This is a genomic window from Sanguibacter suarezii NBRC 16159, from assembly GCF_001552735.1.
Lineage (GTDB): Bacteria > Actinomycetota > Actinomycetes > Actinomycetales > Cellulomonadaceae > Sanguibacter > Sanguibacter suarezii.
In genome coordinates, this window is sequence record NZ_BCRT01000016.1 from 1 (window position 1) to 57,671 (window position 57,671).

General features: G+C 71.7%; 48 protein-coding genes and 1 other RNA gene (1 of these 49 running past the window's edge). 19 read left to right on the top strand and 30 right to left on the bottom strand.

The features are described 5' to 3' along the window. Positions 1–55 precede the first annotated feature (55 nt). From SS2_RS10705 to SS2_RS10750, 11 genes are read left to right on the top strand one after another with little or no spacing between them, the layout of a single operon-like run. The gene (locus SS2_RS10705) at positions 56–535 is read left to right on the top strand and encodes a phage tail protein (protein ID WP_066463910.1); all 480 of its coding nucleotides are present in this window, start codon (positions 56–58) and stop codon (positions 533–535) included. Continuing rightward, positions 532–1,077 carry a hypothetical protein gene (locus tag SS2_RS10710; protein ID WP_066463912.1) on the top strand — a complete coding sequence of 182 codons (546 nt, stop codon included), beginning with the start codon at positions 532–534 and terminating at the stop codon, positions 1,075–1,077. Before SS2_RS10705 ends, SS2_RS10710 begins: the two co-directional genes overlap by 4 nt. A gap of 4 nt (positions 1,078–1,081) precedes the next feature. Further along, positions 1,082–1,255 carry a DUF6760 family protein gene (locus SS2_RS17620; RefSeq protein ID WP_169796295.1) on the top strand — a complete coding sequence of 58 codons (174 nt, stop codon included), beginning with the start codon at positions 1,082–1,084 and terminating at the stop codon, positions 1,253–1,255. Continuing rightward, on the top strand, positions 1,242–1,715 hold the full coding sequence (locus tag SS2_RS10715; protein WP_066463914.1) for a phage tail protein: 474 nt from the start codon (positions 1,242–1,244) through the stop codon (positions 1,713–1,715). Before SS2_RS17620 ends, SS2_RS10715 begins: the two co-directional genes overlap by 14 nt. Continuing rightward, positions 1,712–4,873 carry a hypothetical protein gene (locus tag SS2_RS10720; protein ID WP_066463916.1) on the top strand — a complete coding sequence of 1,054 codons (3,162 nt, stop codon included), beginning with the start codon at positions 1,712–1,714 and terminating at the stop codon, positions 4,871–4,873. The genes SS2_RS10715 and SS2_RS10720 overlap by 4 nt, the downstream gene beginning before the upstream one ends. Then, entirely contained in the window at positions 4,873–5,535 is a 663-nt protein-coding gene (locus tag SS2_RS10725) for a CIS tube protein (protein WP_066463917.1), read from the top strand. The genes SS2_RS10720 and SS2_RS10725 overlap by 1 nt, the downstream gene beginning before the upstream one ends. Next, positions 5,532–7,319 (top strand): phage baseplate assembly protein V, encoded by a 1,788-nt coding sequence (locus SS2_RS10730; protein ID WP_066463919.1) that lies wholly within the window; start codon positions 5,532–5,534, stop codon positions 7,317–7,319. The genes SS2_RS10725 and SS2_RS10730 overlap by 4 nt, the downstream gene beginning before the upstream one ends. Further along, the gene (locus tag SS2_RS10735) at positions 7,316–7,738 is read left to right on the top strand and encodes a GPW/gp25 family protein (RefSeq protein WP_245643523.1); all 423 of its coding nucleotides are present in this window, start codon (positions 7,316–7,318) and stop codon (positions 7,736–7,738) included. Before SS2_RS10730 ends, SS2_RS10735 begins: the two co-directional genes overlap by 4 nt. Continuing rightward, complete coding sequence (locus SS2_RS10740; protein ID WP_066463921.1) at positions 7,738–9,687, top strand: putative baseplate assembly protein; 1,950 nt, start codon at positions 7,738–7,740, stop codon at positions 9,685–9,687. The genes SS2_RS10735 and SS2_RS10740 overlap by 1 nt, the downstream gene beginning before the upstream one ends. A 10-nt stretch (positions 9,688–9,697) precedes the next feature. Further along, entirely contained in the window at positions 9,698–10,267 is a 570-nt protein-coding gene (locus tag SS2_RS10745; RefSeq protein ID WP_066463923.1) for a phage tail protein, read from the top strand. Between the two features lie 54 nt (positions 10,268–10,321). Then, positions 10,322–10,723, top strand: a complete 402-nt coding sequence (locus SS2_RS10750) for a hypothetical protein (RefSeq protein WP_157607304.1) — start codon at positions 10,322–10,324, stop codon at positions 10,721–10,723. Positions 10,724–10,774: 51 nt separating this feature from the next. Here SS2_RS10750 and SS2_RS10755 read toward each other — a convergent pair whose 3' ends face one another. The 8 genes from SS2_RS10755 to SS2_RS10790 form a co-directional block, all read right to left on the bottom strand. Beyond that, positions 10,775–16,918: a carboxypeptidase regulatory-like domain-containing protein gene (locus tag SS2_RS10755; RefSeq protein WP_066463928.1), complete on the bottom strand. Its 6,144-nt coding sequence runs from the start codon at positions 16,916–16,918 to the stop codon at positions 10,775–10,777. Continuing rightward, positions 16,915–19,479 (bottom strand): carboxypeptidase-like regulatory domain-containing protein, encoded by a 2,565-nt coding sequence (locus tag SS2_RS10760; RefSeq protein ID WP_169796296.1) that lies wholly within the window; start codon positions 19,477–19,479, stop codon positions 16,915–16,917. Before SS2_RS10760 ends, SS2_RS10755 begins: the two co-directional genes overlap by 4 nt. 5 nt (positions 19,480–19,484) lie before the next feature. Then, positions 19,485–21,683 (bottom strand): carboxypeptidase regulatory-like domain-containing protein, encoded by a 2,199-nt coding sequence (locus tag SS2_RS10765; RefSeq protein WP_157607305.1) that lies wholly within the window; start codon positions 21,681–21,683, stop codon positions 19,485–19,487. Continuing rightward, positions 21,680–22,315, bottom strand: coding sequence for a Pvc16 family protein (locus SS2_RS10770; RefSeq protein ID WP_066463932.1), 636 nt, complete (start codon positions 22,313–22,315; stop codon positions 21,680–21,682). Before SS2_RS10770 ends, SS2_RS10765 begins: the two co-directional genes overlap by 4 nt. Before the next feature lie 110 nt (positions 22,316–22,425). Further along, on the bottom strand, positions 22,426–22,818 hold the full coding sequence (locus SS2_RS10775; RefSeq protein ID WP_066463937.1) for a DUF4280 domain-containing protein: 393 nt from the start codon (positions 22,816–22,818) through the stop codon (positions 22,426–22,428). Between the two features lie 66 nt (positions 22,819–22,884). Further along, positions 22,885–23,382, bottom strand: coding sequence for a septum formation family protein (locus SS2_RS10780; RefSeq protein WP_066463938.1), 498 nt, complete (start codon positions 23,380–23,382; stop codon positions 22,885–22,887). A gap of 38 nt (positions 23,383–23,420) precedes the next feature. Further along, a complete protein-coding gene (locus tag SS2_RS10785; RefSeq protein ID WP_066463939.1) occupies positions 23,421–23,885 on the bottom strand; it encodes a hypothetical protein in 465 nt (154 codons plus the stop codon). Beyond that, positions 23,882–27,031, bottom strand: coding sequence for an eCIS core domain-containing protein (locus SS2_RS10790; protein ID WP_066463941.1), 3,150 nt, complete (start codon positions 27,029–27,031; stop codon positions 23,882–23,884). The genes SS2_RS10785 and SS2_RS10790 overlap by 4 nt, the downstream gene beginning before the upstream one ends. 234 nt (positions 27,032–27,265) lie before the next feature. On the opposite strand from SS2_RS10790, the gene SS2_RS18140 reads away from it, so the two are divergent. Further along, positions 27,266–28,888, top strand: coding sequence for an HNH endonuclease signature motif containing protein (locus SS2_RS18140; protein WP_066463943.1), 1,623 nt, complete (start codon positions 27,266–27,268; stop codon positions 28,886–28,888). A gap of 56 nt (positions 28,889–28,944) precedes the next feature. On the opposite strand, the gene SS2_RS10800 is transcribed toward SS2_RS18140, so the two are convergent. Next, positions 28,945–30,969, bottom strand: coding sequence for an ATP-binding protein (locus SS2_RS10800; protein WP_066463945.1), 2,025 nt, complete (start codon positions 30,967–30,969; stop codon positions 28,945–28,947). Between the two features lie 170 nt (positions 30,970–31,139). Between SS2_RS10800 and SS2_RS10805 the strand changes: the two genes are divergently transcribed. The 3 genes from SS2_RS10805 (at position 31,140) to SS2_RS10815 (ending at position 33,323) form a co-directional block, all read left to right on the top strand. After that, positions 31,140–31,523, top strand: a complete 384-nt coding sequence (locus SS2_RS10805) for an RNA-binding S4 domain-containing protein (protein WP_066464428.1) — start codon at positions 31,140–31,142, stop codon at positions 31,521–31,523. A 79-nt stretch (positions 31,524–31,602) separates the two neighbouring features. Continuing rightward, a complete protein-coding gene (locus SS2_RS10810; protein WP_066463947.1) occupies positions 31,603–32,601 on the top strand; it encodes a DUF4031 domain-containing protein in 999 nt (332 codons plus the stop codon). A gap of 107 nt (positions 32,602–32,708) precedes the next feature. Beyond that, complete coding sequence (locus SS2_RS10815; RefSeq protein WP_066463949.1) at positions 32,709–33,323, top strand: NADPH-dependent F420 reductase; 615 nt, start codon at positions 32,709–32,711, stop codon at positions 33,321–33,323. A gap of 46 nt (positions 33,324–33,369) precedes the next feature. On the opposite strand, the gene SS2_RS10820 is transcribed toward SS2_RS10815, so the two are convergent. From SS2_RS10820 to SS2_RS10840, 5 genes are all read right to left on the bottom strand, one after another. Continuing rightward, entirely contained in the window at positions 33,370–34,419 is a 1,050-nt protein-coding gene (locus tag SS2_RS10820) for a lysylphosphatidylglycerol synthase transmembrane domain-containing protein (protein WP_083942134.1), read from the bottom strand. Between the two features lie 101 nt (positions 34,420–34,520). Next, positions 34,521–36,656 (bottom strand): iron ABC transporter permease, encoded by a 2,136-nt coding sequence (locus tag SS2_RS10825; RefSeq protein WP_066463952.1) that lies wholly within the window; start codon positions 36,654–36,656, stop codon positions 34,521–34,523. Beyond that, positions 36,653–37,648, bottom strand: coding sequence for an ABC transporter substrate-binding protein (locus SS2_RS10830; RefSeq protein ID WP_066463953.1), 996 nt, complete (start codon positions 37,646–37,648; stop codon positions 36,653–36,655). The genes SS2_RS10825 and SS2_RS10830 overlap by 4 nt, the downstream gene beginning before the upstream one ends. Before the next feature lie 106 nt (positions 37,649–37,754). Beyond that, positions 37,755–38,639, bottom strand: a complete 885-nt coding sequence (locus SS2_RS10835; protein WP_066463954.1) for an ABC transporter ATP-binding protein — start codon at positions 38,637–38,639, stop codon at positions 37,755–37,757. Between the two features lie 94 nt (positions 38,640–38,733). After that, complete coding sequence (locus SS2_RS10840; protein ID WP_066463955.1) at positions 38,734–40,932, bottom strand: hypothetical protein; 2,199 nt, start codon at positions 40,930–40,932, stop codon at positions 38,734–38,736. Between the two features lie 193 nt (positions 40,933–41,125). Between SS2_RS10840 and SS2_RS10845 the strand changes: the two genes are divergently transcribed. Beyond that, positions 41,126–41,773 (top strand): TetR/AcrR family transcriptional regulator, encoded by a 648-nt coding sequence (locus SS2_RS10845; RefSeq protein WP_066463956.1) that lies wholly within the window; start codon positions 41,126–41,128, stop codon positions 41,771–41,773. A gap of 88 nt (positions 41,774–41,861) precedes the next feature. On the opposite strand, the gene ssrA is transcribed toward SS2_RS10845, so the two are convergent. From ssrA to SS2_RS10915, 14 genes are all read right to left on the bottom strand, one after another. Next, positions 41,862–42,229: a transfer-messenger RNA gene (gene ssrA, locus SS2_RS10850) on the bottom strand. Between the two features lie 113 nt (positions 42,230–42,342). Then, entirely contained in the window at positions 42,343–42,855 is a 513-nt protein-coding gene (gene smpB, locus SS2_RS10855) for an SsrA-binding protein SmpB (RefSeq protein WP_066464429.1), read from the bottom strand. Positions 42,856–42,970: 115 nt separating this feature from the next. Continuing rightward, positions 42,971–44,374, bottom strand: a complete 1,404-nt coding sequence (locus SS2_RS10860; protein WP_083942136.1) for a M23 family metallopeptidase — start codon at positions 44,372–44,374, stop codon at positions 42,971–42,973. Position 44,375: 1 nt separating this feature from the next. Beyond that, positions 44,376–45,290, bottom strand: coding sequence for a permease-like cell division protein FtsX (ftsX, locus tag SS2_RS10865; RefSeq protein WP_066463958.1), 915 nt, complete (start codon positions 45,288–45,290; stop codon positions 44,376–44,378). 11 nt (positions 45,291–45,301) lie between these two features. Next, the gene (gene ftsE, locus SS2_RS10870; protein WP_066463959.1) at positions 45,302–45,991 is read right to left on the bottom strand and encodes a cell division ATP-binding protein FtsE; all 690 of its coding nucleotides are present in this window, start codon (positions 45,989–45,991) and stop codon (positions 45,302–45,304) included. 272 nt (positions 45,992–46,263) lie between these two features. After that, a complete protein-coding gene (gene prfB / locus SS2_RS10875) occupies positions 46,264–47,382 on the bottom strand; it encodes a peptide chain release factor 2 (RefSeq protein ID WP_066463961.1) in 1,119 nt (372 codons plus the stop codon). A 147-nt stretch (positions 47,383–47,529) separates the two neighbouring features. Continuing rightward, on the bottom strand, positions 47,530–48,234 hold the full coding sequence (locus SS2_RS10880) for a type 1 glutamine amidotransferase domain-containing protein (RefSeq protein WP_066463962.1): 705 nt from the start codon (positions 48,232–48,234) through the stop codon (positions 47,530–47,532). A gap of 108 nt (positions 48,235–48,342) precedes the next feature. Further along, positions 48,343–48,876, bottom strand: coding sequence for a pilus assembly protein TadG-related protein (locus tag SS2_RS10885; RefSeq protein WP_066463963.1), 534 nt, complete (start codon positions 48,874–48,876; stop codon positions 48,343–48,345). After that, entirely contained in the window at positions 48,873–49,373 is a 501-nt protein-coding gene (locus tag SS2_RS10890) for a pilus assembly protein (protein ID WP_245643525.1), read from the bottom strand. Before SS2_RS10890 ends, SS2_RS10885 begins: the two co-directional genes overlap by 4 nt. Next, positions 49,370–49,765 (bottom strand): TadE/TadG family type IV pilus assembly protein, encoded by a 396-nt coding sequence (locus SS2_RS10895; RefSeq protein WP_245643526.1) that lies wholly within the window; start codon positions 49,763–49,765, stop codon positions 49,370–49,372. Before SS2_RS10895 ends, SS2_RS10890 begins: the two co-directional genes overlap by 4 nt. After that, on the bottom strand, positions 49,762–49,986 hold the full coding sequence (locus tag SS2_RS10900; RefSeq protein WP_066464430.1) for a hypothetical protein: 225 nt from the start codon (positions 49,984–49,986) through the stop codon (positions 49,762–49,764). Before SS2_RS10900 ends, SS2_RS10895 begins: the two co-directional genes overlap by 4 nt. 53 nt (positions 49,987–50,039) lie before the next feature. Beyond that, the gene (locus tag SS2_RS10905) at positions 50,040–50,960 is read right to left on the bottom strand and encodes a type II secretion system F family protein (RefSeq protein WP_066463966.1); all 921 of its coding nucleotides are present in this window, start codon (positions 50,958–50,960) and stop codon (positions 50,040–50,042) included. Further along, positions 50,957–51,817, bottom strand: coding sequence for a type II secretion system F family protein (locus SS2_RS10910; RefSeq protein ID WP_066463967.1), 861 nt, complete (start codon positions 51,815–51,817; stop codon positions 50,957–50,959). The genes SS2_RS10905 and SS2_RS10910 overlap by 4 nt, the downstream gene beginning before the upstream one ends. Positions 51,818–51,826: 9 nt before the next feature. Next, positions 51,827–53,053, bottom strand: a complete 1,227-nt coding sequence (locus SS2_RS10915; RefSeq protein ID WP_066463969.1) for a TadA family conjugal transfer-associated ATPase — start codon at positions 53,051–53,053, stop codon at positions 51,827–51,829. Between the two features lie 238 nt (positions 53,054–53,291). Between SS2_RS10915 and SS2_RS10920 the strand changes: the two genes are divergently transcribed. Continuing rightward, positions 53,292–54,887: a molybdopterin-dependent oxidoreductase gene (locus tag SS2_RS10920; protein ID WP_083942137.1), complete on the top strand. Its 1,596-nt coding sequence runs from the start codon at positions 53,292–53,294 to the stop codon at positions 54,885–54,887. 39 nt (positions 54,888–54,926) lie between these two features. Here the strand turns inward: SS2_RS10920 and SS2_RS10925 are convergent, their stop codons facing one another. Further along, on the bottom strand, positions 54,927–55,385 hold the full coding sequence (locus SS2_RS10925; protein WP_066463970.1) for a hypothetical protein: 459 nt from the start codon (positions 55,383–55,385) through the stop codon (positions 54,927–54,929). 106 nt (positions 55,386–55,491) lie between these two features. Continuing rightward, positions 55,492–55,941, bottom strand: a complete 450-nt coding sequence (locus SS2_RS10930) for an MmcQ/YjbR family DNA-binding protein (protein ID WP_066463971.1) — start codon at positions 55,939–55,941, stop codon at positions 55,492–55,494. 67 nt (positions 55,942–56,008) lie between these two features. Here SS2_RS10930 and SS2_RS10935 point away from each other — a divergent pair, with 67 nt between their 5' ends. Both SS2_RS10935 and SS2_RS10940 read left to right on the top strand, forming a co-directional pair. Then, on the top strand, positions 56,009–56,440 hold the full coding sequence (locus SS2_RS10935) for a VOC family protein (RefSeq protein ID WP_066463973.1): 432 nt from the start codon (positions 56,009–56,011) through the stop codon (positions 56,438–56,440). A gap of 30 nt (positions 56,441–56,470) precedes the next feature. Further along, a protein-coding gene (locus SS2_RS10940; protein ID WP_066463975.1) for a pyridoxal phosphate-dependent aminotransferase crosses the window boundary here: on the top strand, positions 56,471–57,671 show its 5' portion. Its footprint extends 26 nt past the window's final position; 1,201 of the gene's 1,227 nt are visible here — the first part of the coding sequence; its start codon is at positions 56,471–56,473; its stop codon lies beyond the right edge, outside the window.

The window sequence follows — 57,671 nt, forward strand, 5'->3', positions numbered from 1 at the left end:
GGGCGCCGCCAGGCGCCCGCACGTCCCGTCCTCGCACCGACCCTAGGAGTCCCCCGTGGCAACAGGCCTTTTCACCAACGACCCGATCATCGCGCAGAACTTCTTCCTCGAGATCGACGGCGCCGTCATCTCCTCGCTCATGTCCGTCTCCGGCCTGGACATCGAGGTGACCGTCTCTACCTCGAAGCAGTCCGGCACCGGTGGCGCGCAGGAAGAGATCAAGAGCCTGGGAGCGACCACCGCCGCTCCCGAGCTCAACCTCACCCGCGTGGCCCCGCTCGACTCGCCGTCGGACAAGATGTGGATGTGGTTCAACGACATCCGCGGCACCGGCCTGGTGGCCACCGACCGCGCCGGCGGCCGCAAGAACGGCTCGATCGTGCTCTACGACTCCTCCCGCAAGGAGGTCGCACGGTTCAACTTCTTCAACTCCTGGCCGTCCAAGATCTCGACCGACCAGCTCAGCGTGGACTCCACCGAGGTCGTCAAGGAGACCATCACCCTGCAGTGCGAACGTCTTGAGCGGGTCAAGTGACCCTGCAGACCACGTACGCGTTCACGCTGCCGCGCGGGTACGTCGACCCGCGCGGCGTGCTGCACCGCGAGGGGGTCATGCGGCTCGCGACGGCTCGCGACGAGCTGGAGCCGCTGCGTGACCCGTCGGTGGACGGTCCCGAGGACCCCCGCCTGACAGTGGTGATCCTCGCCCGCGTCGTGGTGAGCCTGGGTGACCTCGAGCTCGTGACGACCAACGAGATCGAGAACCTCTTCGCCGCGGACCTGGCGTTCCTGCAGGACTTCTACGGAGTGATCAACTTCGGCAGCCAGGCGGAGTACGAGGAGCTTCTCGCCTCTCAGCGCGAGGCGCTCGCTCCCCCGGTCCCCGTGGCGCCCGCCGCCGCGGTGGCCGAGTCAGCTGCGCCCGCGTCGTCGGCGACGTCGGCGGGGTCGGCGGGGTCCGCGGCGGGTGGACCCGACGCCGAGGTGGCTCCCGAGCGCACGCTGGGCGCGGTCACCTCCTCGGTGACCTACGCACGTCGCACGGTGGCCGACGAGATCCCGTCGGACGCCCGCTAGGCCGATGCTTCGTTATCCCGCGGAGGCGCTGTGGCAGGAGATCGCCTATCTCGCGTACCACCTGCACTGGCCGCTCGACGACCTCATGGACCTCGAGCACCTCGACAGGGTCCGCATGATCCGTGCGGTCTCCTCCTTGAACGACCGTGCCTGGGAGGCCGTCCGTGAAACCATCTGACAGCGAAGCCCTCGGCGGTGAGCCGGGCAACACCTCGTGGTTCCTCTTCGAGGTGGACGGGGTGCCGATCGGCACGTTCCGTGAGGTCACGGGCCTGCAGCTCGCGGTGACCGTCGAGGAGTACGTCGAGGGCGGCCAGAACGGCTACGTCCACAAGCTGCCCGGGGTGCTGACCTGGCCCAACCTCGTCTTCACCCGGGGGCTCGTGGAGTCTGACGCCCTGTTCACCTGGGTGACAAACTCCTCGGGCGAGAACTTCGCGGCCAACGGCAACACGCTGACCAAATCGACCGGGGCGATCACCGCGCTCACCTTCACCGGTGAGCGGATGCGCGCCTGGGAGTTCGACGGCGTCTTTGCTGTCGGCTGGCAGGGGCCGTCCTTCAGCGTCGACTCCGAGACCCAGCTCACCGAGCGGCTCGAGGTCGCCCACAACGGCTTCCGGTCGAAGACGTCATGACGGGCGCTGACCTGCCGACCGGTGCCCAGCTCCGGGCCGGCGAGGTGGCGACGGCGGAGCCTGCGGGCGCTGCGACGTCGGATGCTGCCTCGTCGGGCGCTGCGCCTGCGTCGCTGACGCTGCCGTCCTCCTTCCACGCGCGGTTCCGTGCTGGCTTCGTGGGCCGCCTCGCGGCCGACTCGACGGTGTTCGTGCGCGCCAACGCGCAGTCCGGGCAGCTGCGGCGGCTCGTCACCGGACCCCTGCACCAGATGGGCACCGCTCAGCCGGTGACCGCGGTGACGGCGGGGACCGTGGGAACCCCGCGGTGGTGGCACCCCTCCTTGCGCACCCCTGCCACCGGGCACCCGGGCGCCGAGCTGGCGGCTGGGACGGGGCCGGCGTCGTCGGCCGCTGCGCCGTCGGTTGCCGCCCCGTCGGTTGCCGCTACTGCGACCACCGGCGCCAGCCGGCCCGGTGTCCGCCGCGCTCCGGGGCGGCCGGCCTTGCCGAGCCGTGCGGACCTCACCGCCCCGGTCCCGCCGCGCGGGCTGGAGCGGGTGGTACGACGCGTCCCGGACGAGAAGACCTGGACGCCGGGATCCTTCTCCCAGTCCGCCGCACCCAAGGCCATCCCCATGCGCCTGCCGCCTGAGGTGCGTGCAGCCGGGGCCATGCTCACCCCGCAGGACCGCCGACGCCGGTCGTCAGCACCGGCGGCGTCGGTGTCGGCGTCGGCGTCGGCGTCGGCCGGGTCGACCGCGCCGGGGAACTCTCCGAGAGTCAGCACCACGCCCACCTCTGCGGGGACTGGTGCGGCGGCTGACTCTCGAGCACACTCACGTCCTGTCCCCGCATCCGGGCAGCCAGGCGGCGTGCGCCGGTGGATCCGCCGTCGTGCGCTGGCCGCGCGGATCGTGGCAGCGCGGTCCGAGGCTTCCGCGCACGCCGCGGCGTCGGCCCGTCCGGCCGGTCCTGCTGGCTCGGCCGTCTCGATCGGCTCGACCACCTCCGCCGCCGCCCGCGGCCGGGCAACCGGCTCGGCAGACTCCGCACCCCGACCGCTCCGTCGCGCCGTGGGCGCCGGCGACGGGCTGCTGGACCGTCACCGACGCACCGCGAGCGCCGGACAGACGCGACCGGTCACGACGCCGGCGGGCACGGTGGGCACGGCGGGTCTAGGCCCCCCCGACCACGCTCCGCTGTCCGGCCGGCCCCTGGCCACCTCGACCGGAGCCGGGTTGGCCGACGCGCGATCCGGCGCCGAGACCACGCACCGCTCGGTCCGCCCGCAGGTGGCGGGCGTCCGCAGGTCCATGACCGTCGGATCGATCGCGCGCGGCACAGCGTTGACCGCTGTGGGTCACCTCCAGGTGCCCGCACGCGCCGGGGCCCGGCTCGCCGTCCCGGCCGGCCCCTCACGAGTCACCTCGTCGACCTCGCCGTCGACGTCGTCGCTGCCCGCGTCTGCAGCGGCCCCAGGCTCGCGCGCGCAGTCGTCGGCGGTCCCCGTCGCAGCGTCCGTGCCTCAGGCGGGCCAGCACGTCGTCGGGCAGCACGTCACGCCGTCAGTGGCGCTGGATGCTGGCGCCCGCGGCTCGCGGCCGCTGCAGGCCGTGCCGGGCGGTCAGGTCGCGCCGGTCGCGGTTGGACGATCCGTCGCGGCGTACTCCTTGGGATCGCCTGTGGGGCTGCGCCGGATGATGGGTTCAGGCACCCGGGTGACCGGGCGGGCGCTCTCGGCGGGGGCGACCGTCACGGGACCGGGGGCGGGCGCCGCGGCGTCGGCCGGTCGCGCGAGCCTCCAGCTCGACGCCCACGCGCGGGCTACCGGATCGCGGCGTGCCGCGACCGGGGTGGACTCCTCCGGCGGCTCGTCGCCGAGCGCCACCGGCGCGACCGGCGCCGCACCGTCTGGCGCCCCGCGCAGCGCGGGCATGCTGCGCCGTGCGCTCGCCGTGGCACCTGGGACACCGTCCGCTCACCGCGCCGCGCCGGGGGGCGGCGCAGGTCACCGGCGCGCCACCGTCCGTCCGAGCGGGGCAGCCCACTCCCCTGACGCGCCCCTGCGGTCAGCCACGTCGCCGGGCTCTGCCCAGGCCCAGCGCCACCCCCAGGCGCAGCGTCATCCCCAGTCTGAGCCCGGCCACGCTCAGTCAGCAGCCCACCTGGACTCCGCCACCCGCCCGATCGCCCAGTCCCCGCGGCGCGGGTGGGCCCGCCCGAGCGGCGGGCCTCCCAGCGGGCAGGACGCGGAAGACCTCGGGTCGCTCAGCGCCTTCCGCCCGGCCCAGCCGGTCGTCGCCGCGCGCGCGGGTGCCCCCGGACAGGTGCGCCGGCTCTGGCAGCCTGCTCGTCTGTCGGCGCAGGCCGATGGCCGGTTCACCCCACCGCGCACAGCACTGGGCACAGCACCGGGCACAGCACCGGGCGCCGCCTCGGCTGCGCCGAACCGTCCTGCGTCGAACCATCCGGCGCCGAACCGTCCAGCGCCAGGGTCAGGCTCGGGCGCTCCGCGTATCCCAGGCGTGCCGGCCTCAGCGACCTCGCCATGGCTGGGCGCTGCCCCCTCGCGCCCCGCCGGCACCGCCGGCACCGCCGGCACCACCGGCACCGCCGTCGACCGGCTCGCCGGACCGCGCTCCACCCCGGCAGGGTCAGCGGCGGGATCGGCGGGACCAGATAGTCAGTCAGCGGTCAGATGGGCCTCCGTCCGTCCATCCCCAGGCAGCCACCGCGGCAGCGCGGCGCCGGTCTCGGCTCCGGCCGGCCCGCCGATGCCGGCCGTCGCGACGGGCGGTGACCACGCAGCCCAGCTGGGTGTCCTCAGCAGGATCACCGGCCGCACGCTGGGCCCACCTCGCGCCCTCGACCTACCCCAAGGACTCCCGATGATCGACGCATCCAGCCTGCACGGTCCCGGCAGCAGCACCCGCGCTGCCCACCCGGCCTCCGGACCGGCTCTCGCCGCCGGACCGGTGTCCCGTCACGCGACCACCCCCGCCCAGCTCACCGAGCTCGAGCAGCACGTGCTCGACCACCTCGACGCCCGGATCACCGCCCGCCTCGACGACGAGCTGACCCAGATCATCGAGGACCGAGTCATCCGACGCGTCGAGGACCGGCTCCTGGACGAGCTGACCCGCCGCGCCTCTTCTGCCACCCCTGGAGTGTTCTGATGTCCGCACCTGAGAAGGCCTCCATCGAGATCGAGGGTGGCGAGCGGATCCCCTGCCTGTTCAACCCGTCGCAGCTGAGCATCAGCCGCAGCAACCGGTGGACCGGGGACTCGATGCCGGGCCGCGGCGTACCCAAGCTGCGCTACTCCGGAGCCCGCCCGGGCACGCTGAGCGTCGACCTGTTCTTCGACACCACCCACTCCGGCGCCTCGGTCACCGACCACACGAACAAGATCCTGGCGATCATGGAGATCGACACGTCGCTGCCCGGGTCCAACGAGGCGACCAACAACGCCCGTCCCCCCTACGTCACCTTCCACTGGGGCGACCTGCACTCCTTCAAGGCGGTCATCTCTGACCTGACGCTGACCTACACCTACTTCTCCACCACCGGTGTCCCGTTGCGCGCCTCCCTCGCTCTGCTGCTGCACCAGTACGAGCCGGCCAACAGCTACGGGGCGCAGAACCCGACGTCGGGCACGCCCAACCCGCACCAGGTCCACCGGGTGCAGGCCGGGGAGACCCTCGACCGGATCGCTGCGCGGTACTACGGGGACGCCACCCGCTGGCGCACCCTGGCCGGCGCCAACACGATCGCGGACCCGCTCGCCCTGCGGCCTGGGTCGCTGCTGTCCATCCCTCGGCTCGAGGACCTGACATGAGCGTCACCTCGACCGGAGTGCACCTCTCCCCAACCGTGAGCGTCAACGGCACCCCGCTCGCCGTCCCTGCGATGGCGATGCTCGTCGAGCTGCGCACCGACCGCGCGGTGCGCACCGTGGGGCGCTGCACGCTGCGCTTCGCCGACCCCTCCTACGAGCTGGCCGAGTCCGGCCGGCTGGCCATCGGGGCCTCGGTCGACGTCCGCGCCCAGCGCGACACCCGCGGGGCGACCACCACGCAGGTCTTCTGCGGTGAGGTCACCGGCCTGGCGCTGGTCACCAGCCCCGGCAGTCGGCCCGAGCTCGTCGTCACGGTCGAGGAGCTCGCCCACCGCCTCGGCCGCGACAGCCACGTCACGACCTACGCCAAGTCCAGCTATCTCGACATCCTGCGCAAGCTCCCGGCTGCCGCGGGCCTGACCGCCTCGGTCTCCGGAGCGTCCGGGGCGCCGCACGAGTACGTGCTCCAGACCGACACCGACCTCGCCCTCATCAACGACCTGACCGCCCGCACCGGGCTGGACTGGATCGTCACCGACAAGACCTTCACCACCTGGGACCCGGCCACCGGCCACCCCCAGGCGGGACGCCCCGTCCCGCTCACCCTCGGGGAGGACATCGACGACTTCGCGGTGCAGGTGACCTCAGCGGCACCGACCACGGTCGAGGTCCGCGGCTTCGACGTGCGCACCTTCCGCGAGGTCGTCGGAACTCAGAAGAGCCGGAGCGCGCCCTCCGGGGCTCCCGCGCTTGCCAGGTCCTCCCGGTCCATGACCTCGAGCGTGCTGGACATCTCCGGCTACCCCTCCTCGAGCACCGAAGCCTCCGAGCTGGCCGCGGCCCGCCTCAACTCCCAGGGCAACACGACCGCCCGCGGCCGCTTGCAGATCCACCCGGATATCACCCCGGGCGGGCGCATCACGCTGTCCGACGCCGGCCCGGCGTCGGGCGAGTACTACGTCCGGGAGGTCTCCCACACGTACTCCGCACGCGGCTTCTACACCGAGCTCGTCGCCGGTGACAGCCCTCGGGCGACGTTGCGGTCGGTGCTGGGGTCCGCCGGCGGGCCGAGCACCGCGAGCTTCATCCGCCAGGGCACGGTCGTCGGCGTGGTCACCAACATCACCGACCCGGAGAAGCTCGGCCGGGTCAAGGTGAAGTTCCCCGTCCTCGGGGACGCGATCGAGTCTGACTGGGCCCGGGTGACGTCTGTGGGCGGCGGTCCGGCCCGCGGTCTGGTGGCCACACCCGAGGTCAACGACGAGGTGCTGGTGACCTTCGAGAACGGTGACATGCGCCGCCCGCTCGTCATCGGCGGACTGCACAACGGCAAGAACACCCCGTCCTCCCGCTCGGTGGTGAGCTCGGACGGCAAGGTCGAGACCCGGTCGCTGTCCTCCCGGCTGGGCCACGTCGTCGAGCTCTCCGACGGCGCGGGCGACGACAAGCAGTACGTCCTGCTCGCCCTCGCCGGGCACCAGCACAAGCTCCACGTGGGCAAGGACCGCGCCGACCTCGTCGTACCTGCCGACGTCCCCCTGACCATCTCCGCGGGGACGTCGACGATCAGCTTCGACGGGTCGGGCAAGATCACCCTGAAAGGCACCGAGATCATCATCGACGCAGACACCAAGATCTCCCTCAAGGCACCCACCATCGACGTGGCCGCCAGCAACAAGGTCGCCGTGACCGCCGCGGCCCAGGCCGAGCTGTCCGGGGCGAAGGTGGCCGTCAAGGGCTCCGCGATGACCGAGATCACCGGTGGGATGGTGACGATCAATTGACCGTCCAGAGCTCCTCGGAGATCCCGTCCTTCATCGGCCGCGGCTTCAGCTGGCCGATGACCGTGGACCACACCGGCTCGATCGCCCTGACCAACGGCGCGCAGGACCTCGACCACTCCATCCACGTCGTGCTGCTCACCGCCCCCGGTGAGCGCCTCATGCGGCCCCAGTTCGGCTGCCGGATCTGGGACCTGCTGTTCGAGCCGGTCAACGCGAACCTGCTGGGTCTGATCTCCCAGGCGGTCCGCGACGCCCTGGCCCAGTGGGAGCCGCGGATCGCCGTCGAGGACGTGCGTCCCGTCCAGGACGCCACCGACTCGTCGCTGGTCCGCATCGAGATCACCTACCGGGTCAAGGCGACCAACGACCGCCGCAACCTGGTGTACCCCTTCTATGTCATCCCCCGCGAGGACTCCTGATGCCCATCCCAGCACCGCACCTTGACGACCGGTCCTTCCAGGACATCGTCGACGAGACCAAGCGGCTGATCCCCCGGTTCACCCCCGAGTGGACCAACCACAACGTCTCCGACCCCGGCGTCGCGCTCATCGAGCTCTTCGCGTGGATGAGCGAGATGGTGCTCTTCCGCGTCAACCAGGTCCCCGAGCGGCTCTACGTCCACTTCCTCAACCTCGTGGGGATCGAGCAGTTCCCCCCGTCGGTGGCCCACACCGCGCTGACGTTCTGGTTGTCGGGGCCGGCGACCAGCCCGGTCGTGGTGCCCGCCGGCACCGAGGTGTCGACCTTCGCAGCCGTCGAGGGCACCGGGGTCGTGTTCACCACCACGGCCGAGGCAGTCGTGGTCCCCCCGGTCCTGACGATGGTGCACACCGCGCAGGCCGGCTCGGAGGCCGTGACCGATGGCTGGGAGGCGCTGACCTACCCGGGCACGTCACTGACCTGCTTCACCTCACCCGGCCTCGCCGAGAACGACGCCGCGTACCTCGGCTTCGCGACGTCGCTGGCCAACCTCGCGATCACGCTCACCGTCCGCGCTCACGCCGAGGGCATCGGCGTCGACCCGCGCAATCCTCCTCTGCTGTGGGAGGTGTGGTCCGGGGAGGCGTGGATCCCGGCGCGGGTCCAGTCCGACTCGACCGGCGGTCTCAACCGCGACGGCACCGTCGTGCTGCTCGTCCCCGATCGGCACGAGGTGCTCACCCTCGGTGGCCGTCCCGGGTTCTGGTTGCGCGCTCGCCTCACCCGCCCGCTGCCCGGGCAGCCTACCTATCAGGCCTCCCCGCAGATCGAGGAGCTCGCCGTGACCGCGGTGGGCGTCACCGTCCCGGCCGAGCACGCCGCCGCAGCGGCCGCGGAGATCATCGGCCGGTCGACCGGTGTACCCAGTCAGACCTTCTCGGTGACCCACACCCCCGTCGCGAGGCGCCGCGGCGAGGAGGCCGTCCGCGTCACCACCCACGACCAGTCCAGCGCGTGGACCGAGGTCCCCGACTTCTCCGCCTCCGGCCCGCTGGACCGCCATGTCGTGTGGGACTCCATCTCCGGGGAGGTGAGCTTTGGCCCGAGCGTCCGCTACCCCGACGGCACGGTGGTCCAGCACGGCGCCATCCCGCCCGACGGCGCACAGATCCAGGTCACCAGCTACCGCTACGGCGGTGGTGCGGTCGGCAACGTCGGCGCGCACACCCTCACCGTGCTGCGGTCCAGCGTCCCCTTCGTCGCCTCGGTGACCAACCTCGCCGCCGCGAGCGGCGGCGTGGACGCCGAGAGCGTCGAGGAGGCCAAGGTCCGCGGTCCGCTGACGCTGCGCACCGGTGAGCGTGCGGTCACCGCGGGCGACTACGAGCGGATCACCCGCGAGGCCTCGGTCGAGGTCGCGCGGGCGGCGTGCCTGCCGCGGTCCGGCGGTGCGCCCGGTGCGGTGCGGGTGCTCGTCGTCCCGCAGGTCCGCAAGGACCCCCGCGACCACATCATCGACGACTTCGCGCTGTCGACGCCGCTCGTCGCCTCGATCACCGAGGCGCTCGAGGCGCGCCGGCTGGTGGGGGCTGCGATCGAGGTCGGCACCCCGTTCTACCAGGGCGTGAGCGTGGCGGTGCTGCTGCACGCGCTGCCTGGCCGGTCCGCGCCCCTCATCCGCCAGCGGGTGCTCGAGGCGATCACCCGGTACGTCAACCCGCTCTTCGGCGGTCCCGACGGCACCGGTTGGCAGTTCGACACCGACCTCACGGCCGCGGCGATCGCCCAGCTCGTCGAGCCCATCGAGGGCATCGAACGGATCGACGAGGTGGTGCTCTTCGACTACGACCTGCGCAACGGCGCTCGCATAGGCGCCGGCCGCGACACCCTGCGCCTGTCCGACGACGCCCTGTTCCTGTCCGCGGACCACCGCGTCGTGGTCCGGTGATCGGCCCGTCATGAGACGTTCCGACTGGCTGGTCGACCAGCTGCCGCCCGCGATGCTCCAGGAGAGCTTCTTCCGGCGGTTCATCGAGATGTTCCAGGCCCAGGCCGACACCCTCATGGCCCACGCCGACAACCTCGCGCACCTGCCCGACCCACGCATCACCCCGCCACCGATGCTGCCCTGGCTGGCCAGCTGGATCGGCCTGGAGTCGGTCGACGGCGCGGGCAGCACCGAGCTGCAGCGGGTGGTGCTGAGCACCGCCTCACGCACCCTCGCCTGGCGCGGGACGCCCTTCGGCCTGTGGACCATGCTCGAGCTGTTCAGCGGCGGCCCGGCGGTGATCGAGGAAGGTGGCGGCGTGTGGCGTGACGGAGAGAGCCCCGTGGACACCGCGTGGGTCATCATGCGCGTCGCCTCGACCGGCAACCTCTCCGAGCGGGCCTTCGCGCACCTCATCGCAGACGAGGTCCCCGCTCATGTCCGCAGCGAGCTCTGGGTGGGCGACAAGCTCATCTGGCCCCGCCCAGCCGCAGACGCCATCAGCCACCTCGCCGTCCCCCACGCGCCCCCGGAGACCTGAGCCATGCCGTACACGAGCGTGACGTGCCCCGAGTGTGGCACGCACAGCGACATCATGAGCGGACGACGCGACGCCGGTGACTTCTGCCGGTCCTGCGACTTCCCGCTGTTCTGGTCGAGCACCGCCATCGCGGTGCGGGCAGCGGACGACGAGTCCGACGACGCCCTGCGCCGTCTGCCCGGGACGTCCGGGAAGGGGGCCAGCTACTCCGTGCCGTGCCCGACCTGCGGTGAGCTCAACCTGCCGACCGCGTGGGTCTGCCTGCGGTGCGCCGGGTCGATGACCCCGCCGCCTCCCCCTGCACCGGCTCCCGTCCCGCAGCCGGTGCCCGTGCCGGCTCCGGAGCCGGTCGCCCCGGTCGTGGAGGAGGCCCCCGGCTTCCGCTGGTGGGTGCTGGTCGCCGCGGCCTTCGCGCTGACCACCTTCACGGTCGTGGTGCTGCAGCTGGCTCGCTGACTGCACCACCCCCGCCGACGCCGCCGGCCCGTGACCACTCTGAGGGGGTGGTCACGGGTCGGTCGGGGTCGGCGGCGGCGCGCTCACCGTGAAGGGTGCCACCGATGCAGTGGACACGGCGTAGTCGCCGTCCGAGGGCGTGAAGGTCGCCACGAACCGCGGGTACGTCCCGGCCGGCAGGGACACGGTGCACGAGGTCTGACCGGAGGTGACCACGGAGGTGCACCCCTCCGCCGCGCCCGGCGCGGCGAAGGTCATCGACCCGGCCCCTGCCCCGCCCGGGCTGACGGTGGCGGTGAAGGTCACCGTCTCCACGCCCGGGACGGCCACCGCGGAGGTGATGGAGGTCTCGCGCAGGGCGATCGTCACCGTCACCGGAAGGCTGTTCGACGGGAGGACCTCAGCCGACCCGGAGCTGGCGGGCGCGCCGTCGTACCGAGCCGACAGGCTCACCGCGCCGGTGGCCATCGCCCGGGTGATCGTCACGTCCTGGCGAGCCAGCCCGGCGCTGTTCACAGTGGCGGGGCCATAGGTCTGCCCTCCCAGGGTGAAGGTGACCTGCCCTCGGGTCACTGCTGCGGTCCCGGCCCGGACGGTCGCCGTCAGCGTCGCGGTGTCCCCGACCCGCACCGTCCCCGTCGGCCCCGTCACGACCGTGGTCGGGGTGATGGGCGGCAGGCTGAGGGCGAAGGAGGCCACCACCTCACGCTGGTCTGGGGTGATGGTCAGCGTCGAGGGGGCCACCGTCCACCCGGCGGACGGCGCCGGGGTCACCGTGTACGACCCGGCGAGCAGCGACACGGTGCGGGAGCCGGAGCCGACCGGGACAACGACCACCACAGGGGTGATCGCGGTCGAGGCCCCCGAGACGGTGCCGGTGATGGTGGCCTCCAGGGTCGTCCCCGTTCCGGCGGGACCGGTCCCTGACAGCGTGACCGAGACCTCGGTGGCCGTGAGGCTCACCGTGACCGGCGCGGCGCCGTCATCGGTGACCGCCGCGGACATGGTCCACGGGTGCCCGGCTGCGCCGGTGACGGTCGCGGTCCAGGCGCCGGTGGGCACCTGGTTGAAGACGGTCGTGTAGGTGTGCCCCGTGCTGCGCACCAGCGGCTGGGCAGCCAGCGAGGCGGGGTCTGACGCCCCCGGAGCGGTCGACAGCCCGACGAGGGTGCCGGTGAGGTCGGAGCCAGAGCCGGACGTCACCGTCACGGTGACCTGCCGCGTCACCGGGAACATGATGAGGTCGAGCACCGCGACCTGTCCGGCCCGGACCGTGAGGGTCCTGGCCACCGTCTCGTACCCGGCCATGGACGAGGTCACGGTGTAGGTCCCGTCCGGGATCTCGTCGAAGTCGAACACGCCGTCGGCCGCGGTCGCGGGCAGCGTCGTGACCACCGCGCCGGTGGACGTGTCCGTCAGGGTGACCTCGGCGCCCGTCAGGGCGACCGGCGCGCCGGCCCCGCTCTGGCGCAGGACCGTACCGCGCACCGTGTTCGTCATACTCACGAGCGGGACGGTGACCACCCAGGGGTCTTGCCCCAGCACCGGGTTCACCACGAGGGAGAGCCGGGAGTGCCCCTGGTCGACTCCGTTGATCTCCAGGGTCGACTGGACCGGCATCACGTCGAGGAAGAGGTACTCCCCCGTCTGCAAGGGCGGGCACCCCGGCCGGGTGGAGCCGTGGGTGCACGGCTGGGCGCCGGCCTGCACCCCAGGGTTGCTCAGCTGCACGGACAGGCCGTCGATCCCTTCGCCGCTCTCGAGGGACTTCACCACCGTGACCTTGAGGTCCACCGGCTCCAGCGTCAGCTCGATGTTCTGAGGCGTGGGCCCGCCCATCGTCACCGTGACGGCGGGCAGGGTGACGTCGCCGTAGCCCAGCAAGGAGGCGGTGACCTGCCAGGTGCCGGCGCGCAGTCCCTGCTGCGCCAGGGATCCGGCCAGCTGGTAGCGGCCCAAAGCGTCGCTGACTGTCGTGAACGAGGCCTCCCCGGGTGCCACGTCCGGTCCGGTCCGCGTCGCGGTGATCCGCACGCCCGCCACGTGCTGCCTCGCGTTGCCCACCAGCGCGCTCACGGTCCCGGTGATCGACCCGTACTGCTGCAGGAGCACCACCGCCGGCTGGGTGATCGCCGACTGTCCTGCGGTCACCGTGATGTCCTTCTCGACGGCGACGAACCCCGCAGCCTGGACGCTGACCCGGTAGGTCCCCGAGGGGATCTCGCCGAAGTCCACATAGTTCTGGCCTGGGGCGGCGGTCTCGGTGCGCTGCCCGGAGCTGCTGCGCAACGTCACGACGGGGTTCGCCACCTCGGTGCAGGTGGCCGTGCTCGTCTCGTCGCAGGTGGAGGTGAAGGTCGCGACCCGCAGGTCGCCGAACCGCTTGAGCTCGAAGGGGACGGCGGACGACGTCGTGTCGCCGGGGAGGATCGTGAAGGTCTGGTCCACCGGGTCGAAGCCGGCCCGGCTCGCCCGGACCGTGTAGGTGCCCGGCCGGAGCAGCCGGGCTCCGGCGGGTCCGCTGGCATCGGTGGGCTGGGTCATGTCTGACCACACCAGGGTCCCGCGGACCGCGGTCGGTGTGGACGCGTCCACCGCAGAGATGGACACGGCGCCGGAGCCCGGCGGGCGGGTGAGCACCTCGAAGGTCACCGTGGACACGATGTCGCCGGCGGGCAGGGGCGCCCCGGTCAGCGCGAGTGTCCCGTGGAAGGGCACTCCCAGCGGCTCGAGCTCGATCTGTGTGGCGGTGCTGGCAACGCCGACGTTCTGGAAGGTCTGGTCCCGGTAGACGGTGCCGCCGTCGACGGACACGTCCACGGAGTCGGTGACCACGGGCAGGTATCCGGCCGCCCGCGGGTCGGTGGACTGGGTCGTGATGTAGCCGTCGGCGTCGCTGGTGACGACCACGCTCCTGCGGCTCGGGGTGGCGCCGACGAAGCCCGTGATGCCGGTGACGGTGGCTTTGACCCGGTCGGCGCCGGTGACCGTGTCCGCCCGGAGCTGGGTGACCAGGCGTCCTTGGAAGGCACGCGCCGCGTTGGTCAGGACGAGCTGGTTGGTCAGCTCCTGGTTGTAGCCCAGGACGACGCCGTCGATCCTCCCGTCCAGCTGGACCGGTGACTCGGGCGTCACCGCGGAGGTGACGTCGAAGCGGTACCGGCCCGGTGGGAGCTTGGTGAACTGCACCAGCCCCTGGGCGTTGGCCGTCAGCTGTCCCTGGTCCTCGTCCGGCTCGCCGTCGACGAGCAGGTACGGGGTCACGGTGGCCGCCGCTGCCGGGACCACGGTCGACGCCCCTCGGTTGATGAGGGTGGTCACGGAGATGCGCGCCAACCGGTTGAGCACGGCGTCGTAGCGGCGCACGTCACCGGCGGCCAGGGAGAGCACGGTCGGGTCGTCGGTGAAGACGTACTCCGGGTCCCCCGAGACGACGGAGGCCGAGTAGGTCCCGCTCGCCAGGTTGGTGATGGTGTATCCGCCGTTGACCCCGGTCAGGCCGCAACGGGCCGGCGCGTCGACCACGCAGAGCGAGGTGGCGCCCGTGGGGTCGCTCGTCTCGGCGCACGAGGACGTCGGAGCGGTCGCACCGCTCGGCACGACGACGACGCAGGTCCCCTCCGGCACGCTGCCCACGCGGGCGAGCACCGTCCCCGTGAGGGAGGGAGAGGGGAACAGGGCGACCTGCCCGGCGGTCACGGTGGTGTCCATCGGGACGCTCACGCGGATGCTGGACGGCTCGTACCCCGGCGCGGAGACCTCGAGCACATAGAGCCCTGGTAGCAGCCCCTCCTCCTCAGCAGCCGGGATGAGGTACTCGGCGCTCGGGTCGGAGGTGACCGAGACCACCCGCTGGGTGCCGTCGACGTTCTGGGCCGTGAGGGTGGTCGTCACCAGGCACGGTTCGCCGGTGGTCACGCCGGAGCATGTGAGCTGACCGTTGGTGCGCGCGTCGCCCACCCGTCCGCGGATGCGGGAGGTGGAGACCAGGCCGTCGCCCTCCACCTCGGTGAGCACGAGGTCGACGGTCGTGGCGAAGCCTGCGCTGGCGCGCACCGTGGCGTAGCCGGTGAGGTGGCCGAACTGGGCAGCCGAGACGACGTACTCACCGGGGGCGATGCCGTTGAGGCGGAAGGTCCCGTCGCCGGTGACCATCGTCTTGTACGTGTTGGCGCTGTTGTGCAGGGTGACTCCGGCGCTGGTGAGCGCGTGCCCGGCGGTGTCGGTGACCCGGCCCTGGACGGCGCCGCTGGCTGAGCGCATCGCGACTGCGACCGGGGTCGCGGAGGTCGCGTCGTCGAGGGCGAGCTGGAGCGTCTGGGTCGCGTAGCCGTCCGCCTCGACGGTGATCTCGTAGCTGCCCGGGATGGGCAGGTCGACCAGCGTGAAGGAGCCGACCATGCCGCTCGTCACGGTCGAGGCCGTGCGCGTCGTGGTGCCGTCGCTCGCGGTCACGCGCGCACCCCCGACGCCGGAGGTGAAGCCGAGGGAGTCTGGTCCGGTGACCATGCCGGAGAGGGCGGCCACGCCGCGGTCGAGGCTCATGTCGGCCGCAGCCGTCCCGCCCGCAGGCAACGCCACCAGACGGGACTGCGCGCCGAGGCCGTTGCCCTGGGCGGTGACGAGGTAGGTGCTCGGGGTCGAGAGCCCGTCGACGGACCATGATCCGATCGCACCGGTGGTCGCGGTCGACGTGGTGACGGTCGTCGTGCCGTCGGTGATGACCACGTCCACCCCACCCGCGCCGGCGCCGTCGGGCCCGGTGACCTGACCCGACAGCCTGCCGTCGCCGGCGAGCAGCTCCACGTCGAGGCCAGCGGCGGCCTCCGACCCGGACACCACGTGGCGGACGGTCTGGTAGCCGGGCTTGGAGATCGTCACGAGGTAGGTGAGGTTGGGCGAGAGACCCGCGAAGGCCCACGCGCCGTCGTCGCCGGTCGAGGTGGCCCGGGCGGTGGCGGCCGCGGTCGTGGACTCCAGCGCGACGGCCCGCGCCGCGGTCTTGGTGAGCGGCCCGCCGTCGGGCGAGGGCTCTGTGTCCGCTGCCAGCCGCGCACCGAGCACCGCGTGGGCGGGGACCGGCACCGAGCTGGACACCCCACCGGCACCGCCGCCTCCCCCGGCTCCTGCCCCGGTGGCCGAGGCATCGGCGATGATGCTCGCCGGGGCGATCTGCACGGTGACCCCGGACGGGTCGGTCGCGGTGACCACGCCACCGATCCGGACGGTCGGGTCGGTCGCGGTGTCGGCGTCGTCCCCGGTCGGGCTGCCGGGGCCGGTGCCCTCGCTCGGGTCTCCCGGGTCGCCGTCGGCCGCGCCGCTGCCCGGGTCTGCCGGAGCCCCGGTCGCCTCGGCCGTCGTCTCCTGGGTCGTCATCCGGTCCGTGAGCCAGGGCAGCGCGACCACCAGGCCACCGGCCCACATCGCCATGACCAGCACCAGCGACATGACACGCAAGAACCCTGCGCTGAGCAGCGGCCGAGCGGTGATCGTCCCGGAGAACCGGGCTGGGGCCTGCCTGCCGGCAGCCATGACCGAGAAGCTGCGCCTGCTGAGGTGGCCCATGAGCTGCGGGCGCAGGTTGCGCGCCTGTCCGGTGAGCCGGACGGTCGTGCGGGCGGGCACCACGACCTCCCGCTCGCTGAGCTGCAGCCGTAGTCCTTTCTCCGTGGTCGTGGAGAGCGAGACGTCGACCGGCTCGCCTCCGGTGTTGGAGAGCACGACGGCGACGGTGCGGCGCAGCCGCATCCGCGAGTCGGCAGGCTCGACGGTGAGGAGGACCTGGCTGGGGGCGTCCACTCTGACGCAGGTCTCGACCACCGTCGTCTGCTGGCCAGCGCTCTGCTGACCAGCGCTCTGCTGACCCGCCGCCGGGTCGCCCGCCTCCCCCACCGCGAGCGCCTGGACCACGACGACGAAGGGGTAGTCACCGGGCACAGCGCCGGCGGCCGGGACGAGGGCGGCCTCGGCCGAGACCGTCATGTCCGCCGGCACGTCACGCAGCACCACCGGCTCGGGGGCCCAGCCGTCGTCGAGCCCGATCATGGTGATCGACAGGTCCCGCGGCACGCCGGCGAGGTTGCGCACGTGCACCCGCAGGGTGGCGGGGTGGCCAGGGCTCGCGTGCACACCGTCCTCGATGAGCACGCTCGGCGCACCTGTGCCGTGAAGGGTCGAGGCGATCGGCTCGGTCATGACAAGGACTCCAGGGTGAAGTCGTACGTGGCGGAGTCGCTCTGGGCGATGGTGATCGCCGGCGACGTGGTGAGGGCGGTCGCGCCGGTCGCCGAGCGCACCTCGATGACGTAGTGCGCAGGGGCGTCGACGTCCTGGAAGGCGTACCGGCCGTCGGTCCCGGACCGGGTGACCATGACCGGGGTGGCTGCGGTCCCGTACTGCTCCGCGGTGTACAGCCGCAGCTCGACCCCCGCCGCAGGGTCGGCGGCGAGGCGCACCTGCCCGCTGATCGAGGCGGGCGAGACGAGGTTCGGGGTGAGCTCGACGTGCTGCCCGGCGGCCAGGGTGACGATGGACGACGTCGACCGCGTGCCCTTGCGGGCGAAGGTCACCGTGTAGGTGCCCGGGGGCAGGTTCTCCAGGACGAAGCCACCACGGCTGGTCGCGGGGGTGGAGGCGCTCGTCACGGCGAAGGTCGCCGCTCCTGACGTCGCGGTCACCTGGACGTTGGCCGCCGGTTCGGAGGCCCCGGTCCCGAAGGCGGTCTGGGTCACCGTCCCGGTGATCCGCCCGGTGGCGGTGCGCATGCTCGTGCTGATGCTCGTCACCGCGCCGTTGCCGGTGCTCACGACGCCGTTGGCGTCGATGGTCACCGACGTCACCTGCGACTCCAGGTCCGCCCGGGAGAAGGTCACGGTGTAGATGCTCGGCAGCGGCAGGTTGCTCATCTGCCATTCGCCGGCGGAGCTGCCGGACTGGGTGACGGTCTGCCGGGTGACCGAGCCTCCGGTCACGGTCACCGTCACCCCTGCCGCGGAGGTCCCGGCCGGGGTGGTCACCGTGCCGCCCAGCGTCCCGGCGGAGGTCCCGAGCGGGATCGACAGGCCGGTCAGCTGCTGCCCCTCGCTGAGGTTCACGCTCAGCGTGGCAGGTGCGTAGCCGGCAGCGCTGACCACGACGGTGAAGGTGCCCGGCGTCTGCAGCCCGCGCAGCGTGAAGGAGCCGACGGCGTCCTGGGTCAGGCTCACCGTCTGCGCCACGTTCTGTCCGAAGCTCGCCACCACGGTGGCCCCGGCGACCGGCCCGGAGGCCGAGGTGATGACTCCGGCGATCGAGCCGTCCCCCTCGACGAGGCTGATCTCGATGCCGGTCCGGTCCTCCCCGGCGGCCACGTCCACCCGTTGCACCTGGGTGCTGAACCCCGCCTTGCTCACGACGAGGTCGTAGACCCCGGGTGAGGGCACGACGTCGAGGGCGAAGGTCCCGTCCGCGCCGACCGGTGCGGTCCGCACGATGGCGCCCTGGCCGGGCACCGCGACGCCCGCGCCGACGAGGCCCCCCAGGACCGGGGAGTCGAGCGGGATCTGCAGCTGGACCGTGGCGCCTGCGACGTCGGAGCCCAGCACCGTCCCGGAGATCGTCGCTGGCATGCCTCCGAGCAGCGCGTCGAGCCCGGTGAGCCGTTGCCCGGCGCTCACGGTCAGCACCTGGGCATCGGCGTCGGTCGGTGCGGCCGGGTACCAGACCTCGGAGAACCCCGCGCCGAGCAGCCGGAGCTTGTACGTGCCGGCCGGCAGGTTGGTGATCGAGAACTCCCCCTGCTCGTCCGAGGCGGTCGTGGCGAGGGCGACGGAGGTGTCGGACTCGTCGAAGGCCTCGACCGAGACCCCGGCGATCGGCTCGCCGTCGGCGAGCAGCCGAACGGTGCCGGCCAGCCCCGCCGTCCCGGTGGTGGTCGTCGTGTAGCGCGCCTGGGCCACCTGCAGGGCGAGGTCACGGTCGGCGGCCGAGCGCGCCAGCACGCTGCTCAGCGTGACCGAGATGACCACGGCAAACACCGAGGCGGCGAGCAGCAGCCCGAGCATCGACAGCAGCCCCCGGGCGAAGACCGGCTTCTGGATGAAGACACCGGTGGCGGCAGGGTTGGGCGCTTCGTCGGCGTCGGGCAGCGATGGGTCTGTTGGGTCTGGCGGGTCTGCGGGGCCGCGCACCACGCCGTCGTCGACGAAGACGCCGAAGGGGCGCACCGCGATCGCCCCGAACACCGGTCGCTTGGCCTTCGTGCGGAGCCGTCCGGTGAGCGACTCCCCCGGCGCGAGCCGGAACTGACGGGGGGTGAAGGTGAAGTCGATCTTCTTCTCGTCGTCCACCCCCCGCAGGCCGCCGGTCAAGACGGTGTTGCCGCGGTTCTCGATGACCACGCCGAAGTCGCCGCGCCGCCCGGCCGTCACCGTCGCCGGGTCGAGCCGCAGGCTCAGGCCCGGTTGGTCGGGGACGGTGACCACGATCTCCTCGATGGCCACCCCCTGCTCCGCGGTCAGCTCACGGACCTGGACCACCATCCGTCGCGAGCCCGCGGGCACACCGACCGGCAGGCGCAGGGCGACCCTGACGTCGGCGGAGTCGTCGGGGAACAGGCGCGCGTCAGGACGGTCGAAGGTCACCCACTCCGGGTCGGCGCCCAAGAAGCGGATGGAGTAGCCGGCGATCACCTGGGAGGTGTTGGTGATGGTCACGGTGAGGTAGGTCGGCACCCCGGGGACGACGGAGATGCGGCGGTCGGAGACGGCGATGCGCATCAGGCTCACCCCGTCGTCTCGAGGTCGCGGGTGACGCTCGCCCCGGCAGTCACGGTCACCAGGCCGGTGGCACGGACGCTCCCGCCCACCGAGACCGTGACCGTGTACGTGCCCGGGGTGAGACCGCTCAGCGTGTACCTGCCCGCGGACCCTCCCTCGCTGGAGGTGACGGTGGTCCACGTCTGCGCACCGTTGGTCACCACGACGTCGGTGCCCAGCACCGGGTCCCCGGCGGTGGTCACCCGCCCGGTGATCGCGCCCAGGGACGGTGCCATGCGCACCGTCACCGGGGGTGCCTGGACGCCGGAGACGAGCTCGACCGGGACGCTCTGCGGCTCGTAGCCGGCCAGGGTGAAGGTCAGCGTGTACGACCCGGGCGAGACGAGCCCGGCGATGGTGAAGCTCCCGACGTCACCGCTCGTCAGCGTGGTCGCGGTGGCCGACGACGCACCACCGCCGACGCTGATCGTCGCCCCGCCCAGCCCGGAGCCGGCGCCGTCGACGAGACGACCGGTGAGCGTCCCGACGCCGTCGGCCATCGACACGACAAGGTCGGAGCGGGACTGGCCGGCGGTGAGGTCCACCACGACCGTCTTGTCTCCGAAGCCCTCCTTGGAGAAGGTCACCACGTAGGTCCCCGGCGTGGTCAGGCCCGGGATGACGAAGGAACCGACGACCCCCAGGGTGGGCGTCCCCACGGTGATGTCCTGCCCGTCCAGGCTGGTCGACACGACGACCCCGCCGAGCGGCACGACGCCGTCGGTCACCATGCCGGCGATCTCCCCCGCGGTGGACCCGAGACGGACGTCGCTGACGAAGCGGCTCTGTCCGCCCGCGAGGGACTCGCGGGCGGTCGCCGGCTGGTACCCCTCGGCGGTGAAGGTCAGGTCGTAGGTGCCCGGGGCAGGCAGGTCGGTGAGGGTGTACGTCCCGTCGGCCGCAGCCTCGGTCGTGTACTCGAGCGCCTCGTCGGCCCCCGCCCACGCGGGCCGGGCCACGACCGTGGTGACCACCGGCGCGGTGACGTCACCGACCTGGACCGTGCCTGACAACGACGCCGGGTGACCGGTGACGACCATGGACACGGGCTCGGAGACCTCCTGGGCACGGGCCCGTACGGTCCGCGCCCCGAGCTCGGTGGGGACGTCGGGGTACCAGGACATGTCGTACCCCTCGGCGCTGATCCGCAGGTAGTAGCTCCCCGGGAAGAGCCCGGCGACCGTGAAGGTGCCGTCTGCCTGGGTCGCGGCGGAGGCCACCACGACCATCCCGGTGCGGCTCATCCGCAGCGCATCCACCGTGATGAGCCCGACACCGGCCTGGTCGCTCTGGGCGGTGACCACTCCGGTCAGCGTGCCGCCGACCCCAGGGGCAACGACACCCTCCTTGGACAGCGCGCCGGCCGGGGCGCCGCCGGAGGTGCCGGCGCCGGCCGACGCGGCGAAGAACGACGCCGGGGCGACCTTGGTCACCGGGTCGGCGCCGAGCACGTTGCGTATCCCGAAGAGGAAGATCACCGCCCACACCGCCAGGATCGCGACGAGGATCGCGACCGTGAGCAGACCCCGGCTGATCAGCGGGCGCTGGCGGAGCATGAGGGAGAGGGAGTCCTCGACGTCGGCCGTGGAGGCCTCGACCCTGAGCGCCCGGTCGAGGTCGGAGCCGAAGACGTGCCGGGGCCCGGTCGCCACGATGGTGGAGGTGACAGCCTCCCCGGGGGCGACGGTGACCGCGGACGGCGAGATCGTGGTGTTGAGGCTGCGGTCGGCGTCGCGGGCGCGCAGCGCCACGTCGAGAGGCACGTTGCCGCGGTTGACGGTCTCGACCGTGAAGGTGGCGCGTCGACGCGCACGGACCATGCTCGGGGAGGCGCGCAGCACCATCCGCGGGCGGGCGGCGACAACCAGCTCGACGTCGTGGTGGACGGGCCGCGCTGCGGGGGTGCTGCCGCAGACCTCGACGGTGAGGGGGTGCCGACCGGCCGGGAAGGAGGCGGGCACCACGAAGGTCAGGGTGATCTCACCCTGAGCGTCGGGGAACAGAGCCAGGGTCGCGGGGCGCGCGCGGACGAGCGACGCCGGCACCCCGATGACGCGGGCACTGACGCCTTCGATGACCTGCTCGGTGTTGACCACGTCGAGCACGAGGTCGACGGACTCCCCGGGTGAGGCCTCCACGAGGGTGACCGTGCTCAGGATCCTCATCGGCCGCTCACCGCGGGCTGCTGCGGCGGCGCCGGGGTGTCGGTCCCCCACGGCTGGACGCCGGAGGGCTCGGTGCGTGCCATCGCGGAGGTGCGTGCGGAGATGTCGGCCACCGAGGTCGGTGCGGTCTCCCAGTCGTAGGCGTCCGAGGCCACCGTGACGAGCAGGGTGAAGGATGCCTTGAGACCGCCTCCGAGCGCGCCCCACAGGTCGCGGGGACGATTCATCTCGTCGGTGGCCAGGGCCACCTGGATCGAGGAGCTCAGCTCAGCCTCTACGGCCCACTCCGGCAGCACCTGCACTGCGAGCAGCCGGGTGAGCACCTCACCGAGCAGCTGGTGCTCGTCACGGACGCTGCCCGCCCACGCGCTGACGAGGTAGCTGAACTGGACCAGGGGCAGCGGTGCGCGGCGCTCGATGGTTCCGTCCGCGCCGGCGCGGGGCGCCGAGGACCGTGGTGGCTGGGAGCTGCGCGCGACGGCGTAGAGGAAGGCGTTGACCGTGATCCGGTTGACCTGCGCGGACCACGTGCCCGACGGCGCGTCGAAGGAGATGTCACCGATGTCGTCGGTCAGCGGGAGGGTGCGGCGCAGGTACGCCTCGAGTGCGTCCTCGACAGCCGGGATCAGCATGTCACCCTCACCTTCTGGTCATCCCACGTGACCTCGAACAGGGTGCACGCGCTCCACCGTAGAGATCGGGTGTGCGGGGAGCATCGGTAATCGCTACCGAAGTTCATGGTTCAGCCCGCGGTGGTCGTGGTGGCGCCGGGCATGACGATCTGGATGGCCCCTCCGTAGGCGCAGCTGCACATGCTGCCCTGGGTCAGCGCGGGCGCCCCGCCGATGAGCGTCTGAGGAGCTCCGGGCGCCCACGGCGCGACGGTGACCGGCAGGCACGGCATGGGCACGAGCACCCCGAGCGCGGCAGCGGTCGCACTGGCGACCATGGGGTTGGACAGGGAGACGCACATCCCAAAGGGCGGGATGTTGAGCAGCGGCTTCATGTCCGTGACGTTCGCTGCGGGACGCCCCTCGATCATCACGCGGTTGACCGGGAGCACCACCAGCGCCGACGGCGCGAGGCCGAAGGAGCACATGAGCTGACCGCCCGTGATGGCGGAGGGCTGTCCCATGGGGTGGTGTCCTTGTCTGTGGGCTGTGGGCTGTGGCGGAGGGGGTGCGGGGCGTGGGCTCGCCGGTCAGGCTTGGCTGCCACGGACCGTCGCGGTGAGCTGTTCGCCGGTCGTGGTGACGAAGCACAGCACGGAGGTGTCCGGCCCCTGGTCCCAGCCGCGGGCGGACGGCAGCAGGTAGGTGAAGTACAGCGACGAGTCGCGGTAGTCGACGCCGACGTACTCCTCGAAGTCCTCGGCGCAGATGCCGTCGGCGAAGCTCACCAGCGCGGCGTCGCCCGGGAAGGTGCCTGCGTCGCCGGTCTCGGTGGTGAAGGCCACCTCGGAGTAGAGCTCGAGCTCGTGACCGGTCTCGCAACCCACGCGCTCGACCGTCTCCACCTCGGCGGTCACCTCAGCCGCCGCGCGGACGCAGTCGCCCACCTCGAGGTCGAAGATCGACACGTCGCTCGCGCCGTCGTCGGAACCCGAGCATCCCGCGAGCAGGACGACGGCGGCGAGCAGGCCAGCGCCGCGCACACGGCGCGAGGCGGGGCGGAGGGGGGCAGGGCGGAGGGGTGTCATGCGGGGTCCTTCGTCGGCGTGTTCGTCGTGCGTGCTCGTCATGCGCGATCTGCGGCAGCGAGGACGGCCCCAGCGAGGACGGCGTCCAGCTCGGCCTCGGTCCGCGTGCGGACCTCCTCGACCTCGGTGATCATCCGGGCCAGGATCGCCTGCACCACGGACAGGTCGAGCTCGACGTCCGGGACGGCGAAACCGGCGCGCAGGGAGAGGCTCCCGGTGGCGAGGTCCAGCTCGAAGGCTGAGGTCACCAGCAGCGTGTTCTGGCGCGTGACGAACTCCGCGACGGCCGCCCGCGCGGCGACCGGGACGTAGGTGGGATGCACCCGGTAGAAGGCCACGGCGCGCGAGTGCGTCATGACGACGCCGAGCAGCGGCTCCCCCGCGCCGCCCGCCGGGAGGAGGTCGAAGGTCTCCAGGTCCCAGTCCACGTCAAGGATCCACCCGGACTCGTAGAGCGCGGCCACGACCGTGGCCAGCAGGCCTGGCCCGGACTCGGCGCTCATCGGGTCGCTCCCGCGTGCGGCATCGCCGTCGCCAGTCGTTCCTGGATGATCTTGATCAAGATGGCTCGACCCTCCTCAGAGTTCTCCATGTTCGTCGCGGCTTCGACGATGACCGCGTCGCTGAGCGTGTCGACGCCCTCCAGGAACGTCGTCATGTCTGCCTCGGTGCACCTCGTCGGCAGCTGGAACGGACCGCAGACCAAGGCCACGCCGGTGTCGCGGACGCTTCCCTTGGCGACGGAGTCCTCCCAGTTGACCTCGGTCTTCTTGGCGGACCGACCGAACTTCTCCTCGCCCTTGACCATCATCTTCAGCCGCCACAGCACACCGCGGCCGCCGGGCTGCTTGCCTGCTGGCGTCCCGGGCGCGGCACCCGAGGCATCCATGCGGTTGCGGTGGTCGGCCATGGTCCCCGTCGAGGACCACTTGTCCGAGAGGTTCGTCAGCGTCGAGCCGACCTTGTTCTTCCAGGTCACGTACGTGTACTCCGGATCGGCCCCTTCGCCCATCTCGTCGAGCACGGCCTGGCGGATCTTCACGAGCACGTCCTGCTCGGTCTGCGGGGTGGCTCCGCCTGCGAGCGAACCGCGGACGTGCACCTTTGCGAGCATCGCGGCGTCCACGACAGCGCCGTCGACCTCGTAGTTGCTCAGGAAGGCGACCGCGTGCGGGTCCTTCTGGGCCGCTCGCAGGATGATGCCGTCCACGGCGACCCCCGGGTTGCGGGAGAGCAGCTCCTCGGCCGACCCCTCCAAGGCGCCGACGGAGGCTTCGCTCGCCTTCTGGGAGAGGTGCGTCAGGTACTCCTCGGCGATGACGTGCCCCAGCGAGTGCAGCGTGTTGAGCGCGCCGATGCCCTGCTGGACCGCGCTCGGGATGCCGAAGCCGCCCGCCGAGGCCACGGTCGCGATCGAGGTGACCACCTCGGAGATCGCCACGGCGGTGCTCCACGAGGCCTGCTCGAGGTTCTTGGTGTACCGCTGGGTCACCCGCAGCAGGGGGTAGACCAGGACGTTGACGCGCTTGTCCGAGGTGTCTGAGGCGCGGGCCTCGAGCATCGCGGTGTTCGTCTCGGACATCCGCATCGCCTTGTCGGCGAGGGTCATGGCGTTGCTGGCGACCGAGAGCACGGCCGTGACGATGTTGAGGCCGGGGATGACCTTCTTGACGCTGTCGCCCACCGTCGAGTCGATGAGCACCGCAAACTTCGCGGTCGACTTGGCGGACTCGGTGAGGCTGCTCAGCCCGTCGAAGCCGGCCTTGGCGGCAGCCAGTCCCTTGCGGGGGTTCGGGGCGGAGCTGCACTCCTTGAGCGCCTTGACGAACTTGATGGTGCCGTTGACGCTGTCGGCCAGGCTGGTGAACACGTCGGTGACCGTGCCCATCCCCGCGGCGACCTTGGTCTCGTCCGACTTCGGGAACTTCGGCCCCTCTCCCGACCGGTTGCCGGTCTTGACGTTCTCGGCTGCCTCGTAGGCGGCGGCGATCGTCGCGCCGATCCCGAGCGGCTCGGAGGCGTAGGCCGGGTCGCCGGTGTTCTCGGGGTCGAGCGCGGTGTCCTTCTCCTGCCCCTTCGACGCGATGCGCGACTGGATCAGTCCCAGCCCGGACGCGCCTGTGGCGACCAGTCCGCCCACCTTCTCCCCGGTCACCTCGGCCTTGTCGATCCCGGTCGGCTGCGCGGCGCGCGGCGACGCGGCCAGCCGCATCCGCGCGTCGAGGATGGCCCGGGTGTCCAGGGCGCTGCCGCGCGGCGGCCGGTTGGTCACGGCCTTCTCCGGAGCAGTGCCCCAGACGGTCTTCTCCGCCTCGTCGGTCGCCTCCTCGAGCGTGCGGACCGGCGGGCCCGCCATGAGCGCCTGGAGCGCGGTGACGTACTTCTCGTAGGTGAGCTCGACAACCTTGGGAAGCATCGTCCCGAGGGTGGATGCCTGGGCGTCAGCCTCGGTGACGCCGCTGCGCACGTTCGCCTCGGTCCGCGCGGCACGGATGTAGGACACCAGGCGCTCCGCGGCTGTCTCGCGCGGGGGACGCACCGCGTTCAGGCGATCAGCGGCAGGGCCGGTGAGCCAGGTCAGCCGGTAGGCCTCGTCGGCGATGCGCTCCACGGTCCACGTCGGGTCTTGGCGGTGCTCCAGGGCCAGTCGCTCGAGGGTCTTGCGCTCACGGCCCAACGCTTCCTGGAACTGCGCACCGAGGGCGGTCATCGCGACCGCGGAGTCGCTGGCGACGCCCTGGGTCGGTCGGGTGATGATCATGGAGGTGCCCTGGAACGGGGTGGCTGCCAGAGCCGGCTCGCTGCCGTAGATCTCCTGCGACAACGCCGCGCGGCCAGCGACACCCTTGGCGCGCGACGCCTTGAGCTCGGCCTTCTCGCGCTTCTCCTTCTTCTTGCTCTCGGCTGCGGCGGCGGCCTTGCGCTCGGCCTCCTGCTCGGCGAGGAGCTTCCTGGCCTCCTTCGCCTCCTTGTCCTTGCGTTCCTGCTCCTTCTGCTCCGGGGTCTTGGACGTGAACAGGTCGGAGAAGATGCTGCGCCGCACCGGCGCGCCGCCTCCCTCGGTCACCACGTGCGCCAGCTCGTGAGCGAGCACCCGCTGACCGTCGGTGTCGTGCGGGGCGTACTGGCCCGCACCGAAGAAGATGTCAGAGCCCGTGGTGAAGGCTCGGGCGGAGACTGCCTGGTTGAGCGAGGCCGCGGTGGAGTCGTCGTGGATGCGCACGTGGCTCAGTCCGGTGCCGAAGGCACCTTCCATGGACCGTCGGATGCCGACGGGCAAAGCCCGTCCGCCGCCCGTGCGGGAGGCGATCTGTGTGCTCATGGCCGCGTCGAGCGCGCCACCGGCCGCCCCCACCACAGCGCCCGACGTCGGTGCGGAGCTCCGGCGCAGGTGACCGCAGCCCGGGTCGTGGGCGTGGACCTCGCCCGTCCCATCCCCTGCCGGCGCACCGGGCGCGCTCGCGTGGAGACGACGCAGAACCGTGTCCGCCAGAGCGTCGGCGTCGCGCTCGGCGCGGTCGGCGGCGCTGCCGACGACGAGACCGGCGACCGGGACGACGTGAGACGGTGCAGCCGGTGCCGTCGCTGGCTCCGGCTGGTCGGCCGCGCTCTGCAGCTGCGGTGCGTGGGGTGCGTGAGTCAGCGACATGGTGGGTCTCTCCGCTCGTCGGGACGGTCAAGCCACGCGGTGCGGCTGCCGGGTCCGCGCGGGACGGCGGCCCCGTGGGCGCTGCTCGTGCCATCCTGGCTCCTCGGCTCACGGCGGCACTACCGCAATTGATACCCAAGTCCGGTCGCCGGCGGGTGAGTTCTTCTCCAGGGGACGCAGAGAGATATCAGCCCTCTCGTCGGGAATGTCAGTGGCTGCCGATAGGTTCGGGGCATGGTCGAGGAACCCGTGCACGAGGAGGACGCCGCCACGCAGAGCACCGTGGCGGCGCTGCTCGATGCCGTGGTGCGCGCAGACCGGATGATCAACGCCCTGGCTGCCACCCGCGCCGGGCTCATCGAGGCGCTGCGCGTGGCGTCGGTCGAACCCGATCCAGATCCCGAGCCCTCAGCCTCTGCTCGGACAGCAGAGATGCTGGAACTGCGTCAGGAGATGGACCTGCGGTCCATGACCGCCGAGCTGGCCTGCGCCCTGCACCTTCCCCAGTCCTCCGCCGCCCGCCTGGTCGACGACTCCCAGGCCTTGGCCACGCTCCTGCCCGCCACCGCCGCTGCTCTGGCCGCCGGGACCATCACCTACCGCCACGCGACCACGATGATCGCCCTCGTCGCAGGTCTCGATCCCCACCTGCGCGCACGCGCGGAAGCCACGCTGGTCCCCCGTGCCACGGTCCTCACGGTCGCCGCGCTCACCCGGGCTGCCACCCGCGAACGCGACCGTCTTGACCCTGTCCCCCTCGTCGACCGCCACACGCGGGCGGCCGCCGGACGCACCGTCCTGCTCGAGCCGGACATCGACGGCATGGCCTGGCTGCACGCCCATCTGCCTGCGACCCAGGCGACCGCCATCTTCCACCGGGTCTCCGACGCGGCCGCAGCACTGCAGCACCCCGACGACCCGCGGACCTTGCCCCAGCTGCGTGCCGACGCCCTCGCCGCCCTGTCCCTGGACGACGACGCCCGGGATGCTCTCGACCATGCACTCGGAGACCTGGGAGACCTGAACGGTCTCGCTGATGCCGTCGCTGGCGCTGCAGCACATCCCCTCGACGACCCCCTCGGCGCTGGCACTGGCGAGAGCACGAGCAGGCGGGACGCGGGTGGACGGGGCACGGGTGGACGGGGCACGGGTGGGTGGGACGACGCGATCGACGCCGCTGAAGCCCGCACGAGGCGCCGTCGCCGCGACAGCGCCCGGCTGATGCGCCAGACCCTGCGCGGCATCCGGCCCACCGTCGCCGTCACCGTCCCCGTCCTCACCCTCCTCAGCGGGGACGCCCCCGGTGACCTGGAAGGCTACGGACCCATCGACGCCGAGACTGCCCGCCAGCTCTGCGCCGACGCACCCTCCTTCCTACGCATCCTCACCCACCCCCACACCGGCGCCATCCTCGGCGTCGACCGCAACCGCTACACCGTCCCCGCCGACCTCAAAGCCTGGCTCCGCCTCCGCGACGCAACCTGCCGCTTCCCCGGCTGCGCCCGCCGCGCCACCCGCTGCGACCTCGACCACGTCACCGACTGGGCCCACGGCGGCACCACCGACCAGACCAACCTCATCCACCTGTGCCGCACCCACCACCGCCTCCGACACACCACCCGCTGGAAGGCCCAGCTCACCACCGCGCCACTGGCCACCGCGCCACTGGCCGCCACACCTCGCGCCGCCAGCCCGCCCGACGGCCCTCGCAGTGCGAGCGTGCGCTGGACCGCGCCCTCCGGTCGCACCTACACCACCACCGACGCCCTCACCGGACGCGCCACCACCAGCGACCCGCCCATCAGCTCCGTTGAACCCGAACCGCCCTCCGGCTTCCCCGACATCCCGCCATTCTGAGCAGTCCGGGGCGCAGCCTTGCGCACCCCTGCGCAGCCCTGCGCAGCTGGCCTCGGTTACTCGAAGGCCTTCGCGGGCACCCGCCGGCCGAGCTTCGTGAACTCCCGCACCACGGCGAAGTGCAGGTCCCGCATCCCGACCAGGCGCTGCTGGGCCACCGCCTCGTAGGCCGCTGACAGCACGATGTTGCGGATGTCTCCGCCGGCCACCTCGAGGGTGTCGGCCAGCACCGCGACGTCCACCGGGTCGTCCGGGTCGAGCGCGGGCAGCTGGGCGAGGTGGTGCTTCCACAGGCTCGCCCGCGTTGCGGCGTCAGGGTCGGGGAAGTGGATCATGAAGTGCAGCCGCCGGGCGAAGGCCTGGTCGAGGTTTCCGCGCAGGTTCGTGGCCAGCACCGTGATCCCGTCGAAGGACTCCATCCGCTGCAGCAGGTAGGCCACCTCCTGGTTGGCGTACCGGTCCTTGGAGTCCCCCACCGCCGACCGCGAGCCGAAGAGCGAGTCGGCCTCGTCGAAGAACAGCACGCAGTTGAGCGACTCCGCCTCGGTGAAGACCTTCTCCAGGTTCTTCTCCGTCTCCCCGATGTACTTGTCCACGACCGAGGACAGGTCCACCTGGAAGAGGTCCATGCCCAGCGCGTCCGCGACCACGTGCGCAGCCAGCGTCTTCCCGGTCCCCGGGCTGCCGGAGAACAGCGCCGCGATGCCTGTCCCCTTGCCCCCCTTGCCCTGCAGGTCCCCCAGCGCGAACACGTCGTCACGGTGCGTGGCCCACGCGATGAGCCTGCTGACCTCCTCCCGGGTGCGCTCGGGCAGCACGAGGTCGTCGAGCACCGCGGTGCCGCCCCGAGCGCCTGCGCGCCGGGCTCCGCCGCGCCCCAGCCGGCGCGCGGCGTCCTGCACGATCGCGGTCGTCACCGGCGTCCCGACCAGCTCAGCGGTGCGCAGCGCGAGCCGCCCGACGGCGCTGATCTGCTCCGGGGTCAGACGCAGCCCGGTCACGGCGTCCTGGGGCACCTGCCCGGCGAGAGCGTTCCACCACAGGTCCGAGCGTTCCGCGGTGGTCAACCGAGGTGCGGTCACCGAGACCGGGATGGTCGCGGCCCAGGACGCGTCCCACGCTGTCGTAGCCACCGCGATCACCGGCATGACCGATCCGGTGATCAGATCCATCGCGCCCGCGGCCAGCTCGGAACCGGCGAGGATGAGCACGCAGCCGTCGAGCGCCGCCTCCAGGACCAGCGCGGCGACCAGGTCGCGAACCGCGCCGAGGCTCAGCCCGGCACTGCCACCCTCACCGACGCCTGATCCACCGCCTACCCCGCTGCCCGCTCCACCGGCCATGGCGTTGAGAGCCGGCACCCGGCGCAGGTCAGCCAGCAAGCACATGACCCCCAGCTCCTGGCACGCGGCGGCCGCGAGCGCCGTTCCTGCGGTGCCCGGCCCTGCGGTCACCCACACGAGGGTGGCACCGCGGCGCAGTGCACCGGCAACCGTCTCGGTCCCCTCCACCGGCACCGGGGTGACCTCCCCGAAGAGCGGGAGCAGCCGGGCCGGGGGCGAGTCGTCACCGGTCAAGGTGGCCACGACACGCTCGGCGAGCTGCAGACGACGGGCGAGCAGCACGTCGTCGCCGAGGACGGTGACCAGACCGTGCCGGCGCAGCGGCGCGGAGGCCGCGAGACGCTGGCGCCCGTGCGCCGACACGGTCGACACCCCGGCCAGCTCGAGGGCCACCGCCACGCTGGGGCGCGCTGCGCCGTCGTCTCCCGAGAGCAACCCGAGCAGCAGGTGGCCAGCCGGGTGCACCTCGGGCAGCAGCGCCACCACGAGCAGACGGCGGTCGGTGTCGGTGAGGCCGAAGCGTCCGACCAGCTCGTCGATCGGGTCTGCCAGGACGTCGAGAGCACCGGTGGCATGCTCGGCGTCGAGCACCTCCAGGGCCGCCTGGGCGCCGGAGGCCTGTGCGCTCGCGCCGCGTCGCGCGACGGCCGCAGCGAGGGCGAGCAGCAGCTCGCTGAACGGGGAGACTGGGCCGTGACCTGCGTCGACGATGATCTGCTCCTTCGGTGGTGTGCACATGGCGGCGCTGGGCACAGGGTACAAGGGCTCGCAGGCTACAGCCCCGGCCGCATGTCACGCTTGTATGATCCAGACACCCGCACAGTCAGGAGCTCACCGTGCCCACCGCAGGAGACCCTCCCGTCTCCCCCAGCCCCGCGCAGCCTCAGCCCGCGCACTCCCGCCCCGCCCTGCCCGACGCCGGGGCCCGCGCCCGGGTGGACAGCTGGGCCTGGGCGGTTCGACTGTTCCGCACCCGGTCACTGGCCGCTGCCGCCTGCCGTGCCGGTCACGTGAGGGTCAACGGCGAGCGGGCCAAGCCTGCGACGCCGGTCAAGGTCGGCGACGAGGTGCACGTGCGCGGGGAAGGACTCGAGCGGATCGTCGTGGCGAAGAAGATCATCACGAAGCGGGTCGGGGCCGCCCTGGTCCCGGAGTGCATCATCGACAACTCCCCGCCTCCTCCCACCAAGCTCGACACCCCGGTGGCCGGCGCGCGCGACCGCGGCGCAGGTCGCCCGACCAAGCGCGAGCGCCGCGAGATCGACGCGCTGCGCGGACGCGAGCACCACTGAGCTCTGCCCTGCTGATGTGGCACCGCTGACGCACGTGCGGCCCCGGCGAGCACGCCGCCATCCTTGCTACCGTCGCTGAGTGACGCTCTACATCGACCCACCCCTGTGGCCCGGCCACGGGACCACGTGGTCCCACCTCGTCTCCGACACCTCCCTGTCCGAGCTGCACGCCTTCGCCGCGCAGGCAGGTCTCCAGCGCCGAGCCTTCGACCTCGACCACTACGACGTCCCCGCCTCCCGGGTGAGCGACCTCGTCGCCGCCGGCGCGGTGGCGACGTCCGGGAGGGAGCTCCTGGCTCGGCTCACTGCCTCCGGCCTGCGGGTCCGCGGGCGTGACCGGGCCGCGGCCAAGCGCGGGGTGCTGCTCGCGCGGTGGTCGGCGCTGCTGCCCGGGGTCCCGGGCGCCGCCGAGATCGGCAGGGCGCTGCTCGTCCGCTGGTACGAGCCGCACCGGGCCTACCACGGGCCCGGTCACCTCACCCACGTGCTGGACTCCCTCGCCGTCCTCGAAGGCGACGAGCCCGCCCCTCGCGCGGTGCACCTCGCACTGTGGTTCCACGACGCCGTGCACGAGGGCCGCGCGGGAGCTGACGAGGAGGCCTCCGCCGCCCTCGCCGAGACCCTCCTCGCTCCCTTGGTCGCTCCGCTGACCACTCCCCTGCTCGCTCCCCCGACCGGACACCGGGCCCCCGCCGACCCGGCTGACCGCTCCGCCCCCGCGGCCCTCTCACCAACCGCCGCACCGCTCACCCGGGCCGAGGTGTCCGAGGTCGCTCGTCTGGTGCTCGTCACCCGCGATCACGCCCCCGACCCCGGTGACCGCGCGGGATCGCTGGTCAGCGACGCCGACCTGGCGATCCTGGCCAGCGCCCCGGACAGGTACGCCCGCTACGTCGCGCAGGTGCGCGCCGAGTACTCCCACGTGCCCGACGCCGCCTTCACCACCGGGCGGGCCGCCGTGCTCGAGCAGCTGATCACCACCACCCCGCTCTACCGGACCCCGGCCGGATCGCTGCGGTGGGAGGCAGCCGCCCAGGCCAACCTCCGCTCGGAGCTGGCGGGCCTCATCAGCTCCTGAGGATCTTCAGCCGAATGGTTGACACTTCAAATAAACGGCGTAGAGTGAAATTACTTGAAGCGACAACCGTTGTCGGGCGCGCTCGACACCTCACCAAGGAGTCCCCCATGAGCACAGTCACCATCATCGGCGCCGGCAACATCGGGACTGCCGTCGCAGGGATCGCCGTCGACGCCGGCGCGCAGGTGCAGGTCCTGGCACGGGACGCAGCCAAGGCCGCGGTCCACCCCGCCGTCACCGCCGGAACCTTCGGCGAGGAGATCACCGGGGACATCGTGGTGCTGGCACTGCCCTACCCCGCCCTCGCAGACGTCGTCGCCACCTACGCCGGTCAGCTCGCGGGCAAGACCGTCGTGGACGTGACCAACCCGCTCGACTTCGCCACCTTCGACTCCCTCGTCGTCCCGGCCGACGGCTCCGCCGCCGCCGAGCTCGCGGCCCAGCTCCCGGGCGCCTCGGTGCTCAAGGCCTTCAACACGAACTTCGCCGCCACCCTGGCCACCAAGACCGTCGGCGACCTGCCCACGACCGTGCTGGTCGCCGGGGACGACGCCAGCGCCAAGCAGGGCCTCGTCGACCTCGTCGAGGCCGGCGGCCTGCGCGCCCTCGACGCCGGCTCGCTCAAGCGCGCCCGCGAGCTCGAGGCCCTCGGGTTCCTGCAGCTGACCCTCGCAGCCACCGAGAAGACGTCCTGGACCACAGGCTTCGCCCTCCTGCCGTGACCGAGGCGCCCCGGGCCCTGCCCGGTCGCCAGATCCTGGCCCGGCGCTAGATCCGGCCGCGGCGCTGCAACCTGTTGTAGAAGAACCACCCCAGACCGCTGGGGATCCACGTGGCCACGGCTCGGTAGCCGAAGGTTGCCGCCAGGGCTGTCCCAGGCGGGATCCCCAGCGCAGTCAGGCTGGCCACCAGGGCCGCCTCGACGGCGCCGATGCCACCCGGCGTAGGCGCGGCCGAGGCGAGCGTGGCTCCCACGAGCGTGCCGAAGGCCGCGGTGATCGGGTGGCTGCCCCCGCCCACGGCGATGAGCATCGCCCACAGGGCCACCGCCGAGGACAGGCTGCCGCCCGCAGCCCCCAGAAAGGACGCCGCCAACCGCGCCGGAGCCCGGACGAGGAGCTTGAGATGCTCGACCGCCTCCCGGCCACGGTGCTGCCACACGTCGGCCAGCGCCGCCCGGATCCGCGGGATCCCCAGCGCGACGCCCACCACCGCCACGCACATCCCGAGGATCACCAGCATGGTCCAGCCGCTCGGCGCGTCATGCAGCACATCCACGGCTCGCCCTCCCACGAGAGCCAGCAGCACCAGCAGCAGGATGTGCACGATGAACTGGACCAGGCTCTGCAGCCCGACGACCGCCGTCGCCACGCTCACCGGCAGCCCGAAGGTCGTGAGGAACCGCACCCCCAGTGCCAAGGACCCCACCGAGGCCGGGGTCGCCGTCGCCGTGAACGTGGCCGCGACCTGCATCTCCACCCCGTCGAGGTACGGGATCGGGATGCCGGCGCACGCCCGCAGCGCGATCGATGCGCTGACGAAGCCGCCGCACACCGCCAGCGCCGCGACACCCAGCCACGCCGGGCGGGCGCGGCGCAGGGCGTCGAGGATCTGCGGCATCTCGTTGACCAGAGGGACCGCGACATAGGCCAGGCCCAGCACGAGCACCACCTGGATGATCCGACGTCGCGTCAGCCAGCGTCGCGGCCGGCCACCGGCCGCTCCGTCGCGACCACCATCGGCTCCGGACCCCTTCGCAGGCCCTCCCGCGGTCCCGTCCCCGGTCCCGTCCGCAGGACTCTCAGCGTCGTCTGCCACCCTGCGATGGTAGGTCGGACGCCGCGGCGCCGCCCGTGAGCCAGCATCCGGCGGGGCCCGTCAGGGCGCCCGCAGCGGCAGCCGGCAACCGGCAGGATCAGTCAGCGACCCCCGCGCTGGCGCCAGAGCAACCACACGAAGTAGGGCGCGCCGATGAGCGCCGTCACCAGCCCGGCGGGGATCTGCGCGGGCGCGATCGCAGTCCGTCCCACGGTGTCCGCCACGCTCACCAGGAGCGCCCCGAGCAGCATCGCCACCGGGATCACCCGACCGTTGCGTGACCCCACGAGGGCCCGGGCGGCGTGCGGGGCCACCAGCCCGACGAAGCCCACGACACCCACGGCGCACACCGCGGCGGCAGCCACCAGCACCGTGCCGGCGAGCAGCAGGCGCCGGGTGGGCTCGACGTCCACCCCGAGGGTGCGCGGGGTGTCCTCGTCGAGGGCGAGGACGTCCATCTCCCGGCGCCGGGACACAGCCAGCGGTGTCACGAGCAGCAGGACCACCGCGACCGGCACGATGTGGGACATGGTGCGCCCGTACGTCGAGCCGGACAGCCAGGTGAGCGCCAGGTTGACGTTCCACGGGGCAGAGACCACGACGGCGAGCGTGGTCAGCGCCGTCATGCCGGCGCTCATCCCCACGCCCATGAGCACGAGCCGGTCCGAGCTCAACCCGCCGCGGTAGGACAGCAGGTACACCGTGGTGAAGGTGACCAGCGCACCGAGGGTGGCCATGCCGGAGAGCAGCCACACCGACGCCCCGGGGACGAAGAGGATGACGCTCACGGCGCCCAGGCCGGCACCCGCAGTCACCCCGAGCAGGCTTGGCTCGGCTAGGGGGTTGCGGCAGACCGCCTGGACCATCGTGCCCGCGAGGCCGAGGGCGGCGCCGGCGAGCAGTGCTGCCAGCACCCGAGGCATCCGCTGGTCGAGGACGAAGGAGACCTGGCGCCCGGCCTGGCCCGAGAGCCAGTTGCCCACGTCGCCGAGCAGCAGCAACCGGTCCCCGAGCAGGACCGCGACCACCGCGGCGACCAGCACCGCGACGGTGAGCAGGGCGACGACGATCACCGCGCGCTGCCCGGTGCGTGCGCGCACGGAGGCGGACGATCCGGTGGCGGCCGGTCCGGAGTCACGCAGCCGGCGCGCGAGGGCGACGAGGGTGACAGCGCCGAAGACGGTCGTGATGATCCCGGTGGGCACGGCCACGCCGTAGGCCCCGGGCAGCACCACGCGCAGCAGCACGTCGGCGCCGAGCACGACGATCACGCCGACGAGCGCGGCGAGCGGGATGAGCGTCGCGTGCCGGCTCATCCCCGGCACGGTCCGGGCGACGAGGCGCGCGAGCACCGGCGCGCACAGCCCGACGAAGCCGATCGGCCCGGCGACCGTCACGGCTGCGGCGGACAGCGCCACCGCGACCACGACGGCCAGCGCCCGGGTGCGGCGCACGTCGATGCCCAGGACGCGCGCGGCGTCGTCGCCGAGGGCGAGCAGGTCGAGCCGGCGCGCGAGGAGCATCAAGGCGACCAGACCGGCCAGCACCACAGGGGCCGCCAGCGTCACCACCCGGGTGCCGGACTGGACGATCGAGCCGCTCCCCCACGCGAAGAGGCCGAGGGTCTCCTGCTGGAAGAGCACGAGCAGCACGCTGGTCAGCGAGCTCAGCGCGAGGGTGGTGGCCGCGCCGGCGAGGATGAGCCGGGTGGGGCCTGATCCGCCGCCGCGGGCGAGGAGCAGGACCAGGCCGGAGGCTGCGAGGCCGCCCGCGAAGGCGAGCAGCCCGGAGAGGTAGAAGGGCAGCGAGAACCCGATCACCGCGACGGTCACGACGGCGAGGTACCCGCCGGCGTTGACGGCCAGGGTGTCCGGTGAGGCCAGTGGGTTGCGGGCCACGGACTGCAGCGCCGCACCGGCCGCGCCGAGGGCGAGGCCGACGAGCACCCCGGCCAGCAGCCGTGGCAGCCGCGAGGCCACCAGCACGGCCGAGGTCGAGCCGTCGTCGGCTCCGGTCAGCGCACGCAGGATGTCGGAGAGCCCGACTGCCGCCGTGCCCTGGGTCAGGTGGATGGCGGCGAGGACGAGGGCGAGGACCGTGGCCGCCGCGAACACGGCGCCGGTGCGCAGGGGCGGTCGACGGACCGGCGGCGACGCTGTTGCGTCGTCGCCGAGGTCGCCGGCGTCGCCGGCGAGAGCGGTCGCCCGCCCGCCGGTCCGCCCCTGCGCGGTGGTCACGCGGTCAGTGCCGCGACGACGGCGTCGATGTAGGCCTCGGCCGAGGCCGGGCCACCGAACATCCAGATGCCGTCGGGGATGCGGTGGACGTCACCGGCGACCACGAAGGGCAGCTGCTCCCAGATGCCGTTGCCCGCGAGGCCGTCAGCGAAGGGGTCGGCCTCGGAGTCGCTCGCGGCGTAGAGGAAGTGCAGGTCCTCGGTCGTGGCGAGCGCCGTCAGGCCCTCGACGTCGGTCTGGGCGAGGCCGTAGTCGGGGTCGCCGCCCTCGGGCCAGGCGTTGGCCAGACCGAGCTCGTCGCCGATCGCTCCGAAGAAGGAGCCCGGGGTGTACATCCGGACCGAGACGGTGCCGTTGGTGATCCAGCCGTCCGCCATCGTGAAGGACGCACCCGCGACGCCAGCAGCCTCGAGGGCCGCCTGGCCCTCCACGACCGCGGCGTCGAAGGAAGCGAGGACCTCGGCGGCCTTCTCGTCCGTACCGGTGGCCGCGGCGAGGGTCTCGACGGTGGAACGCATGTAGCCGATCGGGTCCGTGCCGTCCGAGCCACGCAGCACGAGCACCGGCGCGATCTCCTCGAGCTGGTCGATCACCGTGTCAGCGGTGTCCGTGGTGACCGTGATGAGGTCGGGGTCGAGGGCAGAGATCGCGTCGAGGCTCGCCTCGCCGCGGGTGCCGACGTCGGGCGTGGCCGGGTCCAGGGGCATCGACGTGTTCCAGGTGTTGTACCCGGCGACGTCGGCCTGGCCGACGATCGTCGCGTCGAGGGCGAGGAGGTTCTCGGTCAGGCCCCACTCCAGGGAGACGACGGCGTCGGCTGGCGCGTCGAGGGTGTGCTCCCCGCGCTCGTCGGTGTAGGTGACCGGGCCGCTCGTGGTCGAGGAGCCGGTGGGCGTGGGCGAGTCGGTCGCCTCGGTGGTGCCGCAGGCGGAGAGCGCCAGGGCCGCGGCGAGCACGGCCGCGGGCAGGGCGAGGAGCTGGGTCGGTCGCATGGCTGTCCTTCGGTGACGGACCTCGTGGCGTGTGGTCACGAGGCAGGAGGGTGCACAGGGTCTGTGCGGAGAGGAGGTGTGTGGGGCGGTCAGCGACCGCGGACAGTCACGCCGGGATGTCGACCCGGGCCTCATGACCCGAGGCGTGCGGTCGAGCGTGCCGGGCGGTGTGCCGCCCGACCGGCTCGGTCCGCACGAGTCCGGTGACCGGGTCGAGGGAGACCTCGATGCGCAGCCCGTAGGTCTCGCTGAGGAGGTCTGGCCTCATCACCTGGGCGGCGGTGCCGCTGGCCTGGACCACGCCCTTGCGCAGCAGGACGACCTGGTCGGCGACGGCCGCGGCCTGGTTGAGGTCGTGCAGCACCACGCCCACGGCCACGCCGTGGTCGTCGGCGAGGTCACGCATGAGGTCGAGGATCTCGACCTGGTAGCGCAGGTCGAGGTAGGTCGTGGGCTCGTCGAGCAGGAGCACCGCGGTGTCCTGCGCCAGGCACGTGGCGAGCCAGACCCGCTGCAGCTCGCCACCGGACAGCTCGTCGACGCCGCGGTCAGCCATCTCGCTGACCCCCGTCACCTCCATGGCGTGCGCGACGGCACGCGGTCCGTCGGCGTCACCGTGGCGGTAGCGCCCGCGGTAGGGGTGACGGCCGTAGCCGACGATGTCCCGCACGGTCACGCCGTCCGGCGTGGGGCGGCTCTGCGAGAGCAGGGTCACCCGGCGGGCGAAGTCCTTGGGGCGCAGGGTGAGCGCGTCCTCGGCCCCGGGGAGGCTGACCGCGCCCGAGGTGGGCCGGTGCAGCCTGGCCAGGGAGCGGAGCAGCGTCGACTTCCCGCTGCCGTTCGGGCCGATGAGTGCGGTCACCTGGCCGCGCACGAGGGTCAGCGACGCCCCGTGCACGACGGTCGTCTTGTCGTAGGCCAGGCACAGGCCAGCGCCGGAGAGTGCGGGCGGCTCGGCTGCAACGACCGGCTCGGATGAGAGTGGGCTCACATAGGCAAGGCTAACCTCATGCGAACGGTCTGAGTAGTACAACGTCCCAGATTCGTCCCGCCCGAGGTGTTTTCTGCGTCACACTCTCCGAGCGTCAGCGCACCCCAGCCCCCTGCAGGCGGTCAGCGTCGGCGCCGGCGGCGGCGTCGTCGTCGTCGTCCGGGAGCGAGGCACCGAGGTCGCGCTCGGCCCGCGCCGCCGCTTCGGCCTTCGCTGCCAGCGACGCGTCGCGACGGGCCACGCCCCGGTCGACGACGAGGTGGAGCAGCAGCGCACTGACACCCCAGATGACGATGACCAGGAGGTTCTGACCCACACCGGCGCCGTCGAAGTACACGAAGGACCGCACCGCCTCGATCGCCGCAGGCATGGGCAGGTACGCGTTCAGCTGCCGGAAGATCTCCGGCACCATGTACAGCGACAGCCCACCTCCCGAGGACGGGACACCGGCCATCATGAGGACGCCCATGGCAGGGATGATCCCCGCGAGCCCCAGGGTTCGGGTGAACAGCCCGGCGAACAGGGACACGGCGAAGATCGTCACGGCGCCGAAGCCGATCATCTCCCAGGCATGACCGGTCACAGCGCCGATGATGACGTCGAAGAGGAACCACAGCCACACGGACATCCCGACGGCCCAGCCTGCGAGCAGCGGCAGGAACTGACGAAGTCGTTTGAGCTCAGGAGCCCCACCGCGCAAGACCGACATCATGAGGAAGCCGGCCATGATCCACGCCATCCCGACGTACATGGAGTTGCTGCCCATGGTGTCACTGTCGGTGAGCGGCACCACGTCCGTCTCCACCAGCGTCAGCTGCTGACCAGCAGCGACCTGCTGGAAGACCGCGCTCGCCACGCTCTGCTGGCTGGGTCCGGCTGCCGAGGAGGTGTAGAGCACGGCGTCGCCGTCGGCGGTCTGCGGAAGGACGAAGGCCGCGACGACGCTCCAGTCACGGATGGCCGCGGTGGCGTCCTCGACCGACGTCATCGGTTGGACGTCGAGCATGGTCCCCATGGCCTCCTCGAGCCCCGCGGCGGTCTCCTCCGCCTGCTCGATCGTGGAACCGACCACGGCGACCGGCAGGTCGCTCACCGTCGGCTTGTGCATGGAGAAGCTCATGACCCCGACCACCAGGACGAGGATGCTCATCGGGAAGGCGGCCGCGGCCAGGTACCGGACACGCATGGAGCGCAGCGGGCCGCCAGCAAGGGCAGGCAGAGGCGTGCTCGCGTCGATCTCGGCGGGCACGCCAGGAAGGGACTGACCGCTCGTGCGCTCCTTGACCAGGCAGAGCGCGAGGGAGACGACGACCCACAGGGCAAGGGTGAGCAGGTACCGACCAACCCCCTGACCGTCGAAGTAGAGGATCGACCGCAGTGCCTCGCCCGCCGCCGGCAGCGGCAGCACGCCGTGCAGGAAGGAGAAGAAACCAGGCATGACGTCGACGGACAGCGCGAGGTTCGAGGACGGCATCCCCAGCACGACCCATAAGGCCATCCCGAGCAGCACGGCCATGGGGCCCATGAACTTCGTGAAGAGCAGCTGGGTGATGCCCACGCCCATCACGGCGAGCATGCCGACGCCGAGGAGCTGGAGGTAGTGGCCGTCGACGGCGCCGACGATCGGGCCGAGGATGAGCCAGATGATCGAGCTGGTCACCGCGGCCCACCCGGCGAGGATCGGCAGGAACCGGCGGACAGCGAGGAGGTGCGGCAGCGCCATGAGCATGAGGCTCAACGGGACGTAGCCGGCGAGCATCATGCCCATCGCCGCGAACAGCACCGCCGTGCCGGAGGAGTCCCCGGCGGGCAGGGGCGCGATGTCCACCGTGGTGACAGTCCAGGAGTTCTCCATCGCCACCGGGACGAGGATCTGCTGGACCGTCGAGGACTGGGAGGGACCGGCAGCCATGGCGACCAAGACGGTCGCCTCGCCCAGGCCGTCGGCCGGGACCATGATCGCTCCGGCGACGTCGCGCGCTGCGAGGAGGTCACGCGCCTCGCCCTCGGTAGGGACGAGCCGCGCGTCGACGGCGCCACCAGTCGCCTCGAGGGCGTCGACAGCCGACTGCGCCGCAGCCCCCGTCCCGACGACGGCGACCGGCATGTTCCTGGGGTGCGGGTTGTGCATCGTGCCGACATAGGAGGCGAACATCATCGAGACCATGACGAACGGCATGATGAACAGGAAGACATAACGGATCGTGCGCATCTTCCGGTCCTCGGGCGGGCGTCCTGCGGGGGCAGGAGCGAGGCTCTCGGCGGTCGGTTCGAGAGAGGTGGGGGAATCCATGGGGTTCTCCTGAGGTCGGAGTGCGGGGGCCGGGTGCGGCGCCAGCCTGTGGCCACCCAGCCATCCGACGTCGCGGAGCGGGACCTGCCGTCACGAACTTAAGTCACGTGACTTAGGTTTGGCAAGGCAGGTATCTTGGATGCTGGTCACACTGGGCGCGGACGCACCGCGGTAACACCGAAGGAACCGAACGATGAGCAGGCCCTCTGCCGCACGGACCGCACTCCTGGACGCCGCCGAGCGCCTCTTCGCCGCCGAGGGCATCGCCACCGTCTCCGACCGCCGCATCGCCGAGGCTGCGGGCAACTCCAACCACTCCGCGGTCGGCTACTACTTCGGCGGGCGGCACGGGCTGCTCGAGGCCCTCATCTCCCGGCATCTGGGCGCCGTCGAAGAGTCACGCCGGGCGATCTTCGAGCAGTCCGACTCCCTGCTGGGCGACATCCGGGCCCTCGTGGTCCCGGCCACGAACGCACTCGCCGACCTTCCACGACCGAGCCACCGCGCTCGGTTCATCCGGCAGGCCATGAACGACCCCGCCGCCTTCCCGCTGTGGCGGTCGGCGGAGAAGACCGCCCAGACCGCGGTGCTCATCACCCGGTCCATCGTCGCTCGCCTGGGCCACCTGCACGCGGGCGTGGTCACAGGGCGCGCGACCCTCATGGCACAGGTGGTCACGAACGCCTGCGCCGAGGTGGAGGCTCGCGCCGAGCGGGACGGCACCGACCCACGCTGGCACGACGTCGGCGCCTTCCTCTCCGATGCCCTCGCCGGCATGCTGGCGGCGCCGGTCACCAACCCGCTGACCGCGAACCCGCTGACCGAGACACCGGTCCCCTAGCTCCCGCGTGGGCGGTGCTGCCCGGGCCCGGAACGACGAATGGCCGCCCTCGAGAGAGGGCGGCCATTCGTGACTGTCACAGGTGATCTGGTGGAGGTGCGGGGAATCGAACCCCGGTCCGATGACGCAAATCGAGGACTTCTCCGGGCGCAGTCCGCTACGGATTTTCTCGGCCCCAGCACTCTCACGGACAAGTAGCTGACAGGCCCAGTTGTCTAAAAGTCCCTGTGACGCCAACAACGAACGTCACAAGCAGTGGCTCCCTAGATGACGCTAGGAACCAGGGCGGAAGCTACCCTGGGCTAACGGACTTCAGAACTCGCTCAAGCGGCGAGTGCGAAGTCGGTGCGCTTGGAATCGGCACCTATTGTTTTGCAGACATCGTTTACGAGATAAGTCTGCATCCTCGGCCCGCTTCTCCTCGAAACACGACCACCGTCGAAACCGATCACCCCCTGTGCAGTTATCAATCGCTCGGCGTGCGGTCCGAGGACCACCCGGTCGAGCAACTCCACTCTACTGGATCAACGCACAGACCCGCACTGTTATTTCTCGCACAGCGCGACGGGTCAGCGGATCTCGCGCTGGCGGATCGCGCGGTGCGCCTCGCGGTTGTCCTGCTGCTCGCGCAGGGTCTGGCGCTTGTCGTACTCCTTCTTGCCGCGTGCGACCGCGATCTCGACCTTCGCACGGCCGTCGAGGAAGTACATCTGCAGCGGGACGATCGTGAAGCCCTTCTCCCGGGTCTTCTGCTCGAGCCGCTCGATCTCCTCGCGGTGCAGCAGCAGCTTGCGCTTGCGCCGCGGGGCATGGTTGGTCCACGTGCCGTGGGCGTACTCGGAGATGTGTGCACCTTCGAGCCATGCCTCACCACCCTCGATGGAGCAGAAGCCGTCGACCAGCGACGCACGCCCGGCGCGCAGCGCCTTGACCTCGGTGCCCGAGAGCACCAGGCCCGCCTCCAGGACGTCCTCGATCGCGTAGTCGTGGCGAGCCTTCTTGTTGCTCGCGATGAGCGAGCGCACCGGCCCGCTGCCAGCGGGCGCCTTCTTGGACCGCTGGGGTGAGCCGTCCGGCACCATGTACATCTTCGCCTTGGCCATCACACCTCCTCCGGTCCTGCACGTCTGCCACGGGCACATCCAGGGTAGTTCACCGCTGCCCGCCGATCGAGCCATTTTCTCCCGGGCGAGCTGCCTAGAGCATGGTCATGGGGTCGACGGTCGACCCGTTGACGTACACCTCGAAGTGCAGGTGGCAGGCCGTGCCCAGTCCGGTGTTGCCGGAGTACCCGACCAGGTCGCCCTTGGAGACCGACTGGCCGGCGGAGACCGCGAAGCTCGTGAGGTGGTTGTAGCTGCTCATGAGGTTGGAGCCGTTGACGGTCCCGTGGTTGAGGAGCACCTGGTTGCCGAAGCCGTCGCGCCACCGTGCCCACTGCACCGTGCCGGACGCGCCGGCGTAGATGGCCGTGCCGCAGTAGGCGCGGAAGTCGGTGCCTGCGTGCAGGCGGTAGTAGTTGAGCACAGGGTGCAGCCGCATGCCGTAGCTGGAGGTGATGTGCGGGACGGCGGTCGGGTAGGAGAAGAACCCCTTTCCGGCCGCAGGACCAGACGGGACCACCGGGGTGGTGCTGCCCCCGCCGCCCCCGCCGGTGCTGGGCTTGCCCGGTCTGGCTGCGGCGTCGGCGGCGGCCTTGTCGGCTGCGGCCTTCTCCGCTGCCGCCTTCTCCGCGGCGATCCGTGCTCGCTCGACCTCCTGGAGGCCGATGATGTCCTGGATCTCCGAGCTCAGGGACTGGTTCTGGCCGGCGAGCTCGTTCATCCGCGCTTCTTCGGCGGCCTTGCGGTCCTCGATCGTCTGCTTCTTGACCGCCTGCTCGGCGATGAGCCGCTCGACCTCGGCCTTGGCGGTGGAGGCGGCGGTCTGTGCGGCGTCGGCCTCGACGACCTTTGCGTCAGCCTCGGTCTTGAGGTCGGCGATCGCCACCTTGACCGCGGCGAGGCGGACCTCGTTGTTCGTCGTCACCGCGGCGGTCTGGCGCAAGGACTCCAGGGAGGAGGTCTGGGTCCGCATCGCGATGGTGGACATGTTGTATTGGTTGATGAAGTCGTCGGTGCTCGTCGCCCCGACGACCAGCTCGAGGCTGGACATCCCCATGTCGCCGCGGGATGCCTGGCGGGCCATCTCGGCGACGCCGTTGCGGGCGGCGTCGGCCGCCTCGGTGTTGGACTCGATCTCGGTGGTGAGCGCGGTCTCCTCGGCCTCGGCGTCGGACAGACGCAGGGCCAGGGCGTCGGCCTCGCGCTGCGCCGTCTCCAAGACTGCGGTCGCCTGAGCGAGCGCGGCCTCGGCGACCGGCAGCTCGTTCTCGATGGTCTGCAGGTCGATGTACGCCTGCGCCAGCTGGGCGTCGGTCTCGTGCAGGTCCTCGGTGACCTGGCCCAGCGCGGACGCTGCGGCCTCCTGCTTGCGCTTGGCCTCGGCGAGGCGGTCGTCGAGGTCGTCAGCGCTGGCGGCGGTGATGCTCAGCCCTGCCAGGACGATGACGCTCAGCAGCGCAGCGAGCAGGGCGGTCAACCGGGATCTCATGCGGGGCATGTCACACCTTCGTGTAGCGGCTCAGGGTGACGATCGAGGAGATCGCCGCCAGCAGGAAGGCCACGCCCACCAGGATCGGGGCGATGATCCAGACGTCGCTCGTGGTGATGTACGGGATCCACTGCACGGACTGGCCGAGCCAGTCCTCGATGAGGACCTTGACCCCTAGCCACAGCCCGCCCATGGACAGCAGGGCGCCCACGGTCGCCGCGATCGCGCCCTCGAGCATGAAGGGCAGCTGGATGAAGAAGTTCGACGCGCCGACCAGGCGCATGATGCCGGTCTCGCGTTTGCGGCTCAGCGCCGAGAGCCGGATGGTCGTGGTGATGAGCAGGACGGCTGCGAGCAGCATCACCCCAGCCAGCCCGACCGAGAGCAGGGTCGCCCGGTTGAGCACGAGGAACAGCGGCTCGAAGACCTGTCGTTGGTCCCGCACCTCCTCGACCCCAGGTCGGCCGTTGAGCACGTCGTTGATGACCTGGTACTGCTCAGGGTCGGTGAGCTTGATCCGGAAGGAGGCGCTCATGTCGTCCACGGTCAGCGCGTCGAACCACCAGCGGTCGCTGTAGTCCTGGGAGAAGAGCACCCAGGCCTCGTCCTTGGTCTCGAAGTCCACGCTCTGGATCTCGCTGGCCACGTCGGGCTGGGCGAGCAGTCCTTCGATCGCGTCGATCTGCTCCCCGGTGGCCTCGCCGGCCGCGCAGGTGGGCTTCGTGGAGCCCTGCGGGCAGAGGAAGACGGAGATCTCGACCTTGTCGTACCACTCCCCCTTGAGCTTGCTGATCTGCATCTGGGTGAGCACCGCGGCGCCGACGAAGGTCAGCGAGACGAAGGTGACGAGGATGACCGAGACGGTCATCGACAGGTTGCGCCGCAGACCGATGCCGATCTCGGACAGGATGAACTGGAAACGCACGTGTAGTCCCCTTAGCGGGCTGAGCCGTAGACGCCACGAGACTGGTCACGGACCAGCTCGCCGGTGGACAGTTCGATGACGCGTTTGCGCATCTGGTCGACGATCTCGTCGTCGTGGGTGGCCATGACCACGGTGGTGCCGGTCCGGTTGATCCGGTCCAGCAGCCGCATGATGCCCAGCGACGTGGTCGGGTCGAGGTTTCCGGTCGGCTCGTCGCACAGCAGGATGGAGGGGCGGTTGACGAAGGCGCGGGCGATGGCCACGCGCTGCTGCTCACCACCGGAGAGCTCGTGCGGGCGGCGCTTCTCCTTGCCGGCCAGCCCCACCATGTCCAGGGTCTCGGGCACGGTCGTCATGATGTGGTGGCGCGGCTTGCCGATCACCTGCAGCGCGAACGCCACGTTCTCGAAGACGGTCTTGGTCGGCAGCAGGCGGAAGTCCTGGAACACCGCCCCGATCTGGCGGCGCAGCGTGGGCACCTTCCAGTTGGACAGCGTCTGCAGGTTGCGCCCGGCCACGTAGACGTTCCCCGAGGTGGCGCGCTCCTCACGCAGGACCAGGCGCAGGAACGTCGACTTCCCCGACCCGGAGGCACCCACGAGGAACACGAACTCGCCGCGCTCGACCTCGAGGGAGACGTCGTCGAGCGCAGGACGTGCGCCGCGCGCATAGACCTTGCTGACGTTTTCTAGACGAATCACAGCTGATGACCAGTTTCGGTTCGGGGGGGACGCGACAGTTGCCGCTGGTCGATTCGAGGGTAATCACGGCGGCTCACGATCAGGGCACGGACACGCCGCAGCACCGTCACCCGGTCATCTCATCGGCACTTTCCCTGGCCAGGCCACGATCAGGTGGTGTGCGCTACGCCACACCGCACCCGGTCCCGGTGCGCCCCGGACGCCGGACGGCCCGGTGGAGCGTGATGCTCCACCGGGCCGTCGTCGGGCAGGTCGGTCCTCGGGCGGGGACCTCAGTCGTTGGTCTTGGACCGGCGCCAGCGGATGCCGGCCTCGATGAAGTCGTCGATCTCGCCGTCGAAGACGGCGCTGGTGTTGCCCACCTCGTGCTCGGTGCGCAGGTCCTTGACCATCTGGTACGGCTGCAGCACGTAGGAGCGCATCTGGTCGCCCCAGCTCGCCTTGACGTCCCCGGCCATCTCCTTCTTCATCGCCTTCTCCTGCGCCTGGCGCTCCAGGAGCAGGCGGGACTGGAGCACGCGCATGGCGGCGGCGCGGTTCTGGATCTGGGACTTCTCGTTCTGCATGGACACCACGATCCCGGTGGGGATGTGCGTGAGGCGCACGGCGGAGTCGGTCGTGTTGACGGACTGACCACCGGGGCCGGAGGAGCGGAAGACATCGACGCGGATCTCGTTGTCAGGGATGTCGATGTGGTCGGTCTGCTCGATGAGCGGGATGACCTCGACGGCGGCGAAGGACGTCTGGCGGCGGCCCTGGTTGTCGAAGGGCGAGATGCGCACGAGGCGGTGCGTGCCGGCCTCCACGGACAGGTTGCCGAAGGCGTAGGGCGCCTTGACCTCGAAGGTCGCGGACTTCAGGCCGGCCTCCTCGGCGTAGGAGGTGTCCAGGACGGCCGTGGGGTAGCCGTGACGCTCGGCCCAGCGCAGGTACATGCGCATGAGCATCTCGGCGAAGTCGGCGGCGTCGACGCCGCCGGCGCCGGCGCGGATGGAGACGACGGCCTCGCGGGCGTCCCACTCCCCCGACAGCAGCGTGCGGACCTCGAGGTTGCCCAGGTCGGTGCGGATCGCAGCGAGGTCCTTCTCGGCCTCGGCGATCGTGTCGGCGTCGTCGGCCCCGTCGCCCTCGGTCGCCATCTCCACGAGGGTCTCGAGGTCGTCGATGCGGGCTTCCATGTTCGTGATCCGGTCGAGCTCGGACTGCGCCTGAGACAGGGCGGTCGTCACCTTCTGAGCCGCGTCAGGGTCGTCCCACAGGTCAGGGGCGGAGGCCTGCTCCGAGAGCTCGGAGATGCGGATCTTCAGCGCCTCGGGGTCCGTCACGGCGGTGATGGTCGCCAGGGTTCCGCGCAGGGCGCTGATCGCAGATGCAAAGTCGGTAGTAGCCACGGTTGTCTAGGTTACGCGACGCGGCGCGCAGGCGTGGCGTCGAGGTCGGCCGGGCACCTGCGGTGAGGGCGCGGTGGGGCGCCGCGTGGGTGCCCGGCCGACTGGTGCGGGGGCCTCGTCCCGCGTCGTGCTGCTGGTTCAGGTGGGTCAGGACGCTGCCTGCGCGGCGATCAGCGCCTGCGCCAGCGGGGCCGACGACGCCGGGTTCTGACCGGTGTAGAGGTTGCGGTCGGTCTCGATGTGCTCGGTGAAGGGCTCTGCCTCGACGAAGTCCGCGCCCTCCTCGACCAGGCGCGACTGCACCAGCCACGACGCCTTGTCGGCCAGTCCGCCGATGCGCTCCTCGGCGTCGGTGAAGCCGGTCATGCGGTAGCCGGCGAAGGGCCAGGAGCCGTCGTCGCGGCGGGCGGCGAGCATGGCGGCCGGGGCGTGGCAGACCACCCCGAGCGGCATCCCGGAGTCCAGGGCGCGGGTGAGCAGCCGGCCGGAGGTCTCGTCGACCGCGAGGTCTTCCATCGGTCCGTGGCCGCCGGGGTAGAACACGACGTCGAAGGCCGTGGGGTCCAGGCCGTCCGGGCTGACCGGGCTCTTGAGCTGGTCGGAGATGGAGTCCAGGTATGCGGAGAGCTGAGCCGCACGGTCCTCGCCGCCGGCGCTGTCCGGGGTGAGGCTGGCCGCGTCGACCGTGGGCGCCACGCCGCCCGGGGTGGCGATGGTGATGTCCCAGCCTGCCTCGCTGAAGAGGCGGTGCGGCTCGGCCAGCTCCTCGGCCCAGTACCCGGTCGGATGGGTGGACCCGTCGGCGAGGGTCCAGTGGTCCGCGGCGCTGACGACGAACAGAGCGGTGCTCATGAGGTCTCCTTGAGGTGTGGGAGCAGTTGACGTGTCGGCGAGGTCGTCGCCGACCCTCCATACGATCAGAGGACGAGCGGCTCAGCATTTTGGGGGGACCGGTCGCCGTCACCAGACCCGTGCTGTCGCCTGCGCGGTCAGTGTCACCCCGTCGGAGAACAGGCTGGTCACCGGGCTGATGAGCGCCGGCTGGGCGAGGGAGGTGAGGACCACGCGCGCCGATCGCCCGTCCGGAGACTCCGCCGAGACCACGACGACGTCGCTCAGCCCGTCCAGCGCTCGGGGGTGCGTCGCCAGATAGTCCGCGACCGCCCGGGCCACGGCCTCGTCGGTGAGGTCGATGCCGGTGTCGGTGGTCGGGTCGGCCAGAGCCGGTGGGGCGCCCGGGGCGCTGGCTGAGTAGACGGCTTCCTCGGTGAGCGCGTCGGCGGCTGCGAGCGCGAGGTTGTCCGCGAGGTCGAGGAGCCGCTTGCGTTCCAGGTGGATCCCGGTGATCGAGACGATCACCGTCACCAGGAGCAGGACGACGAGGGTCAGTCCCAGGGTGAGGACGAGGATCTGCCCGCTCTCGTCACCGCGAGCCGGAAGGCGGCGGGCGCGAGCGGCGTGGGTCTGGCCGGAGTCTGCCGGTGCCCATGTCATCGGGGTGCCTCCTTGTACTCGTCGACGGCGGTCACCACGTGCGCGGACACCGGGATGGACAGCGGCAACCAGGATCCCGGGCCGCCGCCCAGGCCGGGGAAGGCGACATCGATGCGCACCGTCGTGGCGATCTCGGTCCCGGGGTCCAGGCACCCGGCCGAGCACGCGACGGTCAGCGCTGTCGTCGGGTCGGTCTCGTCGAAGCCTTGGTCTGCCAGGGCGACGCCCACGGCCGACCGCGCGCGGGCGAGGCCGTCGTCCACCGAGTCCGAGACGGAGAGGGCTCGGCCGGCGTCCTTGGCGGCGCCCTGGACGGCGAAGGCGGCGGCCTGCACGCGGCCCAGGGTGAGGATGAGGTAGAGCGTGGGGATCATGAGGATCACCGCGGCGCCGAGGAACTCCACGAGGGCGTTCCCGTCGTCGGGACCACCGGCGCCGCGAAGGCGGTCCCGGATGCAGCGCTGCAGGCGGCGCACCCGAGCCCGGACGCCGATCACGGCATCTCCCGCAGCGCGTGACCGGTCACCGTGACGCTCCCCCCAGCGCTCCACAGCCCGATCACCGGGACCGGCGCGCTCACCTGGACCTGAACAAGGTTCAGGTCACCGTCGGAGACATAGACAGCTGCCACTTCCTCGGCGTAGGCCGGGCTGAGCGACGCCGAGATGAGTTCCCGCGCCCGGTCCTCACCATCGGTCAGCCCACGATCCGCCCGTGCTGCCAGGCGCGCCCCTTCCGCGGCGCAGTCGATGAGCATGGAGCGCACGTGCACGACGACGGCCACCTGCACCAGGCCCAGGAACATCACCGTGACCAGGAGGGAGACGAGCAGGAACCCGGCGACGGCCGAGCCGGCTTCCCGGTCCTCCCGCTCCCTGCCCGCGATCACGGCCCCTTGACGCTCTTCAGCGCGGAGTCGAACATCTCGGTGAGCGCGGGGCCGGCCACCGCCCAGATCGCGACCACGAGGCCGGCTGTCATGAGCGTGATGAGCACCCACCCCGGGACGTCGCCGCGCTCACGATCACCGACTCGTGACAGCACGGCGACGACGCGGCGAGCGAGACGGCGGCGGATGGCGGACGGGCGGGCGAAGGTCGTGCTGGTCATGAGTGGGCCTTTCGCTGGGGCGGACAGGATGACGTGCAGGGCGATCAGCGACCTCACACCCCGATCTGCAGGGTGATGAGACTGGGATAGACGGCAAAGACGACGGTGACCGGGAGGATGAGGAAGACCACCGGGACGAGCATGAGGACCTCCTTCTTCCCGCCCAGCTCCATGAGAGACCGGCGGGAGGCTTCCCGGACGTCCTGGGCCTGGAAGCGCAGGACGTCGGCGAGCGGCGTCCCTCGCTCGACAGCGACGCTCACCCCTTCAGCGAAGCGGGCGAGGGTCGCCACACCCGTGCGGTCGGCGAGCGCCTCGAGGGCTCGCGTGAGCGGCACCCCTGAGCGCACCGCGGCCAGGGTGATCCGCAGCTCCGAGGTGAGCTCTCCGTGCGCCGACCGAGACACCCGTTCCAGCGCACCGACCGGCCCTTCGCCGGCGCCGACCGAGAGAGCGAGCAGCTCGGCGATGGTCGGGAACTCGAGCATCATCTGCTCTTCGCGGCGACGGACCTGCTGGCTCAGCCGGTAGTCGCAGACCACGACCATCGAGATCGTGGTCACCAGGACCAGCACCAGGAGCATCACCGGCGACGGGCGCCGGGTGGCGGCCAGGAGGAGGGCGAAAGCCACGCCGCCAGCCAGCCCCACCGCACCCCAGGCGACCTGGGTGATCCGGAACTGCTCGGTGGTCTCGCGCCGCCCGGCCCGCACGAGCGTCCGCGCAAGCTCCGCGGTGGGTGAGCCGAGCCGGCCGACCAACCGTGCGGCGTCGTGCAGCCAGGGGGCCACGAGGCGTTCCAGGACGCCGAAGGGGGAGCTCACCGGCTCCTGGCCGAGCAGTCCAGAGGTGGGATCGGGCACGGTCAGATACGGGGCGAGACGTTCGTCGAAACGGATGGGCCGCGCCCGCACAGCTGCGGCGATGACGAGCAGCCCGGCGGCCAGCAGCAGGCCGGCCACGGCCCCGATCATCGCAGCACCCGGACGTCCTGGGGCAGCCGCCCGATCCGCAGCATGATCTGGTACGCCACGACCGTGCACGTGGCTCCGCCGACCAGCACGGCTACCCCGAGCGCGGAGTTGTAGGCGGCGGCCGCCTCGGACCGCGTCGCCAGGAAGGCGAGCACCACCCACGGACCTGCGGCGGCGATGCGGGCACCAGCCACCGTCCAGCTCTGGCGCGCCTCGAGCTCACCGCGGGTGCGGAGGTCTTCTCGCAGGAAGGCCGACAGCGTGCGCAGCAGCCGCCCGAGATCCGTGCCGCCGACGTCTCGGGTGATCCGCAAGGCCTCGATGACACGGTCGGCGGCGGGATCTGCCAGGCGGGCCTTGAGCGTCAGCAGGCTCTCCTCGAAGCGCCCCGACGACCGGTAGTCGCGCGCAAAGGCTTGGAAGGGTTCGCGCAGCTGGACCGGTCCTCGCTCCCCGATCTGGGCGACTGCCTCGGGCAGGGACAACCCGGCCCGGACACCGGAGCCGAGGTGGTCGACCACCTCGGGCCAGAGCTCACGCAGCTCGGTGCGACGGCGTCGGGCGCGGGACTTGACCAGCGCCGTCGGGCCGAGCCCGGCGATGACCGCGAAGGCCGCCGCGATCGGTCCCGAGGAGGTGAGCGCCCAGGCCACCGCGAGCGCCACTGCGGCGACGGCGGCGCTCGCTCCGAGGAAGCCTCGCGGAGTGACGGAGGCGGCGCCGGAGTGCACGAGCAGGTCGCTCAGCTGGAGGGACCAGCGGGCCGGCTGCCGGGCGGCGCGGGTCGGGGTCGACCAGCACGACAACCACAGGCACAGCACTCCCGCGCCGAGGAGCAGACCGCAGACGAGTCCCATCCCTGCCCCTCAGCGCCCCGGTCGCAGCATCGACACCAGATCGATGCCTGCCTGCTCGAAGCGCTCGAGATGTGGCGGGAAGCCGTCGCCGCGCACCAGCTCGTGCCCGGCCCAGTGGTAGATGCTCGCCGTCTCCACCACCCCGGCCTCGACCCTGCCGGTGACTGCGACGATCTCGCGGACCGTGCGCAGCCCGCGCGCGTCCATCGCCAGATGCACCACGACGTCGATCGCCGTGGCGACGGTAGGGATGACGAACTGGGCCGTCACATTCTCACCGGCGAGCAGCGGCAGCGTGCAGATCTTCGCGACGGCGTCACGGGCCGAGTTGGCGTGGATGCTTGCCATCCCTGGAACACCAGAGTTGAGAGCGATGAGCAGGTCGAGACTCTCGGCCTCGCGCACCTCCCCCACGACGATCCGGTCGGGACGCATCCGCAGCGCCTCCTTGACGAGGCGGCGCAGCGCGACCTCCCCGGTCCCCTCCAGGCTGGGCTGACGGCACTGCAGCGCGACGACGTCCCGGTTGGCCAGGTTGAGCTCGAAGACCTCCTCGGCGGTGATGATGCGCTGGTGAGCCGGGATAGACCCGGCCAGGGCGTTGAGCATCGTCGTCTTGCCGCTGTGCGTGGCACCGGAGACCAGGACGTTGAGCCCGGCGCGCACGCACGCGTCGAGCAGGCCGGCGGCGGGTGAGGTGAGCGACCGGGCTGCCACGAGGTCGCCGAGGGAGGAGGCGCGCATGACGAACTTGCGGATGTTGACTGCGGCGTGGTGACGGGTGACATCCGGGATCACGACGTGCAGGCGTTCCCCGCCAGGCAGCGCTGCGTCGACGAAGGGGCTGGACAGGTCCAGGCGCCGGCCGGAGGACTTGAGCATCTGCTCGACGAGGTAGAGGACCTGGTCGTCGGTGAGGATGGTCGTGGTCAGCTCGGGGCGGCCGAAGCGGGAGACGAAGACCTGGGTGGGCCCGTTGATCCAGATCTCTTCCACGTCCGGGTCGTCGAGGTACTTCTGCAGCGGACCCAGCCCGGCCACGGCGTCGAGCACGCTCTTGGCCGCGCGGGCGACGTCGACGATGGCCGGGACCGCGCCGGTGGTGGAGCGGAGGTCGTAGTCGGCGATCACCTCCGCGACGAGGTCACGCACCCCGGCGGAGTCCCGCGCAGGATCGAGCCCGCGGCGGCGTACGAGCTCCCGCACCTCGGACTCGAGGATGGCGATGCCGTCCACAGTTCCCCCAGTTCCCCCTCGGGTCTGCCGTGGCGCCGAGGAGATTCGACCGACCAGTCCCCTCGACACCGCTATGTCCTGAATGAGACTAAGGGAGGTTCAGCGATCCTGCAGGGGGCCTGTGGACAACGCCCGCGGCCCGCTCACCACGTCGGGGACCGCAGCGTGCATCCCGTGACCTGACACGACCCCGCCGTTCACCGGCGGAACTCCCAGCGCCACCATGGATACTGGCCCGATGACGCCCGTCGGAGACTCCCCGCCCACCGCCTCCGCTCCGAGCGTCCACCCCTCCCCGGCTCGTCCCGACGATCGGTGGGCGGCGGTGTCCGGGGTCCTGGCCTGCGCCGTCACCCTCGCCGTGGCCTCGTTGGTCGCGGTGCTCTTCGGTCCGTCGTCCAACCCGGCGGTCGCCGTCGGCGGTGCCTTCGTCGACGCCACCCCCGCATGGCTCAAGGACGCTGCCATCGCGGCCTTCGGCACGAACGACAAGGTCGCGCTCTTCGCCGGGATGGCGATCGCCTTCCTCCTCCTCGGTGCGCTGATCGGCCTCGTTGCGGCCCGCCACCTGCGGGTGGCGCTCGGCCTCGTCGCCGCCGTGGGCGCCGTCGGGCTCGCAGCGGTGCTCACCCGCGAGGGCGCCGGGACGGGCGACGCCCTCCCGACGCTGGTCGGCGCCGTCGCCGGGATGCTCACCCTGCGCGCTCTCGTAGCGCGCCTGCCGCTCCGTGGCTCGACCGCCACGACCGAGCCGGCCCAGTACGGCAGCGACCGACGCACCTTCCTGCGCTATGCCGCTCTCACCACCTCCCTCGCGGCGGTCGCCGCCGTCGGCGGGCAGCTGCTCGGCGCCTCACGGCGCATCGCCGAGACGGCGCGCTCGGCCCTGCGGCTCCCGGCTGCGGCACGGCCGGCACCCGCCCTGCCCGCGGGCGTCCAGTCTGCGGCCCCGGGCGTCACCCCCTTCGTCACGCCGACGAACGAGTTCTACCGGATCGACACCGCGCTGCTCATCCCTCAGGTCAACCCGGACACCTGGTCGCTGCGCGTCTACGGGATGGTCGAGGAGGAGGTCGAGATCACCTTCGACGAGCTGCTCGCCGCGGACCTCGTCGAGGCCTGGGTGACCCTCGCCTGCGTGTCCAACACCGTGGGCGGGGAGCTCGTCGGCAACGCGAAGTGGCTCGGGCTGCCGATCCGCGAGCTGCTGGCCCGGGCCAAGCCTCTGCCCGGCGCGGACATGGTCCTCTCACGCAGCGTCGACGGCTTCACCGCCTCCACGCCGCTGGAGGTGCTCACCGACGACCGCGACGCGCTGCTCGCGGTCGCGATGAACGACGAGCCGCTGCCACTGAAGCACGGCTTCCCCGTCCGCATGGTCGTGCCCGGCCTCTACGGCTACGTCTCGGCGACCAAGTGGGTCACCGAGCTCAAGGTCACCACCTTCGCCGACGACGTCGCCTACTGGACCCCGCGCGGGTGGACCGAGCGCGGGCCGATCAAGACGGCGTCGCGCATCGATGTCCCCCGCCCGGATGCCGACCTCACCGCAGGAACCATCGCCGTCGGCGGTGTCGCCTGGGCCCAGCACACCGGCGTCATCGCCGTGGAGGTGCAGGTCGACGACGGGGACTGGGTGGCTGCGACGCTCGCCGACGAAGCCTCGACCGACACCTGGCGGCAGTGGAGCTACCGGTGGGAGGCCTCCAGCGGACGCCACACGCTCCGGGTGCGCGCCACGGACGCCACCGAGGAGGTCCAGACCTCCACGCAGGCTCCCCCGGCCCCCGACGGCGCGAGCGGCTGGCACGAGGTGACCGTCGAGGTCGCCTGAGCGCAGGTGTGCGCCGTGGTCACCCCGCGCTGTCGCGGATCACAGGATCGGCTGGCCCAGGGAGATGAGCATCGGTCGACCGATCACCTGGGCGCCGGTGCCGGACTGGGCGTAGCGGTGCGCGAGCACGACGCTCCCGCAGCCGGCGTCGGAGGCCTCGACGAAGATCGCGTCGCGTCGCTCGCCCTCGTCGGTGAGATACCCGTCCCACACCATCGCAGCGCGGACACCACCCGAGGCGGCGACGTGGTTGCGCATGGCCGGGAGCGGATCGTCCACGCCGACGAAGCGGACCAGCGACTTGCCAGCAGCTGTCTCCACCATGACGAAGGGAGGCATCGACCCCCCGCCGTCAGGCACGCAGTCGACACCGTGCGCGAGAGCGAACAGGGCGAAGTCCTTCACCTGCGGCGAGAGGTCCTCTTCCCGATGGGTGGCGTCGGCCGTGGAGAGGGCGACGGGGGTGGAGCTGGGTGCTCGTCTGCGACCAAAGATCATGCTGCGAACTCCTGCTCGTCTGGGCTCTCATCTGGGCTGATACGGCGCATAATGCCACAGAGACGCGGTGTCACGGCGGATGTCACGGCGGATGTCACAGCGGATGTCACGGTGCGCCGAGCACCGGTCGGTCGATCGGCTGCGGCGTCGCGCCGCGCAGCGGGGACCGCAACCGGGCTGGCAGGCCGAGCACCACGTTGTCATAGGAGTCCTCGACCAGCCCCTCGACGAACGCCGCGTCCCCACCGGTGCGCAGCTCGACGGTGACCCAGTGACGCTTGTTCATGTGGAAGCCGGGCAGGATCCAGTCATAGTTGGCGATGAGCAGCGCCAGCTCGTCCGGGTCGGCCTTGAGGTTGACGATCGGATGCTCACTCACCCGAGGATTGCGGGTGAGCAGGGCGAACATCTTGCGATGGATCCGGAACACCTCCGCGCCCGGGCCGAAGGGCAGGTCGACGCTCGCGTCAGGCAGGGCGAGGCAGACGTCACGGCACCACTGCGCGGGGTCATCCGGGAGCGCCGCGCCGGTCGCCGCAGAGGGGCCTGTGTTCATGGGTCCACAGTAGGCACAGCCACCCACATCTGTGGTCGGTGTCGGTGCCCGTTGCTACGTTCAGACTATGAGCTACTCCTTCCAGGTCACCGTCGACTGCGCCGCTCCACATCCCCTCGCCGACTGGTGGGCCGAGACCTTGGGTTGGCAGGTGGAACCGAGCAACGAGGACTTCATCCGCTCGATGGTCTCGCAGGGGCTCGCGACCGAGGCCGACACCATGACCCACAACGGTGTCCTGGTGTGGCGAGAAGGCCAGGCCATCTCCGACCCCACCGGGCCTCCCGGTACCCCACGGGTGCTGTTCCAGCTCGTCCCCGAGCCCAAGACGGTCAAGAACCGGATGCACCTCGACCTGCGCATCGGCGACGACGACCCGGAGCAGGTGCGCGCAGCCCTGGAGGCCCGCGGCGCGACCTTCCTGCACAACGGTTCCCAGGGTCCGCAGACCTGGATCACGATGGCCGACCCGGAGGGCAACGAGTTCTGTCTCGCCTGACCGTCGCCGCCCACTGAGTAGGATCGCCGCGTGACCTCTCGGCTGGCTGGACGATGGCAGGACGCTGCTCGCGCGACGGGGCTGCTGCGCCCTGACGGGACGGTCGCCTCGACCATCTTCGCTGAGATGACCGCCCTCGCTGCCCGGACCGGCGCTCTCAACCTCGGCCAGGGCTTCCCCGACGCCGATGGCCCCGGGGACATCAAGGCAGCAGCCATCGCCGCGATCACCGACGGCCACAACCAGTACCCGCCCGGCGCCGGCATCCCCGAGCTGCGCCAGGCCGTCGCCCGGCACCAGCACCGTCACTACGGCCTGGACGTCGACCCAGACACCGAGGTGCTCATCACCACCGGAGCCACCGAGGCCCTGGCCGCGACCATCCTCGCCCTGGCCGGGCCCGGCGACGAGGTGATCACCCTCGAGCCGTTCTACGACTCCCACGCCGCCAGCATCGCCCTGGCCGGCGCCACCCACGTGACGGTCCCACTCGTCGCCGGGCCGCACCGCTTCGCCCTCGACCTGGCTGCCCTCGAGGCCGCGGTGACCGACCGCACCCGCCTCATCCTCGTCAACACCCCGCACAACCCGACCGGGACGGTGCTCACCCGCGCCGAGCTCGAGGCCATCGCCGCCGCTGCCCGGCGCAGCGGAGCGATCGTGGTCACCGACGAGGTCTACGAGCACCTCACCTACGGCGCAGACCACGTGCCGATCGCCACCCTGGCGGGCATGGCCGAACGGACCCTGACCATCTCCTCGGCGGGCAAGACCTTCTCCTTCACCGGGTGGAAGATCGGCTGGGTGCACGGCCCGGCCGACCTCGTCACCGCCGTGCGCACGGTCAAGCAGTTCCTCACCTACTCCTCCGGCGCGCCCTTCCAGCCCGCGATCGCCCGCGCCCTCGACGACGACGCCGCACCGCGTGCGCTCGCCGCGAGCCTCGCCGCCCGCCGCGACCTGCTGGTCGCGGGCCTGCAGAGCGCAGGCTTCGGCGTCGTCGTGCCGCAGGGCACGTACTTCGTCGTGGCCGACGGCGCGCCGCTGGGCTTCGATGACGGGACCGAGCTGTGCCGCCGGCTGCCGGAGCTGGTGGGCGTCGCGGGGATCCCGGTGTCGGCCTTCTGCGCCCCGGGCTCCCCCACGGCGGCGGTTCTCGCCTCACGAGTACGGTTCACCTTCGTCAAGAGCGAGGCCACCCTCGTCGAGGCGGTGGGGCGACTGGGCCAGC

Excerpts from the sequence above, each read along its gene's own strand:
- SS2_RS10905 (WP_066463966.1), bottom strand. The coding sequence starts at position 50,960 with ATGATCGGGGCCGTGGCCGGCCTGCTGCTGGCCGCCGGGCTGCTCGTC.
- SS2_RS10935 (WP_066463973.1), top strand. The coding sequence starts at position 56,009 with ATGAGCTACTCCTTCCAGGTCACCGTCGACTGCGCCGCTCCACATCCC.
- SS2_RS10925 (WP_066463970.1), bottom strand. The coding sequence starts at position 55,385 with ATGATCTTTGGTCGCAGACGAGCACCCAGCTCCACCCCCGTCGCCCTC.
- SS2_RS17620 (WP_169796295.1), top strand. The coding sequence starts at position 1,082 with ATGCTTCGTTATCCCGCGGAGGCGCTGTGGCAGGAGATCGCCTATCTC.
- SS2_RS10770 (WP_066463932.1), bottom strand. The coding sequence starts at position 22,315 with ATGCTGATCCCGGCTGTCGAGGACGCACTCGAGGCGTACCTGCGCCGC.
- SS2_RS10760 (WP_169796296.1), bottom strand. The coding sequence starts at position 19,479 with ATGCGCATCGCCGTCTCCGACCGCCGCATCTCCGTCGTCCCCGGGGTG.
- SS2_RS10830 (WP_066463953.1), bottom strand. The coding sequence starts at position 37,648 with ATGCGACCGACCCAGCTCCTCGCCCTGCCCGCGGCCGTGCTCGCCGCG.
- SS2_RS10725 (WP_066463917.1), top strand. The coding sequence starts at position 4,873 with ATGTCCGCACCTGAGAAGGCCTCCATCGAGATCGAGGGTGGCGAGCGG.
- SS2_RS10785 (WP_066463939.1), bottom strand. The coding sequence starts at position 23,885 with ATGAGCGCCGAGTCCGGGCCAGGCCTGCTGGCCACGGTCGTGGCCGCG.
- SS2_RS10815 (WP_066463949.1), top strand. The coding sequence starts at position 32,709 with ATGAGCACAGTCACCATCATCGGCGCCGGCAACATCGGGACTGCCGTC.
- SS2_RS10780 (WP_066463938.1), bottom strand. The coding sequence starts at position 23,382 with ATGACACCCCTCCGCCCTGCCCCCCTCCGCCCCGCCTCGCGCCGTGTG.
- SS2_RS10750 (WP_157607304.1), top strand. The coding sequence starts at position 10,322 with ATGAGCGGACGACGCGACGCCGGTGACTTCTGCCGGTCCTGCGACTTC.
- SS2_RS10840 (WP_066463955.1), bottom strand. The coding sequence starts at position 40,932 with ATGGATTCCCCCACCTCTCTCGAACCGACCGCCGAGAGCCTCGCTCCT.
- SS2_RS10775 (WP_066463937.1), bottom strand. The coding sequence starts at position 22,818 with ATGGGACAGCCCTCCGCCATCACGGGCGGTCAGCTCATGTGCTCCTTC.
- SS2_RS10930 (WP_066463971.1), bottom strand. The coding sequence starts at position 55,941 with ATGAACACAGGCCCCTCTGCGGCGACCGGCGCGGCGCTCCCGGATGAC.
- SS2_RS10740 (WP_066463921.1), top strand. The coding sequence starts at position 7,738 with ATGCCCATCCCAGCACCGCACCTTGACGACCGGTCCTTCCAGGACATC.
- SS2_RS18140 (WP_066463943.1), top strand. The coding sequence starts at position 27,266 with ATGGTCGAGGAACCCGTGCACGAGGAGGACGCCGCCACGCAGAGCACC.
- SS2_RS10790 (WP_066463941.1), bottom strand. The coding sequence starts at position 27,031 with ATGTCGCTGACTCACGCACCCCACGCACCGCAGCTGCAGAGCGCGGCC.
- SS2_RS10920 (WP_083942137.1), top strand. The coding sequence starts at position 53,292 with ATGACGCCCGTCGGAGACTCCCCGCCCACCGCCTCCGCTCCGAGCGTC.
- SS2_RS10745 (WP_066463923.1), top strand. The coding sequence starts at position 9,698 with ATGAGACGTTCCGACTGGCTGGTCGACCAGCTGCCGCCCGCGATGCTC.
- SS2_RS10880 (WP_066463962.1), bottom strand. The coding sequence starts at position 48,234 with ATGAGCACCGCTCTGTTCGTCGTCAGCGCCGCGGACCACTGGACCCTC.
- SS2_RS10910 (WP_066463967.1), bottom strand. The coding sequence starts at position 51,817 with ATGGGACTCGTCTGCGGTCTGCTCCTCGGCGCGGGAGTGCTGTGCCTG.
- SS2_RS10900 (WP_066464430.1), bottom strand. The coding sequence starts at position 49,986 with ATGACCAGCACGACCTTCGCCCGCCCGTCCGCCATCCGCCGCCGTCTC.
- SS2_RS10720 (WP_066463916.1), top strand. The coding sequence starts at position 1,712 with ATGACGGGCGCTGACCTGCCGACCGGTGCCCAGCTCCGGGCCGGCGAG.
- SS2_RS10845 (WP_066463956.1), top strand. The coding sequence starts at position 41,126 with ATGAGCAGGCCCTCTGCCGCACGGACCGCACTCCTGGACGCCGCCGAG.
- SS2_RS10800 (WP_066463945.1), bottom strand. The coding sequence starts at position 30,969 with ATGTGCACACCACCGAAGGAGCAGATCATCGTCGACGCAGGTCACGGC.
- SS2_RS10860 (WP_083942136.1), bottom strand. The coding sequence starts at position 44,374 with ATGCCCCGCATGAGATCCCGGTTGACCGCCCTGCTCGCTGCGCTGCTG.
- SS2_RS10885 (WP_066463963.1), bottom strand. The coding sequence starts at position 48,876 with ATGACATGGGCACCGGCAGACTCCGGCCAGACCCACGCCGCTCGCGCC.
- SS2_RS10730 (WP_066463919.1), top strand. The coding sequence starts at position 5,532 with ATGAGCGTCACCTCGACCGGAGTGCACCTCTCCCCAACCGTGAGCGTC.
- smpB (WP_066464429.1), bottom strand. The coding sequence starts at position 42,855 with ATGGTGCCGGACGGCTCACCCCAGCGGTCCAAGAAGGCGCCCGCTGGC.
- SS2_RS10765 (WP_157607305.1), bottom strand. The coding sequence starts at position 21,683 with ATGAGGATCCTGAGCACGGTCACCCTCGTGGAGGCCTCACCCGGGGAG.
- SS2_RS10755 (WP_066463928.1), bottom strand. The coding sequence starts at position 16,918 with ATGACCGAGCCGATCGCCTCGACCCTTCACGGCACAGGTGCGCCGAGC.